Below are 57,391 nucleotides of genomic sequence, written 5' to 3' on the forward strand. Positions count from 1 at the left end.
GTGGCGCCGGAGACGGCGTCGATGCGCGCGCTCTGCGCGGTGACGGCCGCCTGGTTGAGCTTGGGTACGGCGTCGGAGGCGATCTTGCGGCTGTTGGCATCCGCCTCGGGTGCCCGCACCGCCGTGGCGGCGGTGATCCGGCCACCGCTCATGGTGAGTTGGACCTGCACCGGCCCGTACTGGGTCTCGGCGACGTCCCCGAGCACCGTCTGCCCGCCGGCGGTCTCGATCCCGCCGCCCGCGGAGGCCGAGACGCCGGGCGCGGTGGCGCCTCCCGGCTGCGAGGTACCGGCCACGGTGGTCCCGGGTTGCTTCAGCGCCAGGAGCAGCACCACGGCCGCGGTGGTGCCGGAGACCCCGAGCAGGATCCGGCGCAGCGGGTGTTTGCGGGTCATGGGGGTGCCTCACATCTCGAAGGACTCGTGGTGGATGTGGCGGGACGGCACTCCCGCCTCGCGCAGGGCGCGGTACGCCATCTCCGTCAGGCCCGGCGGCCCGCACAGGTACACGTCGTGCTGATCGATGTCCGGCAGCACCTCCTTGAGGCGCTGGGTGGTGATCTCGGGCCGGGACCCGTCGGGGCCGTTCACGGCGTACATCAGCCGCGCCTCCCGTACCTCCGCGATCTGCTGGAGCTCGCTCCACAGCGCCAGGTCCTCGTGGCTGCCGGCCCGGTAGAGCAGGGTGAGGTCCCCCGGGCCTCCGGGCAGGGTCTCGAAAAGGGCGCGCAGCGGGGTGATGCCGGCACCGCCGGCGATGAGCAGCACCTTGCTCCGACTGCGCCGGCCCGCGGTCATCGCCCCGTAGGGGCCCTCCGCCCAGACCCGCGTCCCGGGCTCCAGGTCGAAGAGGGCGGTGCTGTGCCCGCCGACCGCCTTGACGGTGATGCGCAGCAGATCCGGGCGGGGCGGCGCGGAGAGGGAGTACGGATTGGCGCTCCACCGCAGACCCTTGGCGAGGAACCGCCAGCGGAAGAAGTGGCCCGCCTCGGCGCCGATCCGGTGCAGCCGGCGGCCGCTGATCAGCACCGAGACCATGCCCGGCGCCTCCTCGACGACGGACTCGACCCGCATACGGTGCTTGACGTTCAGCCACACCGGCGCCAGGACCCGATAGCGCAGGAGAACCGCGCCGACCGCGCCGTACAGCACGTACCAGACGGTGCGGGCCGTGGGGTTCGCGACGAACTCCGCACCGGTCGCCAGCTGGTGCCAGAACGTCAGGTACACGGCCGCGTAGGTGGCCAGATGAAGGTAGTACCAGGTTTCGTAACGCACACGGCGGCGTACGGCGCCGGCGGATACGAAACCGATCACCAGCAACAGGCCGGTGCCTATGGCGGCCTCGGCCATCTCGGGGAGATCGACCACCACGGTGACCGTCTGCTCGACGACACCGGTGCGGGCCTGCACCGCGTACCCCCAGACGGTCAGGGCGACATGCGCGACGACGAGGCCGATCGCGTACCGGCCGCTCATCGCGTGCCAGCGGGTCGCCCGGTCGGACCCCACCCTCCGCTCCAGCGCCGGTACCCGTGCCATCTGCAGAACCACCAGGGCGATCATGTAGCCGCCGAGGAGGCCGGTGATCCGCCCCGCTCCTATCAGCCAGTCGGCCGTGGTCATCCGCACCACGGTCGTGCTGCTCCACCACAACCACAGCACCCCGGCCGCCCCCGCCCAGGCAGCGCCCACCAGGGCGGCTGCCGGAGAACGCCGGGGCCGGATCGCGCGCATGGTCTGGCGCCTGGCGGCCCGACCGCTCTGAATGATCGCCACGACTGCTCCTCGGTGGTCCGTATCTGCGGGTGGATACGGAGAGCGGCGGCCGGGAGTTCAATGGGCGGGTCCCCGGTACCAGGCGCCGGGGACGGGCGCGTCGGCGGCGCGGCCCGAGGAGCCCGCCCGGCAGCGACGTGCCGGTCCGCCGTCCCGCCCCGAGCCGGCGGTACGGAAGGCGAACAGCGTTGCCTCCACACCTGTTCGGCGTTAGTGTCCTCCGTGTGACTGCCGGGTCGGCCTTGCGCCATACACGAGTGAGCTCCCCGGCCTCGGCGTGAGCGCGAGGCGGGCCAGGGGCCCGCCGTTTCCGTGTCTTCCTCGGCGGCACCCGCGTACGGGTGCCCGCGCCCCACCGATTTCGGCTTCCGTCGAACCGAAATCGCGACGTCCCGACACTGCGAAGACCCGGAGCCACCTCACCGATGACCCATGACCAGCAGCACGCGCCCGCGCCCGGACTGCCGACGACCACCGTCCAGTTGAACCACACCGCCGTATTCGCCAAGGACCGGAGCCTGTCGGCCGAGTTCATCGCCACGATCCTCGGGCTGGAGGTCGGTCATCCCTTCGGGCCGTTCCTGCCCGTGGACCTCGGCAACGGTGTGACGCTCGACTACTACGAGATGCAGGACGAGCCGATCCAGTCGCAGCACTACGCGTTCCTGGTGCCCGACGCGCAGTTCGACACGATGATCGCCCGCCTGGACGCGCTCGGGGTCACCTACTACGCCGACCCCAGCCATGGCGAACCCGGCCGGATCAACCGCCTCTTCGGAGGCCGTGGCGCGTACTTCGACGACCCGGACGGACACAACATGGAGATCATGACCCGGCCCTACGTCCGTCCCTAGCTCCTCCCTCGGGGGCATCCGTACGCAAGGCCCCGGTCGTTCCCGCCGGCCGCGCTCGTCGAAGGCGAATGCCTTGGCGCGCGGCCGGTGGTCCGGCTCCACCGCCGCCCCGGTTCCGTACGTCCCGACCGGTGGACGTTCCGTCGTCCCCCTGCCGCGGCGTAAGCCCGGGGGCGTGACGGTGCCCGGGGTCAGAAGGGCATGCGGCCACGGGCCCGGCGCCCGGCGGAGCCGCTGCGGCCCACGGCGCGGGAACTGGAACGGAACGGCTTGCTGAGCAGGCGGCCCACGACGCCGGGGGCCTTGCCCCCGGCCCGCGCGCCCGCCCCGAGCGTGCGCTGCGTGCCACGCTCGGGGTGACGGGAGATACGGGGTACGAGGAAGGCCAGCACGGCCAGGACCACACACACGGCGATGACGACGGCGACTATCACGAGCGGACTCCCTTGTCTGACGAGGTGTGTCTGCGTGTGCCCCGCGGTGCCGTGCGCAAGCCCCCCTGCCGGCCGGGTTCCTCCCGCGCGGTTCCCCGGCCGCTCGGCGGTCTCGCCGAATCAGAGGAAACGCCGGATGGGGGCCACGGCCACCTCCCGCAGGCGCTGGGCGGTGGAGCGCCTCCTCCACCGTCCTGGCTCGATCCGCTCGCTCACGAGCAGGTCCTCGTCGAAGTGCCGGTCGAGTTCGGCGGTGAACCCTTCGTCGAGCACCGCGAGCATGACCTCCTCGTCGTGGTCGAGCGAGCGGCGGTTGAAGTTGGTGGAACCGGTCAGGGCCGCGACCTGGTCGACCGTGATGACCTTGGCGTGCATCATCGTCGGCTGGTACTGGAAGATGCGCACCCCGCACGCGAGCAGGTCCTCGTAGTGGTTCTGCCCGGCCAGCTGGCAGACCCGCTTGTCGGTGTGGGGGCCGGGCAGCAGGATCTCCACCTCCACCCCGCGCCGGGCGGCCGCGCACAGCAACCCGATGAAGTAGGGGTCGGGGGCGAAGTACGCGGTGGCCAGCCGGAACCGCTCCTGGGCGGACTCCAGCATGACCCGCAGGAGCGTCTGCATGTCCTGCCAGCCGATGCTGGCCGACCCTCGTACGACCTGTACGACGGCGTCACCCTGCGGGGTGTGGCCGGTGAACCGGTCGCGGTCGTCGAAGAGGGTGTCGTGGCACTCGGCCCAGTTCTGCGCGAAGGCGGCGGCCATGCCGTCCACCGCCGGACCCCGCACCCGCACATGGGTGTCGCGCCACTCGTTCTCGTTGCGCGCGTCGCCGCACCACTCCTCGGCGATGCCCACCCCGCCGGTGAAGGCGGTCCCCTCGTCCACCACCAGCACCTTGCGGTGACAACGGTGATTCTGCTTGAGCGGGGAGAGGTACAGCGGTTTACGGAACCACGCCACCTCCGCACCGGCGTCCTCCATCAGCTCCAGCAGGTCCTTCTCTATGAGCCGGCTGCCGAAGCCGTCCAGGAGCAGCCGCACCCGCACGCCGTTGCGGGCCCGGTCGGCCAGCGCCTCGGCGAAGCGGCGGGCTATCTCCCCGCGCCAGTACACGAAGGTCATCATGTCCACGGTGTGCTGGGCACCGCGGATGCTCTCCAGCATGGCCGCGAAGATCTCGTCGCCGTTGCGCAGCGGCAGCAGGGCGTTGCCCTCGGTGGCGGCGATGCCGATCAGCCGCTCCAGCCTGCGCCGCATCCGCTGTTTGCGCTCCACGAGGGTTCCGGGGGACCCGGGGGATCCCGGGAAGGTCTGCTCGGACAGGTCCGGCTCGTCGCTCGTACTGGTCATGACTCCACCTGGCCGGTCGGTAAAGGCCGCCCCGTGCGTCCGGCACCCGCCGGGGCGAGCCGACTGTACACACCCGGCCGGAGACGGCCGCGCCCGACGGACCGGACCCGGAACCCTGCCCGACGGGCGCTGGCCCCGGGAGCGGCCGAGCCGAACCGATACCGCACGGCGACGGGGCCGCGTCGTTCGTCCCGATGGCCGCGCCGCTCCGGGCCCGGCACCGTGGTGGTGGACGTACCCGGGGAAGTGCGTGTGCATGTGCATGAGGGGAAGGAGACGGGGACCTGCACGCGGAAGGGGACGTGGCCCGGGGGTCTGCTCCTGGCGAAGCGGCCGTGGTGGGCGGTGCCGGCGATGCTTGAGTGACGGGATGGAAATCCTCGTTCTGGGCGGTACAGCATGGTTGGGCCGGGAGGTGTCCCGGCAGGCGATCGAGCGCGGGCACCGGGTGACGTGTCTCGCCCGCGGTGAAAGCGGAGAGGTGGCGGACGGTGCGGTGCTGGTGCGCGCCGACCGGCGTGACCCTTCGGCGTACGAACCGCTGCTCGACCGCGACTGGGACGCGGTCGTCGAGGTCTCGTGGCAGCCGGGCTTCGTCCGTGACGCCCTGCGGGCGCTGGCCGCCAGGGCCAAGCACTGGGCCTGCATCTCCTCTGTCAGCGCCTACGCCTCCCATGCCGTGGCGGACGCCGACGAATCCGCGGCGCTCCTCGCCCCGACCGATCGCGCCGAGGTCGGCCGGGAGCTGTACGGCGAGGCGAAGGCCGCCTGCGAACAGGCGTCGGAGGAGGCCGTGGGCGAGCGGCTCCTCATCGCGCGGGCCGGCCTCATCGGGGGCCCCGGTGACCGCAGCGACCGCTCCGGTTACTGGGTGGCCCGGGCCGCCCGGGATCCGCTGGGGCCGATGCTGGTGCCGGACACGCCGTCCGTACCGACGCAGGTGGTCGATGTGCGGGACCTCGCTGCCTGGCTGCTCGACGCCGCGGAGGAGGGGGTCACCGGCACGTACAACGCGGTCGGCCCGACCGTTCCCTTCGGGGAGTGGATCGACCTGTCCCGCGCTCTGGGCGGCCACACCGGGCCGGTGGCCGGCGCCGGGGCCGCATGGCTGCTCGAGCGGGGCGTGGCCGAGTACATGGGTCCCGGATCGCTGCCGATGTGGGCGGTCCAGCCCGCGTTGGCGGGGTGGTCGGCCCGTGACGGCTCCGCGGCGGCGGCCGCGGGGCTGCGGCACCGAGACCGGGCGGAGCTGCTGGCCGACACGCTGGTCTGGGAACGCGAGCGGGGGCTGGACCGGTCGAGGCGCGCCGGGCTCGGGAAGGAGCGCGAGCGGGAGTTGCTCGCCGCTCTCGGGGAAGGCTGAGCGGCGAGGGGGCACCCCCCGAAGCACCGCGACGCGACTGAGGGGCCACCACGGGCGCGAGGCCCCTCAGTTGATGCCGTATGTTTATAGGAGTTTGCCTAAAGCTTTTAGGTAGCTGCATAATCGATTCTGTAGAACGGAGGAGCATGGCGCGCGCGGGACTCACCACGGGACGGCTGGTCCGGGCAGGTGCGGAACTGGCCGATGAGGTCGGCTTCGACCAGGTGACCGTCTCGGCGCTCGCCAGGCGGTTCGACGTCAAGGTCGCGAGTCTCTACTCGCATGTGAAGAGCTCCCACGACCTCAGGACCGGCATCGCCCTGCTCGCCCTGGAGGAGCTCGCCGACCGTGGCGCCACCGCCCTGGCCGGACGGGCCGGCAAGGACGCCCTCGCCGCCCTGGCCAACGTCTACCGGGACTACGCCCAGGAGCATCCCGGCCGCTACGCCGCGACCCGGCTGCGGCTCGACCCCGCCGCGGCCGCTGCCAGTGCCGGCGGCAGACACGCGCAGATGATGCGCGCGATCCTGCTCGGCTACGACCTGACGGAGCCGGACGGGACGCACGCGGTCCGGCTGCTGGGCAGCGTCTTCCACGGCTACGTCAGCCTGGAGCTCGCAGGAGGGTTCAGCCACAGTGCCCCCGACTCGCAGGAGAGCTGGACCAAAATCCTCGACGCCCTCGACACCCTGCTAAGGACCTGGCCCGCGCCTTGAGCAGGGCTCACAAGCCGCAGGTCGCACCGGTGCGAGCTGTCGGCGAAGCCGGGAACCCATCACTTCGTCCCACAGGTTGAGGCAATGCACAACAAGCACAGCAAGGACGGCAAGGACGGCAACGGCGTCATGGACAGCAAGGACCGCAAGGACAAGGGCGGCTGGATCACCACGCCCGTCACAGCGGACCTGCTGCGGGGCGCCCTCGACGTGGAGCGGACCGAGTACGGCGTGCTGCCGCACCGCCTGCCCGCCAGGGCCCGGGCGCAGTGCGCCGACGGACAGCTGGCCCTGGCCGAGGCCCAGCCCTCGGGAGTACGGCTGGTCTTCCGTACCCGCGCCACCGCCGTCGAACTGGACGCGCTGCCCACCAAGCGGATGTACGTGGGCGCCCCGCCCCGTCCGGACGGCGTGTACGAGCTGTTCGTCGACGGCCGGCCGGCCGCCCAGGGCGGTGTGAAGGGCGGCAACACCCTGACCATCGACATGACCACCGGCACGGCGGAGCACCAGCCCGGCCGGGGCGGAACGCTCCGCTTCACCGGCCTGTCCGACGGTGTCAAGGACATCGAGATCTGGCTGCCGCACAACGAGACCACCGAGCTCGCCGTCCTGCGTACCGACGCCCCCGTGGAGCCCGCGTCCGACCCGGGGCGCAGGGTGTGGCTGCATCACGGAAGCTCCATCAGCCACGGCTCCGACGCCGCTGGCCCCAGCACCACCTGGCCCGCGCTCGCGGCCTCCCTCGGCGGTGTGGAACTGATCAACCTGGGCCTGGGTGGCAGTGCCCTGCTCGACCCGTTCACCGCCCGCGTCCTTCGGGACACTCCCGCCGACCTGATCAGCATCAAGATCGGCATCAACCTGGTCAACACCGATCTGATGCGCCTGCGCGCCTTCGGGCCCGCGGTCCACGGCTTCCTCGACACCATCCGTGAAGGGCGCCCCACCACGCCGCTGCTGGTCGTCTCACCCATCCTGTGCCCCATCCACGAGGACACGCCCGGCCCCAGCGTCCCGGACTTCAGCACCCTCGGCAACGGGCCCCTCCGGTTCCAGGCCGCGGGCGACCCGGCGGAACGCGCGAGCGGGAAACTGACCCTGGGCGTCATCCGCGACGAGCTGGCGCGCATCGTGGAGCAGCGGACGGCCGACGACCCGAACCTCCACTACCTCGACGGCCGCGACCTCTACGGCGAGGAGGACGCCCTCGAACTGCCGCTGCCCGACCAGCTCCACCCCGACGCCGCCACGCACCGCCGCATGGGTGAACGCTTCGCCGAGCTCGTCTTCGCCTCGAAGGGCGTCTTCGCGCACCAGGAACCCTGACGGCCGCGCCGCCTTCCGGGCCCGTCGGCAGGGGCGAGTCACCGGGACCCCGTCGTGAGCGGGGCGAGGCGTCACCCGGCCCGGGGAAGGCGGGACCTCCCGACAGCACGGGCGGACCCCCGCGAACCGCGTTCCGCGGGCTTCGGCGACAAGGCCGTGAACGGAGGCATGGCGGCATTTCGCATCCAGTGGTGCTTTCCCGCCCCTACGATGGTGCCTCGGCCGTCGGCCACCTCGCACACCCCCGGGGGACAGCCATGCCGTCACCGCAGGACCCGGAGGCGGGACACCGGCCCGACTACCCGCCGAAGACACCTCCGCCCCCGAAGAAGCCCGTGGAGCCGCCTCGCCCGGAGACGAGGAACCCCGAGGGCGACGAGGCCGCCGAGGTGATGGCGCGGCCGCGGCCGCGCGTGAGGATCGCGAACCGCCGTGCCGCGAACTGGACATACGAGTCGGCCCTCTGGTCCGCGGCCAGGGCGGGCCGCAACGCCGCGGCGCAGCTGCGTGCATGGGGCTACCCGGTGGATGACGGCCACACGGCCGCCGAGCTGACCGTCCGGCTGGTGGTCGCGGCCGTCGGGGACGGAGGCAGCCGGATCAGCGTCCACCTCGCCGACCAGGACCACCGGGCCCTGGTCCTCGTCCTGTCCCACCGGCCCGGTCTCGCGCCCCTCGACCAGGGGCTCCTCCCGGAGATCGCGGCGCTGGGCGTGGTCTCGTGCGGCGCCGACACCGACCAGCAGGACGGCGGCCGCCGACGCTGGGCCCTCCTCGCCCTCTGACTCCGGCTGCCCCGGACAGCCCCGCCAGGTCGCCGGCGGTCTCCGGAGGATCTCGACGAGGGCGGCCCCGTACCCGTCGGCGCGGCTCGGCCGAGCGGGACTTCCCGGAAGCGGGCTCCCGGCGCGCGGAGGGGCGAGACCTGAGTGCGGACGCTCCAACGGCCCTCCGGTGGTGCCGTGTTGTACGAGACGGCTGTGCCGAGGATGCTGGCCTGAGGCGGGGCGCAAGACACATGGGTACGGGGGAGCGCATGGCCGCAGTGCGGGGGAGCAACGTGCTGGAAGCGTCGCAGGTACGGATCCGCACGGCCGCGGGCGAGGTGGTCGGCGCGGGGTTCCTGGTCGCCGCGGACGTGGTCTGCACCTGTGCCCATGTGGTGACAGGGGCGCTCGGGACGGCGGAGAGTGCGCAGGAGGCGCCGGAAGAGCCCCTGCACCTTGACTTCCCCCTCATGGAGGGGAGACCGAGCGCGCGAGCGGTCGTGGTGTCGTGGCAGCCGGGCGGGCACGATGTCGCGCTGCTGCGGCTGGAGGCCGCGGTGGAGGGCGCGCGGGCCGTGCCGCTGGTCGACGGGACCGGGGTCTGGGGCCACACGTTCCGTGCCCTGGGTTATCCGGTCGGTGCCGACCGCGGCGTATGGGCCTCGGGGACGCTTCGGGCGGGTCAGGGCGCGGGCTGGGTGCAGATGGAGGCCCATGAGCCGGGGCCGCCGATCTCGGGCGGGTTCAGCGGCTCCGCGGTCTGGGACGATGCCCAGGACGGCGTCGTCGGGATGACGGTCGCCGCGCACCTGGGTGAGCGCACCGCCTATCTGCTGCCGTCGGCCGAACTGGTCGACGAGGCGACGCTGCGACCGCGCTGCCCGTTCCAGGGGCTCGCGGCCTTCACGGAGGAGGAAGCGGAGTTCTTCCACGGCCGGGAGGCCGATACCGCGCGCGTGCATACGGCCGTACGCGCCCGGCCGGTGACGCTGGTCGCGGGACCGTCCGGTTGCGGGAAGTCCTCCCTGGTGCGCGCCGGGGTACTGCCTCGGCTGCGGGCCGGGGCGATGGACGTGTCCGAACTGCGGCCCGTACCGGGAGCACGGGCGTCCACGATCCTGGCGCGCGCCCTGACAGGGGTCCTGGAGCCGGGACTCGGCGAGATCGAACGGCTGTCCAGGGCGGAGGAGCTGGCAGCGCTGCTGGAGACCGGGGACGATGTTCCGGCCGAGCTCCGCGGCAGGATCCTCGCTCGATCGGCGAGCGGCGGACACGTGCTTTTCGTCGACCAGTTCGAGGAGTACGCGGGCGCCGACCCGGCCGGCGCCCGCGCCCTGTTCGGGATGCTGGCCGACCTGGCGGGCCGGCACGGCACTGCGGTGCTGCGGGTCGTCGCGACCGTACGGCCCGATTCCCTCGACACCCTGCTCACGCCCGCCACCTCCGACCTGGTCGGCGACGCCGTGGAGTTCCTCGCCCCCTTGGCCGCACCAGACCTGGAGCGGGCGGTGACCGCGCCCGTCGACGCCGTACCCGGGCTGTGGTTCGAGCCGGGGCTGCCGGAACGGATCGTCGCTGACGCGGGCAGTGAGCCGGGCCGCATGACCCTGGTCCAGTTCGCCCTGACCGAGCTGTGGGAGCGTCGCAGCCGGTCGATGCTCACGCACGCCGCGTACGACGAGCTGGGCGGGGTGGCCGGAGCCCTCGTCGGCTACGCGGACGAAACACTCGACGCCCTGACAAAGGCGGAGGCGGAGCGCGCCCGCCGGCTGTTCGTGCAGCTGGCCCGGCCCGACGGGGACGCCTTCCTCCGTCGCCCCACCCGTGTCGCCGATCTGGCTCCCGAACTGGTCGATCTGGTGCGGAAGCTGGCGCCGAGCAAGCTCATCGTCCTCTCCAGGGCGCCCGGCGACGCCGAGGAGATCGTCGACCTGGCCCACGAGGCGCTGACCCGGCTGTGGCCCGGCCTTCGACAGTGGCTGACCGACTCCCGGGACTTCCGTGCCTGGCAGGAGCAGTTGCGAGGCGACCTGCGCAGGTGGCGGACACAGCAGCGCGAGCCCGCCAGGCTGCTGAGTGGGACCGATCTCGCGGAGGCCGACCGCCGGCTGGTCGCGCACCCCGACGACATCTCCGCCGAAGAGCGCGCGTACATCCGGCTCAGCCTTGGGTACTCCCGGCGCAGGGCCCGTCTCAAGCAGGCCGCCGTGGGAGCTCTGGCCGTGCTCACGGTGGTGGCTCTCGTCCTGGCCGTATCCACCTGGCAGAGCCTGCGGCAGACCGAGCGACAACTGCGGGCCCAGGCGGCGGGGGTGCTGGCCCAGGCGGCTGAGGACACCCCAGGCAGCGAGCCCGCCACCGCCCTGCAACTGGCCCTGGCCGCCTGGAACACCCAGCGGACTCCGAAGACCCGCGACGCCCTGCTGCATCAGTACGCGCGGGGACAGTACCTGGTGGGCGCTCATCCGGCGGTGTGGAAGGGACAGATCAGAGGCATGGACGTCACACCCGACGGTCGTACGCTCCTGGTGGGGTCGAAGCCGGGGGGCGGCGACCGATGGACGTTCACCGTGGTCACGGGCGCTCTTGAAGGCAGGATCCGGACGGCGGAGCTCGGCGGGGTGCCCGCGGGTGAGTTCGTGAGCACCATCAGCCCCGACGGTCGTTTCGCCGCCCTGGCCACCCGGGACACGGTGAAGTTGTGGCGGCTGAGCGATCCGGGGGATCCCGTCGTCCTGCAGCGCGAGAAGCACCGGGTCCCCGACCGGTTCGGTGCCACCCTGGATTTCAGCGGCGACGGGAAGAGGCTGCTGCTGACCATGGACGACCACTCCGTGGAGTGCGCCAACGACGACCGGCGGTGCGTCCCGTCGTTCGCCGAAGCCTGGGAGGTGCCCTCCGGAGACCGGCTGCCCGTGCCGGACGGTCTGGTCGCCGGGGCCCGGGTGAACGAGGCGGCCTTCACCGCGGACCCGGACGCCGTGGTCCTGACCCGGTGGGACGAGGACGGACGGCACATCGAGATCAAGGACCTCACGACCGGACGACCGCTCTACAGCCTGGGCCGGCTCACCGGCATGTCCTCGGCGGGGGCGATCCTGCGAGCAGGAGGCGAGGCAGCCGTCACCGAGGACGGTGGCCGGTTGTACGTCCAGGCCCTCGGCCGCACACCGGGCGCCCGTATCCCCTTCCCCGCCGTGGGCGCGAGCGGGGACGCCACCGGCAACTACGACGTCGAGGGCACTGCGGCAGCCGGCGGGAACGACGAGGGCGGGTACGCCGAGTCGACCCTGACGGATGTGCGTACCGGCCAGGCTTACCGCACTCGCCTGCCCACCTCGGGCGCCGACCCCGCCGGCTACACGGATGTGGCGGCGGTACCGCGGAAGGACGGCGGACTCACCGTTATCGTCCCCGTCGGAACGACACTGATGGTGGTGAAGGCCGAGCGGTCGGGCAACGCGCGGTTCCTGGCCGATGACTCCCAGGGCCAGCGGTACGCCCTGGCGCCCGACGGGCGCTCCATCGCCAGGGTCACCGACAGAGCCCTCGAAGTCCTGGACGCCTCCCGCACGCTCCTGCGGTCCGTGCGGATCGCGAAACAGCACGACTACCACGACCGGATGATCACCTGGACCGCCGACTCCCGCAGGATCGTGGTGTGGGGGAGGAACGGCGGCCTCGACCGCTCGTACGCGGCGGGGGACCTCACCGACAGTGTGCCGATCCCGGACGCGGTACGGAAGGGCAGGAGGATCGACAGCGTCGCCGGACTGCACGGAAGCGAGGTCGTCGTGTTGACCGAGGACGGAAGGCTGACGCGTCTCGACGCGGCCGACGGCACCGTGCCGGCTCCGTCCTTCCTCGCCCACCCGGGCCCCAACTCCAACGGACCCATCGGCGACCTCTTCACCTTCGGCCGGCTGATGCCGCGTCCCGGTCACCCCGGTCAGGTGGCCGTCGTGACCAGGGCGGGAGTCGGGCGCGGCGAGATCCTGCTGTGGGACGTCCTCGCTCCGCGCCGCGGCCCGACCCTGAGGGGACCGGGCATCAGCACTCCCCTCGCGGACGATTCGCTCGGCAGCGCCATGGTCTTCGCGCCCGACGGCTCACGCCTGGCCGTGCACAACACCGACGGGAAAGTGCGGGTGTGGGACGTCGACCGCGGCAAGCCGTCGGCGGGGAATGTCTCCGGCTCGTCCCTGAACCAGCTGATCGGGTTCGGACCCGACGGCAGCCTCGTCCTTCACCGTGCGGACAAGGGGCAGCTCCAGATCCACCACCCGACGGACGGATCCTCCGTCACCCTGGTGGTGTCCGAGGGGATCACCGGGGAGATCACCGACGCGACGGCGAGGGTCACACGGGGACACCGGCTGCTCATCGACGACGGCACCCGGCGCCGCACCTTCGACCTCCTGCCCGAACCCCAGTTCCGCGCGCTGTGCGCCGCTGCCGGACGCGACTACACCAAGGAGGAGCGCCGGCTCCTCCCCGAGGGCACCCCGCCCGGACCGCCGTGCCCCTGACCGCGGTGCCCGAGCCGCGCGCCCTTCGGGCCGCGGCCGTGCGACGGCGTACGGCCGAGGCCCGCTGCTTCCGCATCCCGTCCCCACGACGGATGATCAATCCATGGTGCTCTCCTCCTCTCTTCGTCCCTGGTTGGTCCCGAACGTCCTCCTGCTCGTCGGACTGGCCGTCTGGGGCGTACTCCGCTACCCGCACCTGCCGGACCGCATACCGCAGCACATCGGCTTCGACGGCGTGGACGCCTGGACCGACCGGTCCGTCGGCAGCGCCTTCGTGCTGGTGTTCCTCCATGCGGGGGTGACGGTGCTGTTGACCGCCTGTGCGGAGGCCGTGCTGCGGACGACCCCGCGCGACGAACCGGCGTCCGGGGACGCGGCACCGTTCGCCGGCCGCGCGCTGTCCCCTTTCACGCCCGACCGCCCCAGGAACCGCGCCTCTGCCCGCCGTGCGGCCCGAGCCCTGCTGGTGCTCGACGCGTGCATCGGTCTGTCCCTTCTCGTCGGCTGCGCGGTCCTGTGGCGCTCCGCCCCTGAGCCCCACGTGCCCGGATGGCTGTTCGCCGCGATGGCGCTGCCGCCTCTCGTGGGCACCGCGCTGACCGTGGCGGCCGCGGTGAGGGATCGGAAAGGGTGAGTCCCCGCCCCCGGAGGCCGACCGGTAGGCCGGCGGACACCGGCCTGGGCGTGGTCCGCCCCGCGACCGTCCAGGAGCGTGCTGCCCTCCGCTGTCCCGCGGAGGCGGCCTCCTACCGGTCGGGGCTGGAAGAAGCCTTGGGAAAACCTTGGATCGACCTGCGGACGGCAGGTGTCCCGTGGCTACGATGACCGCGGAGGAGGGGGCGGCATGGTGGCGGAATTCGGATTGCTCGGCACGATCGAGGCACACGTGGACGGCCGTCCGGCGGACGTGGGGCACCTCCGTCAGCGGGCCGTGCTGGCCGCCCTGCTCGTCGACACCAACCGGCCGGTACCGGTCGACGAGCTCGTCGACCGGGTGTGGGGGGACCGGGCACCACAACGGGCCAGAGGGACGCTGTACGGCTATCTGTCCCGGCTGCGCCAGGCGCTGGCGTCCGCCGCCGAGGTGCGGATCGTACGGCAGCCGGGGGGCTATCTCCTGGAGGCGGACCCGCTCTCCGTCGACCTCCACCGCTTCCGTGATCTGGCCGCGCGGGCCCGGACGGCGGACGACGGGCAGGCCGCCGAGCTGACGCGGCGGGCCCTGCGGCTCTGGCGGGGCACCCCGTTCGCCACCGTGGACACACCCTGGTTCTCGGATCTGCGCCACACCCTGGAACGGGAACGCTTATCCGTCGAACTGGACGACACGGACCTTCGCCTGCGCCGCGGGCTGCACGGCGAACTGCTGCCCGCGCTCACCGCCCGCACCGGCGAACACCCGCTGGACGAGCGTCTCGCCGGCCAGCTCATCCTCGCCCTGTACCGCAGCGGCCGCCCCGCCGACGCGTTGACCCACTACCAGGCCGTGCGACGGCGGTTGGCGGAGGAACTGGGAGTCGACCCCGGAGCACCGCTGCAGCGACTGCACCAACGCGTACTCACCGGCGATCCCGCACTGGCCCTCACGCCCCCGCGCACCGGGGACGGCTCCCCGATCCCGCGCCAGCTCCCCTCCTCGCCGTACTGGTTCACCGGCCGGGACCAGCAGCTCGCGGAGCTCGACAAGGCCCTGGCCCCGGCGGACCGGCCGGGCGGCCCGGTGGTGATCTCCGCGATCGGCGGCAGCGGGGGAGTCGGCAAGACGCGGCTGGCCCTGCAGTGGGCCTACCAGAACCTCGACCGTTTCCCCGACGGCCAGTTGTACGTGGACCTGCGAGGCTTCGACCCCTCGGGGCAGCCCGTCGCGCCCGCCGTGGCACTGCGCGGGTTCCTCGACGCCCTGGGAGTGGAATCCGGATCGGTACCGCTGGACGTACAGGCGCAGACGGGGCTGTACCGGAGCCTGGTGCAGGGGCGCCGGATGCTGATCGTGCTGGACAACGCCGCCGACGCCGGGCAGGCGGCCGCGCTGCTCCCGGGGAGCGCCGGCTGCACGGTGCTGGTCACCAGCCGTCGGCGGCTCGCCGGGCTGGCCAGCGCTCACGGGGCCCGGCTCCTGACACTGGACGTGCTGACCGCCCCCGAGGCGGCGGAACTGCTGACCCGCCACCTGGGCCAGGAGCGGGCGGCGGCCGAGCCCGAAGCCGTGGCCGCGCTGCTGGAGCACTGTGCGGGACTGCCGCTGGCGATCAGCGTGGTGGGTGCCCGCGCGGCCGCCCACCCCGACTTCCCGCTGGCCGTGCTGGCCGAGGAACTCAGGGACGAGTCGACACGGCTGGACGCCCTCGACGCGGGCGATCTGACGGCCAGCGTGCGCGCGGCCTTCACGGTCTCGTACCGCGCGCTGACCGCCGGTGCGGCGGAAGTGCTCCGGCTCGTGGGAATCGCACCCGGCCCGGAGATCGGTCAGGCCGCCGTCGCCTGCCTCGTCGCCCGGCCGATCGCCGCCGTACGGGCGGCGCTGCGGGAACTGGAGAACGCGCACCTCGTCCAGCAGCCCGCGCCCGGCCGTTACCGACTGCACGACCTGGCCCGCCTCCACGCGGTCGAACAGGCACGGCGGGAACCGGCCGACGGCAACGACCAGGCGCTCACCAGGCTGGTGGACTTCTACCTGCACACCGCCCTCGCGGGCGCGCGACAGCTGGACCCCCACCAGGACCCCGTCGGCGTGACGACCGTCCCGCCCGGTGTGACACCCCAGGACCTCGCGGACCACGGCGAGGCCCTGGCCTGGTTCACCACCGAACACCCCGCCCTGCTCGGCGCCCTCGACCTGGCCGCCAGGACACGCCGGGACGCCCAGGTCTGCCGGCTGGCCCGGGCCCTTGAGACGTTCTTCGACTACCGGGGCCACTGGCACGACTGGGCCACGAGCCAGCACCTCGCGCTCGACGCGGCACAACGGCTGGGCGAAGGTGCCTGGGAGGCGGCCGCACACCGCGGCCTCGGCAACGTCCATACCCAGACCGGTCGGCTCGACGACGGCCGACGCCACTTCCACCGTGCCCTGGAGCTCTATGAGCGCCTCGGCGACCGGGTCAGCCAGGCCCACACCCACCGGGGGCTGGGCTGGGTGTGCCACCAGCAGGAGCGCCAGCGGGAGGCCCTCGGCCACGCCGAGCAGGCTCTGGAGCTGTACCGGCAGGCCGGCCACCGCGCCGGACAGGCCAAGGCCCTCAACAACGTCGGCTGGCTGCACAGCACGCTCGGCGATCACCGAGCGGCGCTCCACCACTGCACCGAGGCGGTGGCCCTGAACCGGGAGGCCGGTGACCCGCACGGTGAGGCCGGGGCATGGGACAGCCTCGGCTACGCGCACCACCACCTGGGCGAGTTCACCCAAGCCCTCGACTGCTACCGGCGTGCGCTGGAACTGGATCGCAGTGTCGGTGACCGCTACGGCGAGACGGAGATCCTCGGCCACCTCGGCGACACCCATCTCGCCGTCGGGGACGACGAGGCGGCCCGGCTCGCCTGGCGCCACGCCCTGGAGATCGCGGACGAGACCGGCCACCCCGCGAGCACCGAACTGCGCGACAGGCTCAGCCGTCTCCCCGAGAGCGGCCCGCGGACCGTGTCCGGTACGAAGACCCCGCCCGCCGCCCTCGAACCCTGAGCCGCCACCGGTGAACCGCCCGTCCGGCCTCCGCCGGCGCGTCCCACACTTCGGCGGAGGCCGAAGGGTCCGGCTCCTACGCTCCCCACCATGAACACCGCACCTCTCAGTGCCCTGCCCGTCGAGGCAGAGGACGCCCACATCGCGATCGAGCCGAGCATCCTGTACTTCGGGACTCCCGTGGTCCTCCTCACGACGGAGAACGAGAACGGCTCGTTCAACCTCGCTCCCATGTCCTCCGCCTGGGCGCTCGGCAGCACTGTCGTGCTCGGCCTGGGCCGGGAGGGGCAGTCCGCCCAGAACCTCTGTGACCGTCCCGACCTGGTCGTCAATCTGCCCGCTCCCGCGCTGTGGCCCGCGGTGGAGCGACTCGCGCCGCTGACCGGCCGGAACCCGGTGCCTCCGGGCAAGCCGGAGGACTGCCGCTTCGAGTCCGACAAATTCACCGCGGCCGGCCTGCGCGCCGCGCCCTCCCGCACGGTCCGGCCGCCCCGGGTCGCCGAGTGCCCTCTCCAGTTCGAGGCCCGCGCCGAGCGGGTGCGACCTGACGTCTCGGGGGAGTGCGTCATCGTCGAGGCCGTCGTGCTGAAGGTCCACGCCGACCCCGCGATCGTCGTCCCCGGCACCGACCATGTCGACCCCGCCGCCTGGAGCCCCCTCGTGTACAACTTCCGCCACTACTTCGGTCTCGGTCCGGAGCTCGGACACTCCTACCGCACCCGGACCCCGCGCACCCCTGCGACCGCGATCTGACGCCGACTCGCCGGCCGGCCGGGCGGGTGATGCCCGGCCCTGCTTTTGGCCCCGGACGGGCCGGGTGGCCCCCGGCCCGTCCCGCCGACGACCCGACGCGGACGACGTCCTCACCATCGGGGACGTCCCGCACGCCCTGCTGTTCCCCCGGCTGGCCGCAGTGGTCCACCACGCGGGGGCGGGCACCTCGGCGGCCGCGCTGCGCGCCGGAGTGCCGGCGGTCACCGTGCCGGTGACCGCCGACCAGCCGTTCTGGTCCGGGCGACTGGCGTCGATCGGCGCCGCCACCGATCCGATTCCCTTCCGCCGCCTCAGCGCCGAACGGCTCGCCGACGCACTCGACCGTGTCGTGAAGCAGCAGACGTACGCCCGCGCCGCCACCACGGCCGGACAGCACATGGCGGCCGAGGACGGAGCGGGCGCGGCCGTCGAAGCCGTCCGGCGGATGGCCGGGGGACGGCACCGTTCCGACGCGCGGAGCCGGGCCCGCGCGACGGGCGTTCCCGCCGGCCCTCCCGGAGCGGGCCGCCCCGTGGGCGGCGTGTGAGCCCGGCGGGCCGCCGCCGGCTCGGGCCGCCGTCGGGACAGTGGTGCGCGGCGACCCGGCGGGCGGAACACCGGAAGTCGGCCGACGGGCACCCGTCCCTCGGAGCTGCGGGGGCCCGAAAGCCCATCGCGCGCCGGGCGCGTCGCTGCCGTACCCGCCGTCGGCCGGGGCCGGGGCCGGCTCCGGGCGGATGGGTGATCGTGACCGGCTGTCGCACGCTTCCACGCGGAACGCCTCCCCCAGGCCTTTCGGACCGGGGGAGGCGTTCCGCGTGGACGAGTGGAGCACCGCGGGGGACGGCGGCTCAGAACTCGTCGGCTCCGTTGCGCAGTTCGTACGTCCAGTAGCCGGTCTTCGCGACCGCGTCGTCGACCGCGATGCCGCCCTTGGGCGCGGCGACGGACTCGCCGCCCTCGGCGGGGCCGTCGGCGGCGAAGAGGTTCACGTAGAAGGAGGTGACGACGTGGGTCTCCTCGTCGACGCCGCCCTCGTTGATCCGCACGGCGGCGTAGGCCGGGGTGCCGGCGTTCAGGACGATCGGACCGGCCGGCTTGCTCTTGGCGACGGGCGGAACGTCCTTGGCCGTCTGCGGGACGTCGCCGAACGCGATCAGGGGGTACTGGAGCAGCGTGCAGGCCGAGCCCGACACGTTCGTCGCGGTCAGCGTGAGGTGCGTGGTGGGGACGCCCTCCTGCTTGGCCGCGGAGATGTTCACGTCGTCGACGGTGCAGGTACGTGCGGCGCTGCCGCCGGCCTTCTTCTTGGCTCCGGTCTGCGTGGCGGGGGCGACGGGGTCGGCGCCCGCGTCGCCGGAACCGGTGCTGTCCGCCTGGCCCGGCGCGGTGGCGGGCTTCTTCGCGACGGTGGCCTTGGGGGACGGGGCGGTCCGGGCAGCCCCTTCGGCCTTCGCATCGCCACCGCCGCAGGCCGTGAGCGTCAGGCTGAGGGTGGCGACAGCGGTCGCGACGAGCGCGGCAGGGCGACGGATGGTGGTACGCATGTGGTGCTCCCCGTTTGAAGTGTCGATGCCATGTGCGGCATCTGGTTCGCTTCACAGCTTCGTCCGCCGCCCTGACGTTCCGCTGACGTGCCGCTGACGTCTCGCTGTCACCGCCGAGCGGTGCGTGGTACGGGGACGTCAGGGGGGTGCGAACGGACGGCCCCTTCCGCGCGGCGTCCGTGGCAAAGGGGAGCGAGAGATGCGATCTCATGCTGAATCCCGGTGAAACGGCCAGAGCGGTCGAGTTCGGACGGGCGACACCCTCCCGAAGGGCGCACGGACAGGATTGCGGCACACTTTCTGTTATCTCGCCCCCGGCCGAACGGTCTCCCCTGTGTCAGATGGGACAGACGGGGCCGACAAGGAGCGTGGACAGGCGTGGGCGCGAGCAGGGAACACAACAGCGCGGTGGTCGAGGCGGCACGACGCGGCGACCAGCGGGCGCAGGACGAGCTGGTCGCCGCGTATCTGCCGCTCGTCTACAACATCGTGGGGCGGGCACTGAACAGGCACGCCGATGTCGACGACGTGGTGCAGGAGACCATGATCCGCGCGCTCGGCGGTCTCGCATCACTGGACGACCCGGAACGCTTCCGGTCCTGGCTGGTGGCCATCACGATGAACCAGATACGCGGCCACTGGCAGACCCACCGGGCCGGACCGGCCGGTTCCGGCCTGGAGGACGCGTACGACGTGGCCGACCCGGGCGCGGACTTCGTGGATCTGACGATCGTGCGGCTCGGGCTGGAGGGCCAGCGCCGGGAAGTGGCCGAGGCCACCCGCTGGCTGGACGCCGACGACCGCGCGCTGCTGTCCCTGTGGTGGCTTGAGGCGGCGGGCGAGCTCGGCCGGGCCGAGGTGGCCGCGGCGCTGGAACTGTCCCCGCAGCACGCGGCGGTCCGCGTGCAACGGATGAAGGCGCAGTTGGAGACGGCCCGGGTGGTGGTGCGGGCGCTGTCCGCGGTGCCCCGCTGCGTGCTGCTGGACGAGGTGATCGCGGCCTGGGACGGGGCCCCGTCGGCGCTGTGGCGCAAGCGGGTCGCGCGCCACGCGCGTGACTGCACGGTCTGCTCCGGTTTCGGGGCGGGACTCGTACCCGCCGAGGGGCTGTTGGTGGGCTTCGGCCTGGTGCCGATGGCCGGGGTGCTGGCGGGGCTGGCCGCGCTCGGGACCGCGGGTGCGCCCGGCAGCGGGACGGCGGCCCTGGACGCGGTCGGCCACGCCGTGCCGGGCGGCGGCCGCGACCCGGCGGACCCGGCGGACCCGGCGGACCCGGCGGTCCCGGCCGGAGCGTCCGGTGACGGCACCGCGGTCATCGGCCAGGTCGCCGAGGGCCGGCTGCTCGGTCGCCGGCGGCGCCGAATACGGCAGCGGCGCCGTGCGATCACCGTGGCCGCGGCGGCCGCGCTGCTGATCGGGGGAGGAACGGTCGTCGGGATCTCCTTGCTGTCGCCGGACGAGAAGGCGGAATCCGTGACGTCGGCGTCCGCCACCGAATCGGCCCCCGCCGTGCCGTCGACCGGCTCCGTCCAGCCCTCGCCCACCGCTTCGGCATCGCCGTCCCCCTCGCCCACCAAGTCCGCCTCTCCCAGCCCCAGCGCGTCGCCCACGAAGTCCTCCGCGGCGCCGACCACCGCCGCGCCGCGTCCGACGCCGTCGAAGCAGAAGCCGAGCAGACCCCGCACCACGCCGGCGGCCCCGGTGAACCCCGCGGGCAGCACGGCCGAGAAGGTCCTGGCGATCACCAACGCCGAGCGGGCCGAGGCGGGGTGTCCCGCCGTGACCCTCGACTCCCGTCTCACCCGGGCCGCACAGCTCCACAGCGAGGACATGTCCGGCAATGGCTACTTCTCCCACACCAGCCAGGACGGGCGCAGCTTCGCCGACCGGGCCCGCGCACAGGGCTTCGAAAGTCCCGGTGCCGAGAACATCGCCCGTGGGCAGAGCTCCTCCGCCCAGGTGATGGACTCCTGGATGAACTCGCAGGGCCACCGCGAGAACATCCTCAACTGCTCCCTGACCAAGATGGGCCTCGGTGTGGTGACGAAGGACTGGACCTGGACCCAGGTGTTCGGCTTCTGAGGCTCTGGGCCTTCCCGGCGACGCTTGGGTGCCGGGCGGTCGGCGGGCGGACGCCGGACCCACCGCGCCGCCGCACGCGCGGTCATGCCGGCGGGCCCCACCCAAGCGGCGGGCCCCGCCGGTGTCGAAATCCCCGGCCCCGCCCCGGACGCCGGGATCCGCGTCGCGGCCGCCCGCACAGGGCGGCCCCGGCGGCAGCGCGGACCTCCTGGTCGGCGCCGCCGCACCTCCCCGGCGGCACTCGGCGGTCCCGCCGGGTGGTGATCGCCGCTCCCGGCCGGGTGACAGGAGCGGGGCACGGGCACGGAGTGTTCCTGAGCCGGACGGAAAAGTCCTGGTCAGGGCTGATGCAGGGTGTGATCATGACCCTATGCTCTTCCGTGCTGCCACCGCAGACCCCACCGACCTCGACCGCGCCATCGCCTATCCGGCCGACGGCCCCGTCCCCGCCCTGACCGCCGAAAGGATCCGGGAGGAGCTCGCGGACAATCAGTTCCGTCCCGAGTGGATCTGGTTCGCCGAGGACGAGGACGGGGAGATCCTGGCCCGCGCCCTGTGGTGGGGCCGCGCCGACAGCACCCGGCCCATCGCGCTGGACTGCCTCCAGGTCCGCTCCGCCGTGGCCGACCCGGCCGCCGTGGCCGCCGGGTTGCTCGCCGCCGGCCATGAGGCATTCGGGGCCCTTCCCGGCTACAACATCTCGCTGCCCCGCGACTGGCGGAGCACGCCGGAGTTGGCCGAGGCGGTGTCCTGGCGCCGGGAGGCGGCTCGGATGGCTGGTCTGAGCAGCGAGATCGAGCGCCTGCGCTACGAGTGGACACCGGCTGCGGGGATCCCCGGGGCCGAGGGGAGACTGGTCTTCCGGGAGGCGACGGACGAGGAGTTCCTCGACGCCTTCGTCCGGCTGTCCTCCGGGAGCCTGGATCTGCATACGCGCAACGAGCTCCGCTCGATGGACGCCGAGCAACTGGCCCATGAGGACATCGAGTTCTACCTCGACTGCCCCGGCGAACGCTCCTGGTGGCGCCTCGCCCACCTGCCGGACGGCACGCTGGCAGGCATGGCCATCCCCTCCGCGACCCCCTACCACCGGAACGTCGGCTACCTCGGCATCGTCCCGGAGCAGCGCGGACAGGGCCTGATCGACGAAGTCCTCGCGGAGATCACCCGGTTCCACGCGGCTGAGGGGGCCGACCGCGTGACGGCCACGACGGACACCGTCAACATCCCCATGGCGGCCGCCTTCGACCGCGCGGGTTACGAGGTGACGGAGATCCGTCTCGTCCTGGAGAGCCCTCCGCGCTGAGCCGGCGAGCCGTCGCCCGTACGGTCGGGGGAGGGGCGCCGCGAGGAGATCCGCGTCCCCTCCCGGCCCCGCCTTCGACAGCGGCGCCGAGCCGAGGCCCCCGTCGGCGCGCGGAGCGGTGTCCGCTCCGGGGGCGTCGGCCGGGGCCGGGATGGGGAGACCCGTGCCGCGTAGGCCATCCGGGTAGCCGCTTCCCGTGTGAGCGTTCCGTGGCGTTCGGCGCGGTTGTTCCCGGGTAGGCCGTCATGTGTGAGCTATGTGAACCCCGGCGGGGGTTACTCCCGTGACAGCCGCTACATCGACACCCGGATCACCGCCGACGGGCAGGACGGCTTCGAGGTGGAGCCGGGTCGCTACCGGCTGGTGGTGAGCCGCGCCTGCCCATGGGCCAGCCGGGCGGTCGTCGTACGGCGGCTGCTCGGGCTGGAACCGGCGCTGTCGATGGCGATCGCCGGTCCCACGCACGACGAACGCAGCTGGACGTTCGACCTGGACCCCGGTGGCCGCGACCCCGTCCTGGGCATCGAGCGGCTCCAGGACGCCTATTTCGCCCGCGACCCCGAGTACGACCGGGGCATCACCGTGCCGGCGATCGTCGACGTGCGGACCGGCGAGGTCGCGACCAACGACGTCCCGCAGATCACGATCGACCTGTCGACCCAGTGGGAGCCGTACCACCGCGACGGCGCCCCGCAGCTCTACCCCCCGGCGCTGCGGGCGGAGATCGACGCGGTGAACGAGGTGGTCTACAAGGACGTGAACAACGGTGTCTACCGCGCCGGGTTCGCCGGGACGCAGGAGGCGTACGACTCCGCGTACGAGCGGCTGTTCACCCGTCTCGACTGGCTCTCGCACCGGCTCCGGGAGTCCCGCTACCTCGTCGGTGACACCATCACCGAGGCGGACGTGCGGCTGTTCACCACGCTCGTGCGCTTCGACGCCGTCTACCACGGTCACTTCAAGTGCAACCGGCAGAAGCTGTCCGAGATGCCGGTCCTGTGGGCCTACGCACGAGACCTGTTCCAGACGCCCGGCTTCGGCGACACGGTCGACTTCGAGCACATCAAGCGGCACTACTACCTGGTCCACCGGGACATCAACCCGACCGGGATCGTGCCGACCGGCCCGGACCTGTCGGGCTGGCTCGAACCGCACGACCGTGCGTCACTGGGCGGCCGGCCCTTCGGCGACGGCACGCCTCCCGGGCCGGTCGCACCCGAGGAGGCGGTACCGGTCGGCCACACCCCCCTCACCACCTGAGCCGTCGACCGGGCCCAGGGGCACGCGGCAGCGCGCAGAGGCCTGCCGGCGGACCCCAGCGGCCCGTCGGCAGGCCGGCGGTCCGGCGCGGGGTGTCCGCCAGAAGGGGGAACGGGGGAATCCCGGGGGCCGTCAGCCCCCGCGGTGCGCGCCCGGTGTGTGGCCGAAGGCACGACGGAAGACGTCGATGAAGGCGCTGACGGACGACCACCCGCACCGGTGCGCGACCGCGGTGACCGGCATGTCCCGCGCCAGCAGGACGAGCGCGTGATGGAGCCGCAGCTGGGTGCGCCACTGCGGGAACGTCATGCCGACGTCGGCGCGGAACTGCCGGGACAGGGTGCGGTCGCTGGCCCCGACCTGCCGTCCCAGCTCGGCGAGGGTACGGCCGTCGGACGGATCGGCGCGCAGGATGTCGCACAGCGCGCGCAGCAGGGGCGTGGTCGGTGCGGGCAGGTGCAGCGGCTGCTGGGGCGAGGCCCGCAGCTGGTCGAGCAGGACGGCCCGCAGCCGGACCCGTTCGGGCCTGTGGTCGCCCGGGGCCCGGGTGTAGGCGACGATCAGTTCGCGCAGCAGCGGGCCCACGGCGAGCACCGTCGGGGTGTCCAGGGCGAGCGGGTTCTCGCTCACGGGCAGCCCCACCAGGTGCAGTTCCAGTTCGCCGTGGGCCTGATGGGCGTGGACGGTGCCGGCCGGTACCCAGATGGCGCGAGTGCCCGGGGCGACCCAGGAACCGGCGCTGGTGGTGACGGCCAGCACTCCGAGGCCGGCGTACACGATCTGGTGGTCGTCGTGCCGGTGGGCGTCGATCGCGGCGCCGGGAGCCAGCCACTGGGAACGGGTCGGGGCGACCGGCTCGTGGCGGATAGGCGTCATCGTCTGGCAGTTTATCGGGAGCGCGACACAGGGAACACCGCCGACGATGACGGGGTGCGAAAGAATGCGTCGATCACCCTGCTCTCCGTCGGACACGCCTGCGTCGACGTGTACCAGGGCGCCGTGGCCTCCCTGGTGCCGTTCTTCGTCGCCGAGCGGGCGTACGACTACGCCGCCGTCTCGGGCGTCGTGCTCGCCGCCTCGCTGCTGTCGTCGGTGGTGCAGCCGCTGTTCGGCGCGCTCACCGACCGGTGGCCGATGCCCTGGCTGCTGCCGGCCGGCATGCTGCTGGGCGGTCTGGGCGTCGCGCTGAGCGGGGTGAGCGGCTCCTATGCGCTGACTCTCGCGTTCGTGGCGTTGTCCGGTGTCGGCGTGGCCGCCTACCATCCCGAGTCCGCCCGGGTCGCCCGGCTCGTGGCCGGGGGCAGCGGCCACAGGGCGATGGGCTGGTTCTCGCTCGGCGGCAATCTCGGTTTTGCGACGGCCCCGCTCCTGGTCACCACCGTGGTCGCCGGCGGTGGCCTGGCCCTGACGCCGCTGCTGGTGCTGCCGGCGCTGGTGGGGAGCGTGCTGTGTGTGCCCGTGCTGCGCGCGCTGGAGCGGCGGCAGCCGCCCGGGCCGGGTGCGGCGGTGACGACCGGTGGGGACGACAAGGCGTCGTTCGTGAAGCTCTCGCTGGCCGTCGTGTGCCGGTCGATCGTCTTCATCGGCCTGGGCACCTTCATCTCCCTGTACGCCAAGGAGCGCATGGCCGGCAGTACGGCGGCCGGCACCGCGGCGCTGCTCGTGCTCTACCTCGGCGGCGCGGTGGGCTCCGTGCTGGGCGGCGCGCTGGCCGACCGCTGGGACCGGGTCACCGTCTGCCGCTGGTCCTGTCTGGTGACGGTCGGGTCGGTCGCGGGCGTGGTGTTCGTGCCGGGCCCCGCCCTGTACCTGTTCGTGGCGGCGACCTCGATCGGCCTGTACGTCCCGTTCTCGCTCCAGGTCACGCTCGGCCAGGACTATCTGCCCTCGCGAGTCGGCACAGCCGGCGGCATCACGCTCGGTCTCGCCGTCAGCATCGGCGGTCTGGTGAGTCCCCTCATCGGCTGCGTCGCCGACGCGACATCCCTGCGGACCGCCCTGGCGCCACTCGTACTGATGCCCGCCCTGGGCTGGCTGCTGTTCCGTACGCTCCCCGAACCGGTCCCACCGTCACGGTCCGGGACCGTGACGCCTGTGCCGGGAGGCGACAGCGCTGTCGCCGCCTCTCCCACCCGGCCCGACCACCGCTGACCCGAGCGGATCGACCGACGCCGCCCACCCGCGCGGCCGCGCCCGGAACCTCCCGCTGGTCGCCGGGCCGCCGTCACTGGTGGGGGACGGCACGCACGGGATGCTTGCTCATGATGGAGACCCGGTTGAACGCGTTGATGGTGATCGCCACCCAGATCACCGCCGAGATCTCGTCCTCGTCAAGGTCCCGGCGCGCCGCGTCGTAGGCGCTCTCCTGCGCGAGGGCGTCCGCGGGCCGGGTGGTCGCCTCGGCGAGGGCGAGCGCCGCGCGTTCCCGTGCGGTGAACAGCTGAGTGTCGCGCCAGGCGGCCAGCACCCCCAGGCGCCGGGTGGTCTCGCCGGCCCTCAGCGCGGCGCGGGTGTGGACGTCGAGACAGTAGGCGCAGCCGTTGATCTGCGACACCCGGAGGTTGACCAGTTCCACCAGGGCGCGGTCCAGCCCCGCTTCGGCGGCCACCTCACGGACCGCCTCGGCCGTCCCGGCCAACGCCCGGTAGGCCTTGGGGCTCTGCTTGTCGACATGGACCCGCCTGTCCACCGAACCCGCCTGCGTGTCACTCAAGCCGCACTCCTCCACGGGCCGTCCCGGACCCTCGTACGTTCCGCCGTGCGCCTGACGGGCGCCCGAGGCTTATCATCGGGCACAGTTGTTGAATATGCAATCAATTCGAGGGAGAGGGACGTTCGATGAGCGACGTCGAGAGGGAACCCACCGAGCCGCGCGGCGGATCCACGGAATCCGGCGGGCGTGGGCCGGCGGTCGATGTGCTCCCTCCGCGGGACGTCCCCCTGGGCGGTCCGAGGGCGATGACGGTACGGCGTACGCTCCCGCAGCGGTCCCGCACTCTGATCGGAGCCTGGTGCTTCATCGACCACTACGGCCCCGACGACGTCGCCGACACGGGCGGCATGGACGTCGCACCCCATCCGCACACCGGACTGCAGACGGTGAGCTGGCTGTTCAGCGGGGAGATCGAGCACCGGGACAGCCTCGGCAGCCACGCGTACGTGCGTCCGGGCGAGCTCAACCTCATGACGGGCGGCCACGGCATCAGCCACTCGGAGGTCTCGACCCGGCGGACCACCGTCCTGCACGGGATGCAGTTGTGGGTGGCGCTGCCCGAGGAACACCGCAACGCGGCGCGGGACTTCCAGCACCACGTGCCCGAGGTCGTACGGGTGGGCGGTGCGGACGTCAGGGTCTTCCTGGGCACGCTCGCCGGAATCACCTCCCCGGTCCGTACCTTCACGCCCCTGCTCGGCGCCGAGGTCGTCCTCGGCCCGGGCGCCACGGCGACCCTGTCCCTCGACTCCGCCTTCGAACACGGCCTCCTCGTCGACCGGGGGGACGTCCGGGTGGCGGCGACCCTGCTGCGCCCGGCCGAACTGGGCTTTCTCGCCGCCGGGAGGCACGAACTGACGCTGACGAACGAATCGGACGAACCCGCCCGCGCGATCCTGATCGGAGGAACGCCGTTCGAGGAGGAGATCGTCATGTGGTGGAACTTCATCGGACGGTCCCACGAGGACATCGAGGAGGCGCGGAGGGACTGGATGGAGGGCATCCGTTTCGGCGAGGTGCAGGGCTACGACGGCGACCGGCTCCCCGCTCCCGAACTCCCGTCCGTGGCTCTCAAGCCGCGCGGAAGGCTGCGATGACACCGCCGTGGCGGCTCCGGCTCCCTTGCGGGGGCCCGAGCGTCGCGGCCTCTCCCTGCCGCGGCCGAGGGGGCGGCAGCAGCTCGCGGACTCGACATCGGTGGCGATGACGCGTGTGCCCTCCCGGACGAGGGCACCGGCCCCCGCGGGCGCCCTGGCCGCGGGCGGCGCCGGTGACCACGACGACCTCGTCACGGAGTCGCCGGGCCGGACGCGCTCACGGCCTCTCCCCGGCCGCGCCGACGTCGTGCGCGCCATCAGGCCGGACACGTCGGCGTCGCGCGCCCCGCCGAGCCGCCACCCACCCGATCCACACGCCGCCCGATCCACACGGACGCCTCCACGACCGGGCGCACGTCCTGACGCGCAGCGTGGCGTCGGACGGGTCGGCCGAGGGGTCCGGCGTGACGGGCGCGGCCGCGCCGTGGACGAACGGCATCGGGGAACGTTGATCGTGCGGGGGTGGGCAGGGCGTGCCGAGGACCGCGAGGCGGGCACGGACCCCGTCGCGACGGGGGAGACACGACGGGGTCCTGACCCACCCCTTCCCGCAGCCCGCGAGGTCACACCTGCCCGCCGACCGGCGAACCGGTGGGCCGCCCTCCCGCGCCCGCCCTGCCCCGTGCCACCATCACACCGCGTAGGTACCGGAAGCCCCACTGAGAAAGGCAAGGCACACGATGACGCACCCCGCGGCGGCTCCGACGGTCCGGCAGGTGGACCCCAGGCATCGCTACGAGATCCTGGTCGACGGCACGAGCGCCGGCTTCACCGCCTACCGCGACCGTGACGAGCAGCGCGTATTCCATCACACCGAGATCGACGACGCCTTTGCCGGACAGGGTCTGGCCTCGACCCTCGTCCGGAATGCGCTGAACGACGTACGGAACAGCGGGAAGCGCGTCGTGCCGGTCTGCCCCTATGTGGCGAAGTTCCTCAGGAAGCACGACGAGTTCGCCGACATCACCGACCCCGTCACTCCCGAGGTCCTGCAGTGGCTGGACACCGTGCTGACGCGCTGACCGCGTGTTCCGCGGATTTCCGCCCCCTCTTCCGAATGGCGCGGGAGAGGGGTGGGGCGGGCGAGCAGTGGTCGCCGCCGGTGCCAGGGTGCCGTGTCCCCTGGCCTCCCGGCCGTCACCGCGCCCGTCTGATCCGCGCGGACGGGGGAGCGATTCCACCACCGCTCCCGCGGTCAAGAGACCGACAGGGAGTGATACATCGCGCCGTAGTGGGTACCAGCGGTTCGACGTGACGGTGGGTGAGGACTTCGACGCCCGCCCGCCTATGCCCTGCCGCGAGGAGATGCCCCTCCATGAGCACCCCCACCGCTGTCCGTATCACTGGTCCGATACCGGCGTCCGTGCCGTCCCGGAAGCCCGAGGGCACGGGGGGAGCCATCCTCGACGCGACTCTCGACGGCATCTACGAGACCCTGCGGCTCTACCGGCACGGCGCGTTCTCCGTGCCGTGCCCCTCCTGTCACGTGCCCGCCGGTGAACTGTGCCGGGCACGCAGGAGCGTCCACAACGAGCGGCGGCGGGCGCACCGGGCACATCTGGAGGGCACGACGCTGGTCCCGCTCCTCGCGGCGCCGGTCCGGTGATCGCGAGCGCCATCGGGGTGGTGACCTCGGGCCGGGCGCGCGACCTCGGGGGCGCCCGGCCGGGCGCCCCCGGACCGCGGTGACCCGTCTCCGCTCGCGCGGGGCGTCGCGGGCCGGACACGTCCTCACGGACCGGACCAAGGACTAGGCCAGTCTCGTCCAGCGCTGTGAGGCCTCCCCGGCGCACGACTTCGTCACCAGACCGCTGCTCATGCCCAGGTCGAGGCAGCCGCCGCCGTAGTCGCTCCGGAGGCTGCCGTCCGAGCCCGTCCGCCACAGCCGGCCGGTGTCCTGGGCGCAGTCGCCGACGAAGACCGCCTGCCCGAGCCCGTTCGAGTACAGGCATCGGCCGGTCTGCTGGTTGACCAGTCTGAAACCGCCGCCCGACGTGCCCCGCACCGTCCACCGGGCGGTCGCGTCCGAGCACTCCTGGAAGTCCGCAGCACCGTAGACCTGGGTGACGCACCGGCCGTTGTCCCCGTTGCGGTACCGGTATGTGCCGGAGTCGGGTGTCGTGGTGGTCGGGCCGTCGGACGTGCCCGTGGTCCCGCCGAGGGACGTCCCGGAGCCGGAGGAGCCCGACGCGGAGGCACCGGAGCCGCCCGACGTGCCGGAGCCGCCCGGTCCGGCGCTCCCGCCCGTCCCGCCCTGGCCGCCGGCCCCGGCCCCGCCGGTCACCGCGACCGGGGCCCCACCCGCCCCGCCCTGCCCCTGGCCCCCGGCACCCTCATCGGCCTTGTCCCCGGCCGGTGACTTCGTCACAGGTGACGGCGTGCCCGACGACCCGCCCGACGACGGAGTCGAGCCGGCCGTCGGCGGCGTCGGGTGGGCGGGTGCCGACACCGGGGCGGAGGGAGCGGCCCCCGCCCCGGCCCGCGGAGCGGACGTGTACGGGAGGAGCTGGAGCGCCAGCGTCGTACCGCCCGCGACCACGACCACGGGAACGACGGCGAGGAGAACACGGGGACGGCGCCGCCCGGGCCGCCCGGGCCGTTCCGGGCGGGAATCGGCTCCGGGGGCCGGCTCCGCCTGCGGACCCGCCTCCCGCTCTGCTTCCGGACCCGCCTGAGGAACCGTTTCCGGTTCTGCCGCAGCGTCCGCGCCCGGTCCCGGTTCGCCGCCCTTCAAGGGGACGGTCGGTACGTCGATGTTCTGCACGTCCGTGGCGAACGCGGCACGCTCGGACAGGCGCTCGGTGATGGCGGCCGGCCACAGGGGAGCGGTGAACGGGCCGCGCGACGACGCCTGTTCGACGAGTTCGGCGGCGGTGGGGCGGTCGTCGGGGTCCTTTTCCAGACAGGCCGCGACGATGTCGGCGAGCGCCGGCTCCAGCTCGCGCAGCGGTTCCAGGCCGGGCTGTTCGTGGACGATGCGGTACAGCACACCGTGCCCCGATTCGTCGCCGAAGGGCGGACTGCCGCACGCCGCGTAGGCGAGTACCGAACCCAGGGCGAAGACATCGGTGGCACCGCTCAACCGCCGTGTGCCCGAAGCTTGCTCGGGCGCCATGTAGGCCGGCGTGCCCACGACCATGCCGGTCCTGGTGAGCTGGCTCTGTTCGGCCGCCCGGGCGATCCCGAAGTCGATGAGGGTGAGACCGTCGAGGGTCAGCATGACATTGGACGGCTTGAGGTCCCGGTGCACCATGTCCAGGGCGTGCACCGACGCCAGACCCGCCGCCGCTTCCCGCAGCAGCAGCCACAGCGCCCGCGCGGGCAGGGGGCCGCCGTTCAGATCGACGGCTTCCCTCAGGGTGAGCCCCGGTACGTACGCGGTGGCGAACCACGGCGGCCGCGCGGTGCGGTCGCTGGCGAGCAGCGGTGCCGTGGCCTCGGCGGGCAGCCGGGACAGGTTGTCCAGCTCGTGTCCGAAACGGCGTAAGAAGTCCTTGTCCTCGCCGACGACGGAGGCCAGCAGTTGCTTGACGGCGACGTACCGGCCCTCCCGGACCCCGAGGTACACCCTCCCCATCCCGCCGGCCCCGAGCCGGCCAGCCAGCGGAATCGACCCGATCCGGCGCGGGTCCTCCGGTTCCAGCGGCTCGGCGCCGCTCCCCCTCAGCTCCAACACGTCAGCCCCGATAGAATTGGAATCAGTTTCTAGAAATCTACTCTAGAAACAGAAGGGGAGCACCATGAGCCCGAAGCAGCAACGCGGAGAGGTCACAGCCGACTTGCTCCTGGACGCCGCACTGAGCCTCTACGCCGCCGAGGGCGAGCGGGGCGTCACGGTCGGCGCGGTCACCCGGGCCAGTGGGGTCAGCATGGGCAGCCTCTACCACCACTTCGGGAGCGTCGACGGCCTCGTCGCTGCGCTGGCGCACCGCTGGCTGAGCCGGCTGCTGGGGGAGCTGGTCATGTCCCTGCAGAGCGCCCGCACCGCCCGTACGGGGATCCGCGCGCTCGTCAGGGCCTACCTGACGTTCGTCCAGGAACATCGGGCCGCCGCCCTGCTCCTGCACTCCTCCACGGCGGACCGTTACGGCATGGCCCAGGCCAAGGAGGTCCGCGACACCCAGGAGGCCAGGCTCTCGGCCTTCGCCCAGTGGATCCAGCCGCGCGTCGACTCCGGTGAAATCGCCCCGCTTCCGATGCCGTTGATCGAATCCCTGGCCCTCGGCCCGGTTGTAGCGGTGGCCCGTCGCTGGCTCTCGGGCATCGACGACGTCGACCTCGACGAGGCCGCCCGGATCCTGCCGGACCGGATCTGGCGGTCCCTGGCCCCATGAGGTGGCGGGATCCCGCCGGCTCCCGCCCCGCCCCCTCGGTCCGGCGCACCGGGAACGCCCCGCGCGTCGCCGGCACCCCGGGTACGGCGGGAGGCGGAACGGGCCGCCGGGCCGCCCTGGATCCGGTGGCCGGTCGTCTTGTCCGTCATCACCTGATCCGGGCCGGGGGCCACGGTCGCGCGTGCCACCGGGCGACCGCTGCCGTTGTGGCGGAGGCTCCGGCGTTCGGCCCCGGCGAGGCGGGTCAGTTCAGCGGCGCGGGCGGTGGAGTGCCGTAGAAGGTGATCGGCGGCGGCGGTCATGGGGTGCGGGGCGACCGGTCGGGCCGGCCGTGGTGGCGGCGCGTGTACCCGGCGCCCGCGGCAGCGGCCGTGTGGAAGCCCCCCCCGCACCGTCCGATCGCCCGATCTCCGGCAGGCGTACGGCGATCTCGCTCGGTCCAGGGACCGACCCGTGGGCCTCCTCAGAGCGCGGGCCCTCTGCGGGAGTTGTCGAGCCGAGTCCCGCAGGGCGGCTGGGAGCGGGTGAGCATCGACCTGGCGATGGTCGTCCACCCTCAGCCGCGATCAGCGCCCTCGATCCCGCGGCCGGTGCGGGGCAAGCCGATCCGCCTGGTCAGGAGTAGAGCTGGACCGTCGCGTCCGGACCGGAGGCGCTGACGCATTCGATGTACGGATCGGGGGAGCCTTCGCGCTCCACGCACTTCCACGCGCTTCCGTCCACCCGCAGCATGACCGGCGGCTGGTGTGACGTCTCGTGGTACGCCTTCGCCACCCGCAAGGCCATGGGGCAGTCCGACTTGTCCTCCGTCCCGACGGCCAGCCCGCCGTCCCACCCGTTCCCGCAGTACGCCCACTGCGGGGCCGCGGCAGTGCCCGTGCTGCCGATGTCGGGAGTGTCGGCGGTGGAGGGATCCAGACCGGCCGCCCCGGCCTGGGCGCTCAGACCTGCGATTGCGGCGCCGCTCACCATGACCATGGCGGTTGTCCTGATGAAGTCCATGTCGGCCTCCTTCGAGCACGATCCGCACATCCGCCGGACGACGGCCGACGCACGTTCCCTCACCGTACGGCCACTCGGACGGAGCAACGTGAGGATGTACTCCGTATGGGTGAGGCGGATTGCATTCACCCTGGTGGCAGCCGCTGCGTGAGAGGCAGCCGGACGCCGCGGGCGCGGCACGGCGGTTCGGAGCCGGTACCGGCAACCGCTACCGGCCACCGTCCGCGTCGGGCGGAGGTGTCCCGCGTCGCGTCATCAGGGCCCGGCGGGCCATGGGAGAAAGTGGTGTCCGTCGCCCGCCGGCGGCCGGGGAAAAGGAGAACCGGTCGGTTTGCCTGCCCGGCAAGAGACGTGGATCACTGCTCGGACAGGCGCCAGGGGGAGAGAATCTGCGTGGTGGGAGGGACGACGCACCTGGGGAGGTCTGTCGTCTCTCCTGCCCCGGGGTCGCCGTCCGGGGCGGAGGCGCGGGTGACGCGCCGCGACGCGGCCCGGTTCTCCCGGCTCCCGGGTGCAACTCAAAACCACCGCGGGCTCCTTCGCCGGCATCGCTCGGGTCGTCCCGAGGTCCGCACCTCGGCGTGAGTGTGATCTGCTCCGGCACCCCGGGGGAGCGGGATGCCCTCCACCGTAGCGGGGGCGTCGGCGTGGCCGGAGAGGGCCGCAGACGGTTCGCGCGGGTCGGGCCGCGCGCCCGCAGCGCCGGCGAACGGGCCCGGGGAACGCCCGCTGGAGGTGCCGGTTCCCTTGCGACGGCACGGGCATCGCCCCGGACCCTGCCCCGTCGCATACCCCCATCTCGGACAATCACGGATTCCGCGCCTGGCGAGGCACAAGAAAGCGGGGCCGCACCCGTGCCCGGGTCCGGCCCCACTCACCGACATGCGTCGACCGCGTCGTCTACCAGCGATACCACCGGCCGCGGCGGCCGCCGGCCCCGGTGGAACGCATCACGAAGCCCAGCAGCCAGACCACCAGCACGATGACGGCGATCCACCACAGTGCCTTGAGCGCGAAGCCCGCGCCGAACAGGATGAGAGCGAGCAGAAGAACGAGAAGCAGGGGAACCATAGTCATCAACCTCCGTCACGCCGTCTGCCCCCCTCCTACGCCATCACACGTTCGAATTTATGCGTTTCTTACGCGAGGACGGGGGAACAGCCGGTGAGCCCGCGGGCTGCTCTCGCCACCCCGTCCGGGCCCCACATCGGCCGGCGTGGGGCGGACCGTACGCTGGGGCCCGACGCCGCTCGGAACCCGCACGCCCGCCCTCCCGGCGGCCGGACCCGTGCGGAATATTCGTTTCTCCGCCGGGCGTATCCCCCTCACCGTATGGCCCGGCCTGTAGGGCAAATGGCCTGCTTCACGGATGAGTGATGTAGCCGGGATTCCCGGGCGGGCGGATGCCTCCTTGGGGATTCATGAGTGCGCTCTGCACGACCATGAATCTCCGTGGAAAGCCGAAGGGCTACCGGTACGCGGCCCTTCGCCGTGTCCAGGCCGGCCCGCCGCTCCGTCCTGCAGTCGAGGGGCGGGCGGCACCGTGTGGCGGGGTTCCACAGGGTTCGACGTCGACGGCCAGAGCTGCGGATCACGCCGCGAGCGACGCGGCCGACCGCAACCCACGGACAGAGGAGTCGGAAGCATGTCCACGCCTGTCGTCAGCATCTGGGGCACCCCTATGCCGGGAGCTCAGTCCACGTACCCGAAGGCGCCCTCCTGGGACACCAGCTGGCCGCTCGAGGGGGGAACCGCCTGGGTGTAATACAGCACCCCCGGCCAGACGCACGTCCGCAAGCCGGTGATTCTCGCCGACGGCTTCTCCATGGGCGCGAGCGACCCCGACGTACTGTGGAACGGCCTGGAGAACGGGGCGTTCCCCTTCGTGACCAGACTGCGGGAAGCCGGCTTCGACCTGATCCTCCTCGGCTTCGAGGAGCGGTCCGCGTCCATCTACGACAACGCCGAGGTCGCGATCGAATGCATCAAGAAGACGATCGACGAACGTGAGGGCCAAGCCAAACTCGCGGTGGGCGGCTTCAGCATGGGCGGACTGGTCACCCGTTACGCCCTCGCCAAACTGCACCACGAGGGGTTCCGCCACGAGACGGCCACGTACCTGTCGTACGACACTCCGCACCGAGGCGCCTGGCTGCCCCTTTCGGTCCAGGCGTTCGCACATTTCGTGAAGGACCACTGGGGTGCGACGCCCGTCATCGGCGAACTGCTCAGTCGCTTCTCCACCATGGTCAACAGCCCGGCCGCACGGCAACTGCTGCGCTGGCACACCGAGGGCGTCGGTGCCGACGACGGCCAGGACCAGGAACGCACGGACTTCCTCGCCGAACTGAAGCGGGTCGGCAGCTGGCCCGATGGCGTCCGCCGGCTCGGCGTCGCCAACGGCACGGGCACCGGCGCCGGGAACAACATCCCGGCCGGCGTGACCGCGCTGAGCAGCACCGGTCCCGTGCTGGGCGGCACCCGCCTGGACACCCAGGCCACGGGGGAGCAGGTCGTCGCCGTGCTGCAGAAGGCGGGCGACGCCCCCGTCACGATCCGTACCAGCGGCCTGCCCGACATCGACGGCGCTCCCGGAGGCCTGTTCCCCGAAGCCCCCGGCCTCCCCGGCAGGCCCGCCAACTTCGGGACCGCCGCCATGCTGGCCGGTCTGATCGACGGCGAGCAGGCGGAGCTCACCTACAACGCGACCACGTTCGTCCCCACCGTCAGCGCCGTGGCGGCCGGCGAGATCGACGACCACGACACGCTCTACAGCAAGATCGAAGCCGCTGACAGCGAGCTCCACGCCTTCAAGTGTGCGAGCGACAACGAAGGACACACGGTCATGACCGTGGAACTCGGTGAGTGGATCGTGGAGCAGCTCCAGGCCGGATAGCCGGACGGCATGACGGTGACCGTGGTGCGGGCCCGCCGGCCGAAGAACCCGGCGGGATGCGCGGTCACCGTCCTGCCGGGGTTCCGGCAGACGGCGAGCGAGGAGTGCCGACGCCGCTGATCCCCCGCACTCCTCGCGCTACTGGATGCTCCAGCGGTGCGGATGTGCGGGATCGTCGGGGCAGGCGAAGACGTTGAGCTCGCCCCAGCGGCCCACGGTGACCTCCGTGGGCCGGGGGGAGTGGTACGCGGCGAGGTCCCGGTCCTCCAGCGGCCTCCAGCTGCCGCTGCCGCCGTCCCACTCGGAGCTGTCGATGGTCAGCAGCAGCTCCATCGGCGTCGAGCAGGTCAGGCAGTCCATCGCGCAGGGGTCGGTCAGGTGCCAGGACGCGAATCCGCCGGCGCGCCAGCCGGGGGGTATGGACAGGTCGTACTGGTAGGCCGGCGGATCCTCCGCCCCACCGTCCGGTGACTCTTCGCGGGCCTCCTCGGCCTCCTCCTCACGGGCCTCGTCCCAGGCATCGATCCGCGCGCACAGGTCGTCGGGCAGGAGACCGGCGAAGGGGTACGTGACCACCTGCTCGGGGTGCAGGACACACGGCTCCGGAACATATCCGGAGAAGCCGACGACCTGCGGTCGCGGAGGAGCGGCCAGCACCTCGCCGACCTCCCAGGACCGGCGCCAGCGCAGGTCCAGCAGCATGCCGTGCCCGCTCTCGCCGTGCGCGTCGAAGGGGCACCAGAACACCTGGAGCAGGTCGCAGTCGTCCGGACCCGGCAGGAGGTCGGGGATGTCCCGGCGGTACAGCTGGGCAAGGCCGATCAACGGAAGCGGATCGGTTTCACGGGCCTCCGGTACATGGTGCGAGCGCCCCAGTTCCTCCAGGAGCAGTCGGTCCTCATCGGTGAGCGTCGACGCCGGACCGTGGGCCATGGCGGCGGCCAGGACCTGCCGCTCGCGGTGGATGTCGGCCGGGCGACGGCCACGTCCGCGACCGTGCGCCTCGGTGCACAACGGCCACGGCTCGTCCGCCGGCCACAGCAGTGGTCCGCCCACGGAACTGGCCGAAGCGTCCGTTCTCCCCGGTCGTGGGTGCAGCCGGGTGGTCGTCCCGCGGAAGGCGGCCAACTCCGGGAAGAGCGCCTCGATGTCGAGCGGGCGCGGCGGCGTCGTCCTCGTCATGGACGTGATCCTAGACAATGGCCGGTCCCCGGCGCCCGCCCGCCCCTCTGGCCGCCCTTCCTCACCGCATGCCCCGCCGCGTTCGGCGATCCGCGTCGGGCGGGAAGCGGGAGCGGTGGCGGCGTTCGCGTGACGCGGCGGCGGGGACCGCTCCGCCGGCCGGGGGAGGCGCACCCCCGGACACGGGAAGCCGATCGGCGGTGTCCCCCGACTGGTCCGCTCGACAGGTGCGCGTCGCGTCCCTGGCACAGGCTGTGAGCATGACCAGCGATGCCCAAGAGGCGTTCCATCCCGCCCCCATCCTCGTCCTCGGTGTCGTGCCGGACGACCCGCCGTACCGTCTGGTGGAGTTCAACGGGGAGATCGCCGGGCGCGCCTACGACGTGCTGGACGTGATCAAACTGGCCCGGCGGAAAGGGATTCCCCATGTCGACCTCGACGATCCCGCGGTCGTGAGGTGGGTCGGCGGCGGCAAGTACAAGTGGGTGGTCTGAGTGCCGCCTCCCCGACCGGGGGGACTGGAACGAGCGTCGTGGGCGCGGGGCCCTGACCGCAGCCGCAGAGCAGCGGTCAGGGCTTCGTGCGCTTTCCTGGCATCGGTGTGCGCAGGGGGTAGAGGGGCGACGGGCCCGGGCCCCGCTTCTGGTCCGTCGACGCCGATGGCGGCCCTTGCCGGCACACGGCCGGACGAGCGGACGGCCGCCGCTTCCGCCGGACGAACCCTCAGGGCGCGATGGGCAGGCGACGCTTGTGATCGGTCAGCCGGTAGCGGCTGATGATCTTCTCGAAGACCCGCTCGTCCACCGGCTTGCCCTCCAGGAAGTCGTCGATGTCGTCGTAGGTGACACCGAGCGCGTCCTCGTCGGCCTTGCCCGGGTCGAGGGTCTCCAGGTCGGCCGTCGGGATCTTCCACACCAGCTCGGCGGGCGCGCCCAGCGAGTCCGCGACGGCGCGCACCCGGCGCTTGGTCAGGCCCGTCAGCGGGACCAGGTCGGCGGCGCCGTCGCCGTACTTGGTGAAGAAGCCGGAGACCGCCTCGGCGGCATGGTCGGTGCCGACGACCAGGCCGCTGTGCGCACCGGCCACCACGTACTGGGCGATCATCCGCTGCCGGGCCTTGATGTTGCCGTGCACGAAGTCCTGGTTGTGCGCGTCGCGGAAGGCCACTCCGGCGGCGACCGAGGCTTCGAGGGCGGCGTCGCTCGCGGGCTTGATGTCCACGGTCAGCACCTCGTCGGCCCGGATGAAGGACAGCGCGAGCTGCGCGTCGTGCTCGTCGGCCTGGACACCGTAGGGCAGTCGCATCGCGTAGAACCGCGCCTCGTGCCCGGCGGCCCGGGCCCGCTCGACGGCGAGCTGGCACAGCCGGCCGGCGGTGGTGGAGTCGACACCGCCACTGATGCCGAGGACCAGCGAGCGCAGACCGGTGGAGGTCAGCCGCTCGGTGAGGAAGGCCACCCGCCGTTCGATCTCCCGCTCGGCGTCGAAGGTCTCGGCGACCTGGAGTTCCCGGGCGATCTCCTGCTGCAGGGCGATGGACGCCGGCACGCTCACGTCTGCTCCTTGTTCCGAATGGTCGATGCGCTGTCGTGTCCACCCTACCCAGGGGTGTTCGGTGGATGTCTCCGGCGGATCAGGGGCGACGACCGGGGGCGGCGTGGCTTCGTTGATGTGCGGCGACTCTGGTCCACTTTCTGTGGGCGCGTACGCAGTGTGACTGTTGATCTTCGATGGATGCCGTGCAATGTCGCCCGGAAATCGCCTGCGGTGGGTGGGGACTGGCCAAGAGTGCTTTGGCGTGAACGAAGTACGGACAACGCTCGAAGAGGTGCTGATCGCATCGGTTGAGGGCGTCCACGTGGTGGCGGTCGAGGTGGTGGATGCCGGTGTCCGCGTGGAGGCCCGGTCGACGATGGGCGGGGCGTCCTGTCCGAGCTGTGGACGGTGGTCGGCGCGAGTGCATGGGTCATATCTGCGGTTTCCTCGTGATCTTCCGACTGCTGGCCAGCATGTGGTGTTGTCCTTGAGGGTCCGTCGGTTCTCCTGCAGAAAGAACGGCTGCGCTCGGCGGACTTTTGCCGAGCAGATACCTGGCCTCACCCGTCGGTACGGACGGCGGACCGAGCGGCTGCGCTCGGCCCTCGCGTCCGTCGGTCTTGCCTTGGCCGGCCGTGCCGGCGCCCGGATGGCCCATGTCTTCGGTGCACCGGTCAGCCGCAACACCCTCCTGCGGCTGATCACCTCGCTGCCGGACCCTGAGGCAGCGGCGCCCCGCGTGGTCGGCGTCGATGAGTATGCCCAGCGCAGGGGACGGATCTACGGCACCGTGCTCGTCGATGTCGAGACTCGACGGCCGGTGGACCTGCTGCCGGATCGCGAGGCCGACACGCTGGCAGCGTGGCTGGTGAAGCGGCCTGGCATCGAGATCATCTGCCGGGACCGTGCCGTCTTCTACGCCGAGGGTGCTACCCGCGGCGCCCCGCAGGCTCTCCAGGTCGCTGACCGGTGGCATCTGTGGCACAACCTCGGCCATGCCGCCGAGAAATGTGTCTACCGGCACCGCGGTTGCCTGCGGCCCGCACCGGTCCAGCCGGCGGAGCCGGACGAGCCAGAAGCGACGTCCGATTTACCTTCGCAGCCATGGCCTACGGGCCACCGGTTCGCCGAGCGCACCCGCGCCAGGCACGCGAGCGTCCACGCGCTCCTGGCTGCTGGGCACAGCAAGCGGTCCGTTGCTCGGCAACTCGGCATGGGCCACAGCACCGTCCTGCGTTTCGCCGGCGCGGCCACACCTGAGGCGCTGTTCACCGGACAGTGGCAAAACCGCCGCACCGCGCTCGGCCCTTACAAGCCTTACCTCCATCAGCGCTGGCAAGACGGCTGCACCAAGGCCTGGCAACTGTGGGAGGAGCTCAAGCAGCAGGGCTACTCGCGTGGTTACGCCAGCGTCCGCGACTACATCCGCTCAAGTGCTGCGGGGCAGGCCGCAGCCCATCGGTCCTCGGCCGCCGACGGCCCGTACCGTCACCCGATGGGTCCTCACCCACCCCGACGCTCTGCGGGAACCAGATCGAATCCAGCCGAAGGCTGTCCTGGCCGTGTGCCCCGAACTCGATGCCCTGGCCGCACACGTGCGGTCGTTCGCCCACATACTCACCCAGCTGGAAGGTCACCGGCTGCCTGAATGGATCGAAGCCGCCAGCACCGCCAACCTGCCCGCCCTCCAGTCATTCGCCCGGCACCTCGAACGCGACCTGGACGCCGTCATCGCCGGCCTTTCACTGCCCTGGAACTCTGGAGTCGTCGAAGGTCATGTCAACCGGATCAAGATGCTGAAACGTCAGATGTTCGGTCGTGCAGGATTCGAACTGCTACGAAAGCGCGTCCTGCTCTACTCCTGAGAACCCACTCAAGACGCGTCCTCGACCAGCCCGAATCCTTCCGGGAACCCTTCCAAGAACTTCCGTCGGGCCGGGTCGGGCTCAGCCTCGGCCATCCCCCTGAGCAAATCGATCAGCTCCTGCCGCTGATCAGCTGATAGTTGGCTGAACAGGTGGGCGACGCCCTCCAGCACCTTCACGGCATCGTCCGGGTCCATCTGCTCGTCTTCGCTGCCCTCGATGAACCACAGGGCACCGACCAAAGCCTCGGCCAAGGCGTGGGTCAGAGACGGATACACGGGCATCACAGTGGCCTCCCAGCAGGTCAACGGCAGAGTCCGGCCATACCACCACACCCCACTGACATCACTTTCCGTGAGCCTTCACAGAATGTGGACCAGAGCCGACACTCACCTACAAGGCCAGGCGGCGCCACGACGAGCGGGTCCTGGGGGAGGTTCGACGTACGAAGCCGGCCGCGGGGACGGCACCCGCGCTCACGGTGCGATGAGTCCGGCGAGCTGCCGGGCAGGGCCGACGGGGTTGGCGGGGTGGACGAGCTCGGTGCGATGCACCAGACGTGGCTCCGTCACCGGAACGGCGGTTCCGTCGAGCAAGGCGGCCAACGACATCGGCAGGGCGGCGAGGCCGTGGCCGGCGGCGGCGAGCGCGGCGAGGCCGTGCAGGTCGGTCCCGCGGTGGCGGACCCGGGGACGGAACCCGTCGGTGCGGCAGACGTCCCGCAGTCTGTCGAGGGGGACGGCGGTGTCGGGGGCGTCGATCCACCGGGCTTGCGTCAGGTCGCTCAGACGCACCGACCGGCGCCCGGCCAGCGGGTGGTCGTGGGGGAAGAGCACGGCCAGGACCTCCTCGGCCGCCGTGACGGTGATGGTGGGTCCGAGGTCGGGCAGCGGGAGCGGGTCGCTGGGGGCGGCGACGCCGTCCACGAGGCCGACGTCGCAGTCCCCGGTGAGGACGTCCTGGAGCACGGCTTCCCGTGCCAGCACACGTACCTCCAGGTCCAACGGATCTGCGAGGGAACCCAGCCGGGCCAGGGCCTGAGCGACGACGGGGCCGAGCGCGGCGGGTGAACAGGCAAGGGTCAACCGAGTGGAGCGGGTGCGACGCAGGCGCGCGATGTCCGCGCGGGCGGCATCCAGGCGCAGCAGCAGGGCGGGGGCGTGCTCCATGAGCCGTGCTCCGGCCGGGGTGGGAGCCACGGGGCGGCGCTCGACCAGTCTGGTCTTCAGATCGGCTTCGAGGGCGGCGATGTGCTGGGAGACGGCCGACTGCGTGTAGCCGAGGGCCGAGGCGGCGGTGGAGAACGAGCGGTGGTCGAGGACCGTGACGAAGGTGCGCAGCAGATGCGGATCCATGAACATCAGTATCGCTTATGCGGGCAGTGAAGATCATCGTTGGACCTGATGCGGGATGGGGCCGCAGGATCGTCGTCATGAACCACATCGCACGTATCGCCCTGGTGGGGGACCGCTCCGACGCCATCCGCTCCCACGCCCGCGTTCCCCGACTGCTCGAAGCACTGCGCGTCCGCGAGGGGCTCGACCTGGACGCCTACTGGATCCCCACCCAGGACGCCGACCAGGCCATGGACGGCTTCGACGCGATCTGGGTACTGCCGGGCAGCCCCTACCGCAGCGAGACGGGTGTGCTGACCGCGATCCGGACGGCACGCGAGGGCGGCATCCCCTTCCTGGGTACCTGCGGCGGCTTCCAGCACGCGCTGCTGGAGTTCGCCCGCAACGTGTGCGGGTCGACCCGCGCCGGCCATGCCGAGAACGACCCGGAAACCGCCGAGGCGGACGCCGTGGTCGTCCCGCTCGCCTGCTCCCTGGTCGGTCACGAGGGCTTCGTCACGGTCACCCGGGGCTCCCGAGCCGGTCATCTGCTCGGCACCGGCCGCACACAGGCGCGCTACCACTGCAACTACGGCCCCAACCCCCGCTACCTCGACGTTCTGCGCGAACACGGTCTGGCATTCACCGGCACCGACGAATCCGGCGACATCCGCATCGCCGAACTGCCGGCCCACCCCTATTTCCTGGCCACCCTCTTCCAGCCGGAACTGGACGGTGACGGCACCCGGGCGCACCCGCTGATCGCCGGACTGGCCGCGGCCGCCGTCGACCACGCCCGGACCCGATGAGCGCGCACCGCCCCGGGCCGAACCGGGCAAGCGCCCTCTTCCTTGCCTGGCTGCGCGCGTGCACGGTCCCCGAGGCCCATGCCCGTAGTCCGCTGGCCATCTTCCCCGAGGCCGCGCTCAGTGCCGCACGCGTCGACCGGGAGGGCCCGGGAGCCCGGGCGGCCGGGGGGCGGTGAGCGCCCCACCGGTCCCTCCGCAAACGGTTTCAGGGGTGGCGCGACCGTGCCGGTCATGGCTCTTGTGGGTGGCCGCTTCGTGAGCGGCCGTCATCAGGGCACTCAAGGGGAACGCCCGCCGGGCAGCGGGAGGCCCTGACCCATCACCCCTCAGGCCTTTCGCGGACGGGGGCGTCCCGGTGACCGGCCCGGCACGTCACTCGGACACGAGCCGGACCGGTCCCCGGGACGTGCCACCACACCAGGCCGGGCGCCGGAGAAGGCGGCACCTTCCCCGCTCCCTCGTGCGTCAGGCGGCTTGCGTCAGTTCGGCGCGTCCGAACAGCAGGGCGTAACCCGAGGGCAGTTGGTCGAGGATGCGGGCGAGCAGCTCGGGGCCCGCGAGGGCCGCGACAGTGGAGAGGACCGCGCCGGTGTCCCAGCGGGTGGTGGCGGGAGTGCCGCCGGTGCGGGTGGCGAGTTCCTTGACGAAGCCCCAACCGCTGAGGCGCTCGACCGCGGGGATCTCGCCGGTGAGAACCAGAGCGGCCTCGATGGGCAGGCGGGCGGACAGCTCGACCCGTTCATCGCCGGTCAGCTGGCGGCCCAACGCCGCCAGCACGTGGCGGACGGCTTCCTCGGCCCGTTCCCGGGTGGAGTAGGCGCCTTCGTACCGGACCCTCTCCAGCATCTCGTCGTACGTCATGCCGGGGATGCCGCGGGTCAGTCCGAGCTGGGGGTACATGGCTGCAGTGATCACCTTTCTCGTCGACCGGGGCCGCGCCCGTCCGCCGGCGATGAACGGGAGGACGCCGGCCGGTGGGGGCAGGCCCCGGACGATGGTTCTGGAGGGGACAGTCGCTCAGGTGTGTCCGAGGAGTGGGGTGCGACAGCGGGGGTGACGGGAAGCGGGAGCGGGCCCGGGAGCGGGCCTGTCACCAGGGCCCACGCCCATCGCCGCGGCCGGCCACCGGGCTCGCCGCCCCGGCGGGCGGCTGAGACGGCACGCGTCCGCGGAGGGGAGTGCCACGTGGTCCGCGTGGGCCGCTCGCACGGCGGTCCGACGTGTCAGCCTGAGGCGTCGGATCCGCCGGAGATCTGCGTGTGCGAGGACCGCCCGCCGACTGCGATCTTGCGGGGCTTGGCCCGTTCGGCGATCGGGATGCGCAACGTCAGCACCCCCGATTCGTAGTCGGCCTCGATGCGTTCCGTGTCGAGGGTGTCGGCCAGCACGACCTGCCGGGAGAAGGCGCCCATGGGACGCTCGGAGAGCTCCATCACGGTCTCTTCGGCCTTCGCCACCGGCCGGCGCTCGGCCTTGACCGTCAGCATGTTCCGTTCGACATCGACGTCGATCGCCTCGGGGGCCACGCCGGGGAGGTCGAACGCCATGACGTACACATCGCCCTCGCGGTAGGCGTCCATCGGCATCGCCGACGGACGCGACCACGTGCCGGGCCCCAGGAGCTGCTGGGTGAGCCGGTCGAGCTCGCGGAACGGGTCGGTGCGCATCAACATCGCGAAAACACCTCCAGGACTCAGGCAGAAACTGCCAATGCGCTTTCACCTGAACACTGTTTTACCGCGTCATCCAATGGATGACAAGTCGTGTGTCATCGAAAGGACGACGTATAGGGATCGCGCCCCGGAAGGCGCCGTACGACGATCAACTGCGGATGAGCCGCTGGACCAGTTCCGGCACCCACTCGACGTACTCGATCTCCGCCCCGTCGGCATGGCGGGCGTAGAGGAACCGCCCTGTCGGTCCGCTTGTCGCGGGCGTGGTGATGGTGGCGTCGGCGGCCCGCAGGGTCGCGGCGAGGACGTCGAGATCGTCGACGACCACGGTGGCGGAGGCGTGCGCGTACTTCGCACGCTCCCCGGCGGGGCCGGCGATGACGAGGAAGTCGCCGATCGCGGCCAGGCCGACGGAGTGGAACGTCAGGCGCAGGTCGGGCTGTGCGCCGGTGAGTTCCGTCAGGAGCGGCAGCGCGCGGTCGAGATCGTCGGTCCACAGACGGGCGTACGTCTTCAGGATGGTCACGGGTTGCTTCCCTTCGGGGTGGGGGCCCGCCGGCGAGTCGGCGCACCGCACGGCGCGGCGGACTCTTCCGGCGCCGCCGAAACCGTAGGCGAGCCCGCGCTGACGTGGAAGAACGCACCTTTCGGTGAGAAGGGAACGCAAGGGTTACCCAGCAGGTCAGGCTCCCGAGGGGGGCGGGAAGTGCCGCGCGCCGCACCCGCCCGCGAGGCTTCGGCGGTGCGGCCGGCATGTCCCGTGGCGCGTGACCCCGGGCCGTACGGCTGCGCCTGCCGGAGCCGGTCAGAAGGCGTAGCGGATCGTCAGCCAGGGCGCGTGCGTCCCGACCAGGTGCCGGACCGTGTCCACCGCCCCGGCCTTCACGCCGGTGCGGTAGCGCACGTTCCAGCTGCCGTTCTCGGAGCGCTTCGGCTGCTGGATGTCGGGGCGCCACACGGCGTCCTCCGCACGGGGATGCCAGGCCATGTTGACCTCGTGCAGATCCCGGTTGTGCGTCAGCATGATCACCTCTGCCGCCGCCTGTTCCTTGACCCTGGCCGGCAGGACATCGTCCATGTGCCGCAACAGCTCCGCCCAGGCCCGCTCCCAGCCGGGCCGGATGACCACGGGCGACAGGTTGAAGTGCACCTCGTAGCCCGCGTCGAGGAAGTCCGCGGCGGCGGCGATCCGCTGCTCGACGGGACTGGTGCGGATGTCGAGCAGACGTGAATCGTCCGGGGGCATCACGGAGAACCTGATCCGGGTCCGGCCCCGGGGGTCGAGCAGCAGCAGGTCAGGGTTGACGAACTTGGTCGCGAACGACGCCTTCGCCGTGGGCCACCGGGTGAAGGCGTGCACCAGATCGGCGGTGTTCTCGCTGATCAGCGCGTCGACCGAGCAGTCGTTGTTCTCCCCGATGTCATAGACCCAGGCGCTCGGGTCGCACTGATTGGGCTCCCTCTTCGGCCCCTGTCCGGCGACGTGTCGTCCGATGCGGGCGATGATGCGGTCGATGTTCGTGAAGACCGTGATCGGATTGGCGTAGCCCTTGCGCCGCGGAACGTAGCAGTAGGCGCACGCCATGGCGCATCCGTTGGCCGCCGCGGGAGCGATCCAGTCCGCCGAACGGCCGTTGGGCCGCACGGTCAGGGTCTTCTTCTCGCCCAGCACCAGGACGGTGCTCTTGATCCGCACCCAGCGTTCGGCGTTCCCCTTGTTGCCGTGCAGATCCGGGATGCGCCAGTGGGAATCGGTGGCGATCACCTCGGCGTCGGGGAAACCCGCCAGGATCCTCCTGCCCCTCGGGGACGCCGCTGCGGCCGGTTCCGCGCGGATCTCCCGTACCGACAGCATCCGGCGGGCCTGCGGGGAGTCGCGGAACAGTGGTCCTGCGGGTCCGGGTCGGACCGGGCCTGTACGGATCTCATCGAGATCGAACAGCCCTTCGGGTGCGTCGTCCGGCATCCCGGACGGCTGGGAGGTGTGCATGCCTGCTCCGGAGACCGTCGCGTCGTGAACCAGTGTAGGAGGACGCCTGCCCAGGAGGGGGCACCGACATCGGCCCAGGGGGCCGGACGGTTCCCTGCCCGCCCCGGGTGCGAGCGCCGACGCACCACGGCGGGAGGACGCCGCCGTACCGCTCCGTCGCCCCCGCGAGCGCCCCCAGGCATGTCCGTACCGCTGTCCACCAGGCGGGACGATCATTGACAGGTGCGTGATCACTCGGCCAGGATCCTGGCCCATGCAGCCCCTCGGTGACATCTCGGTCACGCTTGTGGAGCGCCGCCACGTCGACCTGGTCCGTGTCGCGAGCGCCATCTGTCGCTGCGTGTAGGCGCGCCCGCCCGTAAACACGCGCGACCCACGCCTGCCTCCTTTCCCGCAGCCTTTCCCCGCTGTTCCCACCGCCTTGCTCCGGCCCCGGCCGGGCGCTGCGCCGCGCCGCCACGGGCCGCCGGCGGGCCTTTCCCCTTCGGAGAACCCCGGTGGGCCTTTCCTCTTGGAGAACCTGTGACCTCGCACGACAAGAAGCTGTCCCGGCGTGCCTTCGGCGGTGCCGTCGGAGCGGGCGCCGCGACGATCGGCCTCGGGGCCGTACCGGCAGCAGCCTCCGCCGAACCCCCGGGGGAGCGGCCCTTCCGGGCGGCCCCCGGACGTCGCTCGAAGCGGCCCAACATCCTGTTCATCCTGGGTGACGACCTCGGCTGGGCCGACCTCTCCTCGTACGGATCGCCGCACATCCGTACGCCGAACCTCGACCGGCTCGCCCGGCAGGGCGTCCGCTTCACCGACGCCTACTCCGGCTCCGCGACCTGCTCCCCGACCCGCTTCAGTCTCTACACGGGGCGCTTCCCCGGGCGCACGAAGGGCGGGCTCGCCGAACCGATCGCCGACCGGACGGTGGGCCTGGAGCCGACGCACCCGACGCTCGCCTCCCTGCTGCGGAACGCCGGCTACGCGACCGCGCTGATCGGCAAGTGGCACTGCGGTTATCTCCCCGACTACAGCCCCACACGGTCGGGCTGGGACGAGTTCTTCGGCAACTTCGGGGGCGCGCTGGAGTACTACTCGAAGCTGGGGCTCGGCGGGGAGTACGACCTCTATGAGGGCGACGCGCAGTACAAGGACCTTCGGTACTACACGCGGATCCTCACCGAGCGGGCCGTCGACTACGTGCAGCGCGAGCACGAGGGCCCCTGGCTGCTGAACCTCAACTTCACCACTCCGCACTGGCCGTGGATCGCCGACGGGGACGAGGAGGCGAGCGCGGAGATCGTACGGCGGATCAAGGCGGGCGACAGAGGCGCGCTGTGGCATCAGGACGGCGGCTCGATCGACAAGTACCGGGAGATGGTCGAGGACCTGGACCGCTCGGTCGGTGAGGTACTGGCCGCGCTGAGGCGGTCGGGCCAGGAGAAGGACACACTGGTCGTCTTCGCCAGCGACAACGGTGGCGAGCGTTTCTCGTACAACTGGCCGCTCTCGGGCAACAAGTCCTCGCTGAAGGAGGGCGGCATACGCGTACCGACCCTCGTGCGCTGGCCCGCCAGGATCGACGGCGGACAGGTCAGCGAGGAGCCGGTCTTCACGCCGGACTGGACGGCGACGCTCCTGGAGGTGGCGGGCGCCCGTCCCGATCCGGCCCACCCCCTGGACGGCGCGAGCCTGGCCGGGTACCTGCTGCGCGGCGAACGGGCGCCGCGCCGCGACCTGTTCTGGCGCGTGCGGGGTGAACGGGCACTGCGGCGCGGCGAGTGGAAGTACTACCGGGGCGCGGGCGGCAAGGACCAGTTGTTCCGGCTCACCGAGGACGCCCGCGAGCAGGCGGACAAGGCGTCGGCGGAGCCGGAGCGCCTGGCGGCCCTGCGGGCGGCCTGGGAGCGGACCGACGCGGGGCTGCTGCCGTACCCGTCCTGAACCCGTGCCGGGCTCACCCGCCTCTGCCGGAGGGAGCGGCGGGCACCTCGCTCCCCGCGCCGGGGGCGGGCGGGCGCGGCACCCGACGTCCGGGTGGGCGGGGGTGCCGGGCGTGCCCGGGAGCCCGGGCCTCGGGTGAAGTCGCGAGCGGGACGGCCCTGAAAGGGGCCGCCGGGGCCTTCACGTCCGCCACCAGTCCTCCATGACCCGTCCCCGCCACCACGCCTCCGCCGCCCACGGGCTCAGCCGGTCGGGCGGCAGGGGAACGGTGCGGCGCCGGAAGCGTTCGTCCAGCCGGAGGACGAGGCGTTCCAGATCCTCACGGCCGCGTCCTGGCAGGCCCTCCAGAGCACCCTGAAGCGTTTCTCGCGCGCAGACCGGGCAGACGCAGTGCTCGGAGTGGTCGTCGGGGTAGCCCCAGTCCTCGTCGTACCTCGGTGGGCGCCACGGGCCGGGGGGATCGAGGTAGCGGTGGTACCGGGCCAGGGCGATCGCGACGGCGTCAGGGCCGAGTCCCTCGGCCTCCACACGCCGGATCGCCGCACGGGTCCGCGCGGAGATGCCGCTGATGTGCCGGACGGGGGCGCCTCCGCGGTACCGCCATCGTGCGGAGCGAAGGGGCGTCGGCCGTCTACGCGGCATGTGCCTTTCGAGCGGGAACCATGCGGCCATTGTGGCATGGGCCGATCGCGACGCCTCGGGCCGTCGGTGTTCCGCCGTACCGTTCGGTTCGGCCGGGCCCATCGGTCCGTCCGGTGGGGCCGGACGGGGCCGCCGGTCCGCGGGTGGCGAGCCGATCTCTCGCGGAGGCCGTCCGGGTGACGGGGCTGTGTCAGGGGCGGGGAGGAGTCCGGGCAGCTCCTCGCGACCGTGCCGGCGATGGCCGGACCCGGTTCGACCCGGCCGGTGCCCCGGGCGTCCGCCGCCGTCCCCGCGGACCCGGGCCCTCGCCAGGCCCTCGTCCTCGCCCCCGCCCGGAAAGAAAATCACTCAGGCGGCGTGCAGATCAGCCCAGTGGGTGATGCCGCCGGGGTGGATCCGTATGCCGCAGCGCGCCGACAGGGCCGTGACGATGCCGATTCCCCGGCCGTGCTCGTCCGGGTCCGGGGCGGTGTCCGCGTCGGCCGTGAGGGAGGGTCCCGCGTCGGACACCTCGACGCGCAGTGCTCGGCATCCCTCGACGCGCACCCAGGACAACCGCAGCGTCGCCGGTGGCAGGGCGTGCACGAGCGCGTTCGTCAGCAGCTCCGACACCACCACGAGCACGTCCATGGTGACATCCGCCGACAGACCCCATTCGGAGAGCACGGCGCGGACCTGCCCGCGCACCGTGGGCACAGCACCCGCCGCGTGGGGCACTGGACAGACGTGGACGACCGGCGTGGGGCCGACGCTGGTGAGCTGAACGGTCATCTGCCCTCCTTGACGAGCGGTGCCGACGGTTGTCGCCGACCACGCACGTTACGAAGGGGGAGGAGGCAGGTCAATGAATTCCGGTCGGCATTACCGAACAGCAGGTGAAATCAGGAAAAAACATCACGTCATGACCCATGCGGGCCCGTGCTGCCGGACCTAGAATCGCGGTATGGCCGGTCCCGTCCAGTCGATCGAACGGGCGGCGGCGATTCTCCGCCTGCTCGCCGGCGGCCCTCGCCGGCTCGGGCTGGGCGAGGTGGCCGCGTCGCTGGGGCTCGCCAAGGGTACGGCGCACGGCATCCTGCGCACCCTCCAGCACGTCGATTTCGTGGAGCAGGACGCGGCGACGGGCAAGTACCAGCTCGGGGCGGCACTGCTGCACCTCGGCACCAGCTACCTGGACGTCAACGAGCTGCGCTCGCGCTCCATCAACTGGGCCGACGCCCTGGCCGCCCGCAGCGGCGAGGCGGTACGCCTGGGCACCCCGCTGGAGGGCAAGGTCCTGATCATCCACCATGTCTTCCGGCCGGACGACACGCTCCAGACCCTGGACGTGGGAGACCTGCTGCCCCTGCACGCGTCCGCGCTCGGCAAGGTCCTGCTGGCGTTCGGAACCGTAACCGTGGAGTCGGTGCTCGACGCCGGTCTGGAGTCGTACACCCGGCACACCCTGGTCGACCCCGAGGTGCTCAACCGGGCACTCGCCGAGATCCGGGAGAACGGGTGGGCCGGTGAGATCCAGGAGATGAGCATGGGCGACGCCGGTGTCGCCGCGCCGATCAGGGGACACGGCGGTCTGTCGGTGGGCGCGATCGGGCTGTCGGGCCCGGTCGAGAGGATCTGCGACGCCGCGGGCCGGCCCGAACCGAGGCTGATCACACTGCTCCGTGAGGCGGCCCGGGCGGTCTCACGAGATTTGGGGGCTTTCCGCTGGTAGGCCATGGGCCTCTCGGTCCCGACGCATCGGAAGGCGGTCCGGATCATGGTCGGACGGTACGTGATGTCCATCGACCAGGGCACCACCTCCACCCGCTGCATCCTGTTCGACCACGGGGGACGGTTGGTGTCCGTCGCCCAGCGTGAGCACCAGCAGTTCTTCCCCAGACCCGGCTGGGTGGAGCACGACGCCGTGGAGATCTGGCGCAATCTGCGGCGCGTCGTGCCCGAAGCCCTCTCCGGCGCCGACATCGCCGTCGACGCGGTCTCCGCCCTGGGGATCGCGAACCAGCGCGAGACGACGGTGCTCTGGGACCCGCGCACCGGATCCCCCCTGGGCAGAGCGATCGTCTGGCAGGACACCCGCACCGCTCCGCTCGTAGAGGAGCTGAGGAACGACCCCGGTGACGACTTCTTCACGGAGCGCTGCGGCCTGGCTCCCTCGACCTACTTCTCCGCGCCTCGGATCCGCTGGCTGTTCGACCACGTGGCCGGGCTGGAACAGCGGGCCAGGGACGGCGAGGTGCTGTTCGGCACGATGGAGACCTGGCTGATCTGGAATCTGACCGGCGGCACGGACGGCGGCCGTCACATCACCGACGTGACCAACGCCAGCCGCACCATGCTCATGAACATGCGCACGCTCCGGTGGGACGAGCAGCTGCTGGAGTTCTTCGGGATCCCGCGCGCGATGCTGCCCGGGATACGGTCCTCCGCGGAAACGTACGGCGAGGACCGCTCGGTGCTGCCGGGTATGCCCATCACGGCCGCGCTCGGTGACCAGCAGGCCGCACTCTTCGGCCAGACCTGCTTCTCCCCGGGCGAGGCGAAGTGCACGTACGGGACCGGGAGCTTCCTGCTGCTCAATACCGGGACCGACGTCGTGCGGTCCCGCAACGGGCTGCTCACCACCGTCGCGTACAAGATCGGGGATCGCCCCGCGTGCTACGCGCTGGAGGGGCCGATCGCCGTCACGGGGGCCCTGGTGCAGTGGTTCCGTGACCGTCTGGAGCTGATCAGCAGCGCGCCGGGCATCGAAACCCTGGCGCGCACGGTGGAGGACAACGGGGGCTGCTACATCGTCCCGGCGTTCTCGGGTCTGTTCGCGCCCCACTGGCGCAGCGACGCGCGGGGCGTCATCGTCGGCCTCACCTCGTACATCACCAAGGGACACCTGGCCAGGGCCGCGCTGGAGGCCACCGGCTGGCAGACGCGCGAGGTCGTCGACGCCATGAACGCGGACTCCTCGCTCACCCTCAAGGAGCTCAAGGTCGACGGCGGCATGACGTCCGACCATCTCCTCATGCAGATCCTGGCGGACGTCCTGGACGTGCCGGTGGTGCGACCGATGGCGGCCGAGACCGTCTCCCTGGGGGCCGCGTACGCCGCCGGCCTGGCCTCCGGATACTGGGCCGACCTGGAAGTCCTGCGCCGCAACTGGCACCGGGCGGCCCGATGGATGCCGGACATGGACCCCGCACGGCGGGCGGCGGAGTACGGCAACTGGAAACGGGCCGTGGAGCGGTCCCTGGGGTGGACGAGAGGTCCGGAAGGTACGTGAGGCGGCGGATCCGGCCCGGTCGATCGCCTATCGGCCCGGTCGATCGCCTACCGGTCCGCCGGGTCGCCTACCGGTCCGCCTCCTCGTCGAGCCGGTCGACGACAAGGACCGCGACATCGTCCGTGAAGTGGCCCTCGGTGTGGCGGAGCAGCGCCTGGTGCAGCAGTTCCAGGAGCTCCGACGGGCTGGAGGCGGGTGCCGCCTCCACGGGTCCGGGCAGGGAGAAGAAGACGTCGTCGTCGTCACGGGCCTCGACCACACCGTCGGTGTACAGCACCAGACGGTCACCGGGCGCGAACGGAAAGCTCTCCGGAGCGGCGGCGGGGCCTGTGAGGAACTCCTCCAGGCCCAAGGGGGGCAGGGGCGAGGCGGGCGTCAGGAGATGGACCCGTCCCTGGTGCAGCAGCAGCGGAGGCGGATGGCCACGGTTGACCACACGGACCATGGAGCCGTCGCAGACCTCCGCCACCAGCGCGGTGACGAAACCCTCGGCCGGATCCTCCTCGTCCTGGCCGACACCGCGCGGCATGGCGCGCTCCCGGCGCAGGGCGGCCGCACAGTGGGCCATGACCTCCACCAGGTCCTGCTCGTAATGCACGGCCTCCCGGAAGGCGCCCAGGACGGCAGCGGCCGAGCGCACGGCGGGCAGCCCCTTGCCCCGGACGTCTCCCATGATCATCCGGACTCCGAAACGTGTCCGTACCGCTTCGTACAGATCACCTCCGATCTGCGCGCCCGCTTCCGCGGCCAGGTACAGGCTGGCCGCTCGCACCGGGCCCAGCCGGCCGGCCACGGGGCGCAGGAGGACCCGCTGGGCCGCCTCGGCGATGCGCCGGACCTGGTTGAGTTCGCTCCGCCTGCGCGCGTGCGTGGCGCTGCTGGTCATGACGCTCGCGGCGGAGACCAGGACGATCGCCAGAACGTTGGTGTAGACCTGTTGGGTGCCCCACGCCTGGTTGTGCGTGGCGGTGATCACGCTCACGAGCAGAGCGGTGAGCGCCGCCGAGATCGTGCCCTTCGGGCCCATCGTCACCGCGGCCAGAGCCGGCGTCGCGGTGAGGAGGGGCCCGGTGTACACCACGTGCGCGGGCGTGAGCTCCATCCCCACCACGAGCAGCGCGAGGGCGAAAGGCACGCACTGCGCGACCCTGAGGAAGACCCGGCTTGAGCCGCCGTCTCCTGGCGGAGCGGCGGAACGGAACGGTGACCGCATGGGTCCAGCCTGCGCGCCCCCGGTGGCGTGTTCCACTCAGCGCGCTGGTGGCCCTGTAGTGGCCGGTGCCCGCGGTGCGCGGTTTTGGGGCCGGTGCCGGCCGCCGCGGCGTGCCGACGGGCACCCCGGGTGACAACAGCCGCGACCGCCCCGGCACGGCGGCCACGTGCGCCCGGTCGCCTCGGCGGAACGGCCGGGCGGCCGATCGAAAGCCGGCCCGCGCCGGTTCGGCGGAACGGCCGGGCGAGGTGGGCGGCACCCGACCGGGCGGGCCTTCGCGGCTCCCGACCGGGCGGGCCTTCACACGGCGACGACGACCGGCGGCGACGCGGTGGGCAGGGCCCCGGAGGGTGGCGGGGGCCTCGGCCCCGTACCGGCTCACCGGCGGCCGGGCCTTTCGGGGCGCCGCCCGACGACCGGACCCGCACCCGTCGGCGCCAACCGGTCTGCTTCTCCCCGGGGTTGGCGTCGGACGACCGGCAACACCGCACGGGTCGGCGGTACTTCGCCGCCCGCGCCGGACATGGCCGCCACGATCGTCGTGGGCCGCCCGCTGCCGGCGCCCCGAGCGGGTAGGCGGACGGCATGCGACAGCCGAACGAGATCATGATCGGTACGTGTTCCTGGACGGACAAGGCGCTTGTCGGCAGCGGGTGGTACCCACCGGAGCGGCGCGATCCGGAGGGGCGTCTGCGGCACTACGCCGAACGGTTCCCCGTCGTCGAGGTCGACGCCACCTACTACGGACTTCCCAGCACACGGAACAGCCTGCTGTGGGCGGAACGCACCCCACCGGGCTTCCGTTTCGACGTCAAGGCGTTCTCCCTGCTCACCGGCCACCCGACCCGGACGGCTGCCCTGCCGGCGGACCTCAGGGGCCACGACAGCAGCGATCCGGAGCTCCTCGGCGAGGTCTGGAAGCGCTTCAGCGGCGGCCTCGAACCGCTGCGGCAGGCCGGCCGGCTGGGCACCGTGCTGTTCCAGTTCCCGCCGTGGTTCGCCCCCGGGGCCCACGCGGAGGCCATCCTGCACCGCACCAGGCAACGCGCCGCCCACTGGCCCATGGCGGTGGAGTTCCGGCACCCGGACTGGTGGCGCTGCGACCAGGCGGCCCGTACCACGGCCCTGTTGACGGACCTGCACGCCACCGCCGTGGCCGTGGACACGGCGCAGAGCCTGCCCACCTCCGTACCCCCGGTCGCACCGGTCACCTCGGCGGAGCTCGCGGTGGTCCGCTTCCACGGCCGCAACCCCGCCTGGGGGACGGGAAGCAAGGAGGAGCGCTTCCGCCACACGTATGCGGAGGGGGAGCTCAAGGAGTGGCTGCCCCGGCTGGACTCCCTGGCCGACCGGGCGGCGCGGGTGCACGTCCTGTTCAACAACTGCTGCGCCGACGCCGCCGTACGCGCCGCCGAAACCATGCGGCACCTCATCCCGGACGGGCGGGACACCCCTTAGAGGGGTGTCCCGCGACGGTCAGGGCAGCAGGGTGTCCAGCAGTGGCGTGGTGAGGACCCGGTGCGGATCGAGGCGGTTGAGCGTGTCACGCGCGCTGTCCCAGCCGGGGCCGCCGCCGGCCCGGTGGCTGGCCGGGACGGCCTCGGTGAGGATGTCGGACGCGGCCCACGCGGCGGTGTCGGTGTAGGCCCAGCCCTTGGACCACTCCACGCGGACGGTCGCGCGGTCGCCGTCGAGGGTGTCGAAGAGGAAGCGTTCCATGTCCCGGCAGAAGCTGTGCAGGCCGGGGGTCGCCGGGTCGCTCAGGACGTCGAACCACACCGCCGTGTCGAAGTCGGGGCGGTCGGCGCGGGCGCGCACCGCCGACAGCAGCGGCGGCTGTGCGCCGGGGACCATGGAGACCGCGGGGTCGTCGGTCCCGGTGACCCGGATCTCCACCTGCCCGTTGACGGGGTACAGCCCCCGGGCGGCGTACTCCTCCAGCAGACCGCTGTAGTGACCGGTGACCTGGTGCACCACCCACTGCACATCCTCGCGCCGGGTGAGGAGGGCGTAACCGTTGGCCGTCTCCCGCAGCGTGGTGGGCCGGATGTAGAGGAGCAGGTCGCGAGAGGGACCCCACAGGTCCGACCGGAGTCCCCCGGCGAGCAGATGGGTGATGACATCGGCGGTGAGCAGATCGCGGATCAGGGTGGGGGAGGTGAGGACGTCGGTGATGTCGCCGGTCAGCCCGATCTTGGCGATGAGGTACTGCAGTTGGCCCAACAGCGGCGCGCCGGCCCAGGACCCGGCGAAGACCTGGCCCGCCAGGCGGGCGACGGGTTCGGGGATGTTGTCGGAGAAGGGGTAGTTGTAGGGCTCTGTCACGCTCCGGGAGGCCAGAGGGCGGTTCGGGGTGACGCTCCACGTCTTGAGCCAGGGCCGGTCGGTGAACGCGAACCAGATCGCCTCCACCCGTCCGGTGGCGTCGAGGAACCCGGAGAGCGTTCGCGACGCCGGAACCCCCGAACCCGGCGCGGCGAACAGGTCCCGGGACGGAATGTCCAGGTAGGAACGGCAGCGCAGGTTGTCGTCCCGCCCGACGCGCAGGACGGCCTCCACGACGAAGGCCCGCCCCAGGTGGGTCAGCAGGGCCGCGCAGTCGGGGTCGGCGCGGTCGTAGGAGCGGACCGCGTACGCTCCTGCCGCGTCGTCCCACACCACGGCCGTGAGCTCCGTGACCAGGTTGCTGAGCGTTCCGAAGCCCTTCCCCGCGGCAGCCGGCTCGCCCGCGGCCGGTACGGCGGTGCCGTGCGCGCCGATCGCGAGGGCCCCGCCGACCGAGAGGTCTCCCGGCGCCGGACAGGCCGTGACGCCCAGACGCCGCTCGCCGAGGAACTCCAGCAGGTCCTCCATGAGCGCGCCGGCCTGCACGCGCACCGCGGCGGAACCGTCCGCCGCCACCGGCCCCAGCGACATCCCCGTCAGATGGCGGGTGGTGTCGACGAGCACCACCCGGGCGTCGTCCCGGGTTCCGTCCGCGACGACCAGCGGGGACCATCCATGCCGTCGGCCCACCGGGCGTACCTTCCACCCCAGCTCCCGGGCCCAGTCGCAGACCTCGGCCACCTCCTGCCCGGTGCGGGGGGAGCAGGTCCACAGCGGCTCGGTGCGGATCTCCCCGGCCCAGTTCTCGAATACGCGCCGGTACACATCGAGGTGCGGGGGAAAGCCCGCGGGCGCCACGACGCCGGCGGCCCGCGCCTGTCCCGGTCGCACCGCTCCCACCACGGTCCAGCCGCCGATCGCGGTGGCCGCCAGACCGGACAGCGCCTGCCGCCTCGACCAGGCCCGTTCGGGATTCTGCGCCTTGCCCGTCATGACGTCCCCTCCATCGTGTGTTCGACCGACCTCGCAGTATGGGCAGGCTGATCCGTTCGTGGCAGCACAAGTGAGCCATGCTCACTCTTTCGAATGGCATGCGCGTGAGAAGTCTGGTATCCCGGGCCGAAAAGCGCGTGGGGTTGCCGGGTGGCGTTGGCGCGCACCCCGTCCGGCAGGGCCGGAGGCCCCGCCCGCTCGTGCCGCCCGCGTCGTCGGCCGGGCACCGGGGGCGCCAAGCGGAGACCTCGGAGCGTACGTTCGTGCGCTCCGAGGGTCCGCGCCGCGACATGGTCCTCGGCCAGGAGCTGTACACCCTCGCCGCCCGCCGCCCCGAACACCGGCAACTGACCCAGGTGTGGATGCTGCGGGCCGCCGCGTCCTCGAACGGCACTTCGACGCCGGCACCGCCCGCCGACTGGACGCGCTCATCGAAGGCCCGACCCCGCACCGCGCCCTGGATGACGCTCCCCACGACCGCGAGCTGACGCTCCGGGCCGTCACCCGCATCACCTCCGTGCCGTAGCCCCTCAGCAGCCCGTGGGGCGCCCACCTGACACCGTGCCCCACGGGCCACCGTCGGACCGGCGTCCGTCCCGTACCCGTCGTCCGGTCTCCGCACCGCGCACCCGGGCGCCACGGAGGACGGCCGCGCCCTGGTCCGTACGGCGCCGCCGCGACGCGCCGGACCTGGGCGACGCCCCGTGTGGGGTCCGGGACGGGCGGGAGCTCGGGTACGCCGCCGGGGCCGATGCGGACGCGGGGCCGGTCTCCGGCCGGGGCGCGCCGAACGGCTCAGGGGCGCCGAACGGCTCAGGCGCGCAGGGCGTCGACGGTCGG

At 72.3% G+C, this 57,391-nt stretch carries 47 protein-coding genes and 3 pseudogenes; 28 read left to right on the forward strand and 22 right to left on the reverse strand.

The genetic code is table 11. From position 1 onward, the window contains the following. Positions 1-395: FMN-binding protein (locus PUR26_RS02565; protein ID WP_443076944.1), on the reverse strand; the 395-nt coding region annotated here is incomplete at its 3' end. A 9-nt stretch (positions 396-404) separates the two neighbouring features. Continuing rightward, the gene (locus PUR26_RS02570) at positions 405-1,736 is read right to left on the reverse strand and encodes a ferredoxin reductase family protein (RefSeq protein ID WP_329868782.1); all 1,332 of its coding nucleotides are present in this window, start codon (positions 1,734-1,736) and stop codon (positions 405-407) included. A gap of 467 nt (positions 1,737-2,203) precedes the next feature. Here PUR26_RS02570 and PUR26_RS02575 point away from each other — a divergent pair, with 467 nt between their 5' ends. Next, positions 2,204-2,632, forward strand: coding sequence for a VOC family protein (locus PUR26_RS02575; RefSeq protein WP_329868695.1), 429 nt, complete (start codon positions 2,204-2,206; stop codon positions 2,630-2,632). A 191-nt stretch (positions 2,633-2,823) separates the two neighbouring features. On the opposite strand, the gene PUR26_RS02580 is transcribed toward PUR26_RS02575, so the two are convergent. Beyond that, complete coding sequence (locus PUR26_RS02580) at positions 2,824-3,066, reverse strand: DUF6411 family protein (protein ID WP_329868697.1); 243 nt, start codon at positions 3,064-3,066, stop codon at positions 2,824-2,826. A 120-nt stretch (positions 3,067-3,186) separates the two neighbouring features. Next, positions 3,187-4,416 carry a phospholipase D-like domain-containing protein gene (locus PUR26_RS02585; RefSeq protein WP_329868699.1) on the reverse strand — a complete coding sequence of 410 codons (1,230 nt, stop codon included), beginning with the start codon at positions 4,414-4,416 and terminating at the stop codon, positions 3,187-3,189. 370 nt (positions 4,417-4,786) lie between these two features. Between PUR26_RS02585 and PUR26_RS02590 the strand changes: the two genes are divergently transcribed. From PUR26_RS02590 to PUR26_RS02630, 9 genes and pseudogenes are all read left to right on the forward strand, one after another. After that, complete coding sequence (locus tag PUR26_RS02590; RefSeq protein WP_329868701.1) at positions 4,787-5,779, forward strand: NAD-dependent epimerase/dehydratase family protein; 993 nt, start codon at positions 4,787-4,789, stop codon at positions 5,777-5,779. Between the two features lie 146 nt (positions 5,780-5,925). Beyond that, positions 5,926-6,495, forward strand: a complete 570-nt coding sequence (locus PUR26_RS02595; protein WP_329868702.1) for a TetR/AcrR family transcriptional regulator — start codon at positions 5,926-5,928, stop codon at positions 6,493-6,495. A gap of 129 nt (positions 6,496-6,624) precedes the next feature. Beyond that, complete coding sequence (locus tag PUR26_RS02600) at positions 6,625-7,824, forward strand: GDSL-type esterase/lipase family protein (protein ID WP_329868784.1); 1,200 nt, start codon at positions 6,625-6,627, stop codon at positions 7,822-7,824. 257 nt (positions 7,825-8,081) lie between these two features. Continuing rightward, positions 8,082-8,609, forward strand: a complete 528-nt coding sequence (locus PUR26_RS02605; RefSeq protein ID WP_329868704.1) for a hypothetical protein — start codon at positions 8,082-8,084, stop codon at positions 8,607-8,609. Between the two features lie 251 nt (positions 8,610-8,860). Then, on the forward strand, positions 8,861-13,120 hold the full coding sequence (locus PUR26_RS02610; protein WP_329868706.1) for an nSTAND1 domain-containing NTPase: 4,260 nt from the start codon (positions 8,861-8,863) through the stop codon (positions 13,118-13,120). A 103-nt stretch (positions 13,121-13,223) separates the two neighbouring features. Then, positions 13,224-13,754 (forward strand): DUF1648 domain-containing protein, encoded by a 531-nt coding sequence (locus tag PUR26_RS02615; protein WP_329868708.1) that lies wholly within the window; start codon positions 13,224-13,226, stop codon positions 13,752-13,754. 210 nt (positions 13,755-13,964) lie between these two features. After that, the gene (locus PUR26_RS02620) at positions 13,965-16,799 is read left to right on the forward strand and encodes an AfsR/SARP family transcriptional regulator (RefSeq protein WP_329868709.1); all 2,835 of its coding nucleotides are present in this window, start codon (positions 13,965-13,967) and stop codon (positions 16,797-16,799) included. A 90-nt stretch (positions 16,800-16,889) separates the two neighbouring features. Beyond that, complete coding sequence (locus tag PUR26_RS02625) at positions 16,890-17,552, forward strand: flavin reductase family protein (RefSeq protein WP_329868711.1); 663 nt, start codon at positions 16,890-16,892, stop codon at positions 17,550-17,552. A gap of 97 nt (positions 17,553-17,649) precedes the next feature. Beyond that, positions 17,650-18,099: pseudogene (locus PUR26_RS02630) on the forward strand (glycosyltransferase); the annotation flags it as partial. Positions 18,100-18,403: 304 nt separating this feature from the next. On the opposite strand, the gene PUR26_RS02635 reads toward PUR26_RS02630, so the two are convergent. Beyond that, entirely contained in the window at positions 18,404-19,099 is a 696-nt protein-coding gene (locus PUR26_RS02635) for a DUF4232 domain-containing protein (RefSeq protein ID WP_329868713.1), read from the reverse strand. Positions 19,100-19,477: 378 nt separating this feature from the next. On the opposite strand from PUR26_RS02635, the gene PUR26_RS02640 reads away from it, so the two are divergent. The 3 genes from PUR26_RS02640 to PUR26_RS02650 all read left to right on the forward strand — a co-directional run bounded on the left by PUR26_RS02640 (position 19,478) and on the right by PUR26_RS02650 (position 23,747). Next, on the forward strand, positions 19,478-21,181 hold the full coding sequence (locus PUR26_RS02640; protein WP_329868715.1) for a sigma-70 family RNA polymerase sigma factor: 1,704 nt from the start codon (positions 19,478-19,480) through the stop codon (positions 21,179-21,181). A gap of 370 nt (positions 21,182-21,551) precedes the next feature. Continuing rightward, positions 21,552-22,487 (forward strand): GNAT family N-acetyltransferase, encoded by a 936-nt coding sequence (locus PUR26_RS02645; protein ID WP_329868717.1) that lies wholly within the window; start codon positions 21,552-21,554, stop codon positions 22,485-22,487. A gap of 249 nt (positions 22,488-22,736) precedes the next feature. Continuing rightward, positions 22,737-23,747: a glutathione S-transferase family protein gene (locus PUR26_RS02650; protein ID WP_443076945.1), complete on the forward strand. Its 1,011-nt coding sequence runs from the start codon at positions 22,737-22,739 to the stop codon at positions 23,745-23,747. A gap of 132 nt (positions 23,748-23,879) precedes the next feature. On the opposite strand, the gene PUR26_RS02655 is transcribed toward PUR26_RS02650, so the two are convergent. After that, positions 23,880-24,623 (reverse strand): helix-turn-helix transcriptional regulator, encoded by a 744-nt coding sequence (locus tag PUR26_RS02655; RefSeq protein WP_329868719.1) that lies wholly within the window; start codon positions 24,621-24,623, stop codon positions 23,880-23,882. 54 nt (positions 24,624-24,677) lie between these two features. On the opposite strand from PUR26_RS02655, the gene PUR26_RS02660 reads away from it, so the two are divergent. Continuing rightward, a complete protein-coding gene (locus PUR26_RS02660) occupies positions 24,678-25,898 on the forward strand; it encodes an MFS transporter (RefSeq protein ID WP_329868721.1) in 1,221 nt (406 codons plus the stop codon). A 73-nt stretch (positions 25,899-25,971) separates the two neighbouring features. On the opposite strand, the gene PUR26_RS02665 is transcribed toward PUR26_RS02660, so the two are convergent. After that, a complete protein-coding gene (locus PUR26_RS02665) occupies positions 25,972-26,460 on the reverse strand; it encodes a carboxymuconolactone decarboxylase family protein (RefSeq protein WP_329868723.1) in 489 nt (162 codons plus the stop codon). A 125-nt stretch (positions 26,461-26,585) separates the two neighbouring features. Between PUR26_RS02665 and PUR26_RS02670 the strand changes: the two genes are divergently transcribed. The 3 genes from PUR26_RS02670 (at position 26,586) to PUR26_RS02680 (ending at position 29,163) form a co-directional block, all read left to right on the forward strand. After that, entirely contained in the window at positions 26,586-27,557 is a 972-nt protein-coding gene (locus PUR26_RS02670; protein ID WP_329868724.1) for a pirin family protein, read from the forward strand. 680 nt (positions 27,558-28,237) lie between these two features. Next, complete coding sequence (locus PUR26_RS02675; RefSeq protein WP_329868726.1) at positions 28,238-28,579, forward strand: GNAT family N-acetyltransferase; 342 nt, start codon at positions 28,238-28,240, stop codon at positions 28,577-28,579. A 293-nt stretch (positions 28,580-28,872) separates the two neighbouring features. Further along, the gene (locus PUR26_RS02680; RefSeq protein ID WP_329868728.1) at positions 28,873-29,163 is read left to right on the forward strand and encodes a zinc finger domain-containing protein; all 291 of its coding nucleotides are present in this window, start codon (positions 28,873-28,875) and stop codon (positions 29,161-29,163) included. A 144-nt stretch (positions 29,164-29,307) separates the two neighbouring features. On the opposite strand, the gene PUR26_RS02685 is transcribed toward PUR26_RS02680, so the two are convergent. After that, positions 29,308-31,233 (reverse strand): serine/threonine-protein kinase, encoded by a 1,926-nt coding sequence (locus PUR26_RS02685; RefSeq protein WP_329868730.1) that lies wholly within the window; start codon positions 31,231-31,233, stop codon positions 29,308-29,310. Positions 31,234-31,297: 64 nt separating this feature from the next. On the opposite strand from PUR26_RS02685, the gene PUR26_RS02690 reads away from it, so the two are divergent. Further along, positions 31,298-31,891, forward strand: coding sequence for a TetR/AcrR family transcriptional regulator (locus PUR26_RS02690; RefSeq protein WP_329868732.1), 594 nt, complete (start codon positions 31,298-31,300; stop codon positions 31,889-31,891). 615 nt (positions 31,892-32,506) lie between these two features. Here PUR26_RS02690 and PUR26_RS02695 read toward each other — a convergent pair. Both PUR26_RS02695 and PUR26_RS02700 read right to left on the reverse strand, forming a co-directional pair. Continuing rightward, entirely contained in the window at positions 32,507-32,893 is a 387-nt protein-coding gene (locus PUR26_RS02695) for a hypothetical protein (RefSeq protein WP_329868734.1), read from the reverse strand. A gap of 900 nt (positions 32,894-33,793) precedes the next feature. Further along, positions 33,794-33,970 (reverse strand): hydrophobic protein, encoded by a 177-nt coding sequence (locus tag PUR26_RS02700; protein WP_329868736.1) that lies wholly within the window; start codon positions 33,968-33,970, stop codon positions 33,794-33,796. Positions 33,971-34,694: 724 nt separating this feature from the next. Here PUR26_RS02700 and PUR26_RS02705 point away from each other — a divergent pair. Next, positions 34,695-35,789 (forward strand): esterase/lipase family protein, encoded by a 1,095-nt coding sequence (locus PUR26_RS02705; protein WP_329868738.1) that lies wholly within the window; start codon positions 34,695-34,697, stop codon positions 35,787-35,789. 138 nt (positions 35,790-35,927) lie between these two features. Here PUR26_RS02705 and PUR26_RS02710 read toward each other — a convergent pair whose 3' ends face one another. Further along, entirely contained in the window at positions 35,928-36,971 is a 1,044-nt protein-coding gene (locus tag PUR26_RS02710; RefSeq protein ID WP_329868740.1) for a hypothetical protein, read from the reverse strand. Positions 36,972-37,231: 260 nt separating this feature from the next. Between PUR26_RS02710 and PUR26_RS02715 the strand changes: the two genes are divergently transcribed. Continuing rightward, positions 37,232-37,465, forward strand: coding sequence for a hypothetical protein (locus tag PUR26_RS02715; protein ID WP_329868742.1), 234 nt, complete (start codon positions 37,232-37,234; stop codon positions 37,463-37,465). Between the two features lie 229 nt (positions 37,466-37,694). On the opposite strand, the gene nadE is transcribed toward PUR26_RS02715, so the two are convergent. After that, entirely contained in the window at positions 37,695-38,525 is an 831-nt protein-coding gene (gene nadE / locus PUR26_RS02720; RefSeq protein WP_329868744.1) for an ammonia-dependent NAD(+) synthetase, read from the reverse strand. A gap of 244 nt (positions 38,526-38,769) precedes the next feature. Between nadE and PUR26_RS34575 the strand changes: the two are divergent. After that, positions 38,770-40,372, forward strand: a pseudogene (locus PUR26_RS34575) (ISL3 family transposase). Between the two features lie 8 nt (positions 40,373-40,380). Here the strand turns inward: PUR26_RS34575 and PUR26_RS02735 are convergent. Further along, positions 40,381-40,656 (reverse strand): hypothetical protein, encoded by a 276-nt coding sequence (locus PUR26_RS02735; protein ID WP_329868748.1) that lies wholly within the window; start codon positions 40,654-40,656, stop codon positions 40,381-40,383. A gap of 192 nt (positions 40,657-40,848) precedes the next feature. Then, positions 40,849-41,727, reverse strand: coding sequence for a LysR family transcriptional regulator (locus PUR26_RS02740; protein ID WP_329868750.1), 879 nt, complete (start codon positions 41,725-41,727; stop codon positions 40,849-40,851). Between the two features lie 77 nt (positions 41,728-41,804). Here PUR26_RS02740 and PUR26_RS02745 point away from each other — a divergent pair, with 77 nt between their 5' ends. Further along, positions 41,805-42,515, forward strand: coding sequence for a CTP synthase C-terminal region-related (seleno)protein (locus PUR26_RS02745; protein ID WP_329868752.1), 711 nt, complete (start codon positions 41,805-41,807; stop codon positions 42,513-42,515). Between the two features lie 465 nt (positions 42,516-42,980). On the opposite strand, the gene PUR26_RS02750 is transcribed toward PUR26_RS02745, so the two are convergent. From PUR26_RS02750 to PUR26_RS02765, 4 genes are all read right to left on the reverse strand, one after another. Further along, positions 42,981-43,415 carry a DUF2267 domain-containing protein gene (locus tag PUR26_RS02750; protein WP_329868754.1) on the reverse strand — a complete coding sequence of 145 codons (435 nt, stop codon included), beginning with the start codon at positions 43,413-43,415 and terminating at the stop codon, positions 42,981-42,983. A 323-nt stretch (positions 43,416-43,738) separates the two neighbouring features. Further along, complete coding sequence (locus PUR26_RS02755; RefSeq protein ID WP_329868756.1) at positions 43,739-44,188, reverse strand: Hsp20/alpha crystallin family protein; 450 nt, start codon at positions 44,186-44,188, stop codon at positions 43,739-43,741. 148 nt (positions 44,189-44,336) lie between these two features. After that, complete coding sequence (locus PUR26_RS02760; protein ID WP_329868758.1) at positions 44,337-44,714, reverse strand: VOC family protein; 378 nt, start codon at positions 44,712-44,714, stop codon at positions 44,337-44,339. A gap of 279 nt (positions 44,715-44,993) precedes the next feature. Beyond that, positions 44,994-46,178: a spore photoproduct lyase family protein gene (locus PUR26_RS02765; RefSeq protein ID WP_329868760.1), complete on the reverse strand. Its 1,185-nt coding sequence runs from the start codon at positions 46,176-46,178 to the stop codon at positions 44,994-44,996. Between the two features lie 253 nt (positions 46,179-46,431). Between PUR26_RS02765 and PUR26_RS02770 the strand changes: the two genes are divergently transcribed. Both PUR26_RS02770 and PUR26_RS02775 read left to right on the forward strand, forming a co-directional pair. After that, on the forward strand, positions 46,432-46,524 hold the full coding sequence (locus tag PUR26_RS02770) for a putative leader peptide (protein ID WP_329868762.1): 93 nt from the start codon (positions 46,432-46,434) through the stop codon (positions 46,522-46,524). Between the two features lie 176 nt (positions 46,525-46,700). Beyond that, positions 46,701-48,107 (forward strand): sulfatase family protein, encoded by a 1,407-nt coding sequence (locus PUR26_RS02775; protein WP_329868764.1) that lies wholly within the window; start codon positions 46,701-46,703, stop codon positions 48,105-48,107. 180 nt (positions 48,108-48,287) lie between these two features. On the opposite strand, the gene PUR26_RS02780 is transcribed toward PUR26_RS02775, so the two are convergent. Next, positions 48,288-48,635: a hypothetical protein gene (locus PUR26_RS02780; RefSeq protein WP_329868766.1), complete on the reverse strand. Its 348-nt coding sequence runs from the start codon at positions 48,633-48,635 to the stop codon at positions 48,288-48,290. A gap of 462 nt (positions 48,636-49,097) precedes the next feature. Then, positions 49,098-49,520 carry an ATP-binding protein gene (locus PUR26_RS02785; protein WP_329868769.1) on the reverse strand — a complete coding sequence of 141 codons (423 nt, stop codon included), beginning with the start codon at positions 49,518-49,520 and terminating at the stop codon, positions 49,098-49,100. Positions 49,521-49,692: 172 nt separating this feature from the next. On the opposite strand from PUR26_RS02785, the gene PUR26_RS02790 reads away from it, so the two are divergent. Both PUR26_RS02790 and glpK read left to right on the forward strand, forming a co-directional pair. Next, complete coding sequence (locus tag PUR26_RS02790) at positions 49,693-50,460, forward strand: IclR family transcriptional regulator (protein ID WP_329868771.1); 768 nt, start codon at positions 49,693-49,695, stop codon at positions 50,458-50,460. Positions 50,461-50,505: 45 nt separating this feature from the next. Then, a complete protein-coding gene (glpK, locus tag PUR26_RS02795; RefSeq protein ID WP_329868773.1) occupies positions 50,506-52,020 on the forward strand; it encodes a glycerol kinase GlpK in 1,515 nt (504 codons plus the stop codon). 67 nt (positions 52,021-52,087) lie between these two features. Here the strand turns inward: glpK and PUR26_RS02800 are convergent, their stop codons facing one another. Then, positions 52,088-53,155, reverse strand: coding sequence for a PP2C family protein-serine/threonine phosphatase (locus PUR26_RS02800; protein WP_329868775.1), 1,068 nt, complete (start codon positions 53,153-53,155; stop codon positions 52,088-52,090). Between the two features lie 663 nt (positions 53,156-53,818). On the opposite strand from PUR26_RS02800, the gene PUR26_RS02805 reads away from it, so the two are divergent. After that, a complete protein-coding gene (locus PUR26_RS02805) occupies positions 53,819-54,691 on the forward strand; it encodes a DUF72 domain-containing protein (protein ID WP_329868777.1) in 873 nt (290 codons plus the stop codon). Between the two features lie 18 nt (positions 54,692-54,709). Here the strand turns inward: PUR26_RS02805 and PUR26_RS02810 are convergent, their stop codons facing one another. After that, positions 54,710-56,551: a cholesterol oxidase substrate-binding domain-containing protein gene (locus PUR26_RS02810; RefSeq protein WP_329868778.1), complete on the reverse strand. Its 1,842-nt coding sequence runs from the start codon at positions 56,549-56,551 to the stop codon at positions 54,710-54,712. Between the two features lie 269 nt (positions 56,552-56,820). On the opposite strand from PUR26_RS02810, the pseudogene PUR26_RS02815 reads away from it, so the two are divergent. Beyond that, positions 56,821-57,077, forward strand: a pseudogene (locus tag PUR26_RS02815) (TetR family transcriptional regulator); the annotation flags it as partial. Positions 57,078-57,391: the final 314 nt, after the last annotated feature.

This window comes from Streptomyces sp. SP18CS02 (assembly GCF_036322365.1).
Taxonomy (GTDB): Bacteria; Actinomycetota; Actinomycetes; order Streptomycetales; family Streptomycetaceae; genus Streptomyces.

Excerpts from the sequence above, each read along its gene's own strand:
- PUR26_RS02635 (WP_329868713.1), bottom strand. The coding sequence starts at position 19,099 with ATGCGTACCACCATCCGTCGCCCTGCCGCGCTCGTCGCGACCGCTGTC.
- PUR26_RS02710 (WP_329868740.1), bottom strand. The coding sequence starts at position 36,971 with ATGACGAGGACGACGCCGCCGCGCCCGCTCGACATCGAGGCGCTCTTC.
- PUR26_RS02655 (WP_329868719.1), bottom strand. The coding sequence starts at position 24,623 with ATGACGCCTATCCGCCACGAGCCGGTCGCCCCGACCCGTTCCCAGTGG.
- PUR26_RS02590 (WP_329868701.1), top strand. The coding sequence starts at position 4,787 with ATGGAAATCCTCGTTCTGGGCGGTACAGCATGGTTGGGCCGGGAGGTG.
- PUR26_RS02790 (WP_329868771.1), top strand. The coding sequence starts at position 49,693 with ATGGCCGGTCCCGTCCAGTCGATCGAACGGGCGGCGGCGATTCTCCGC.
- PUR26_RS02575 (WP_329868695.1), top strand. The coding sequence starts at position 2,204 with ATGACCCATGACCAGCAGCACGCGCCCGCGCCCGGACTGCCGACGACC.
- PUR26_RS02770 (WP_329868762.1), top strand. The coding sequence starts at position 46,432 with ATGCAGCCCCTCGGTGACATCTCGGTCACGCTTGTGGAGCGCCGCCAC.
- PUR26_RS02695 (WP_329868734.1), bottom strand. The coding sequence starts at position 32,893 with ATGGACTTCATCAGGACAACCGCCATGGTCATGGTGAGCGGCGCCGCA.
- PUR26_RS02765 (WP_329868760.1), bottom strand. The coding sequence starts at position 46,178 with ATGCACACCTCCCAGCCGTCCGGGATGCCGGACGACGCACCCGAAGGG.
- PUR26_RS02585 (WP_329868699.1), bottom strand. The coding sequence starts at position 4,416 with ATGACCAGTACGAGCGACGAGCCGGACCTGTCCGAGCAGACCTTCCCG.
- PUR26_RS02615 (WP_329868708.1), top strand. The coding sequence starts at position 13,224 with ATGGTGCTCTCCTCCTCTCTTCGTCCCTGGTTGGTCCCGAACGTCCTC.
- PUR26_RS02605 (WP_329868704.1), top strand. The coding sequence starts at position 8,082 with ATGCCGTCACCGCAGGACCCGGAGGCGGGACACCGGCCCGACTACCCG.
- PUR26_RS02645 (WP_329868717.1), top strand. The coding sequence starts at position 21,552 with ATGCTCTTCCGTGCTGCCACCGCAGACCCCACCGACCTCGACCGCGCC.
- PUR26_RS02690 (WP_329868732.1), top strand. The coding sequence starts at position 31,298 with ATGAGCCCGAAGCAGCAACGCGGAGAGGTCACAGCCGACTTGCTCCTG.
- PUR26_RS02785 (WP_329868769.1), bottom strand. The coding sequence starts at position 49,520 with ATGACCGTTCAGCTCACCAGCGTCGGCCCCACGCCGGTCGTCCACGTC.
- PUR26_RS02620 (WP_329868709.1), top strand. The coding sequence starts at position 13,965 with ATGGTGGCGGAATTCGGATTGCTCGGCACGATCGAGGCACACGTGGAC.
- PUR26_RS02755 (WP_329868756.1), bottom strand. The coding sequence starts at position 44,188 with ATGTTGATGCGCACCGACCCGTTCCGCGAGCTCGACCGGCTCACCCAG.
- PUR26_RS02595 (WP_329868702.1), top strand. The coding sequence starts at position 5,926 with ATGGCGCGCGCGGGACTCACCACGGGACGGCTGGTCCGGGCAGGTGCG.
- PUR26_RS02810 (WP_329868778.1), bottom strand. The coding sequence starts at position 56,551 with ATGACGGGCAAGGCGCAGAATCCCGAACGGGCCTGGTCGAGGCGGCAG.
- PUR26_RS02735 (WP_329868748.1), bottom strand. The coding sequence starts at position 40,656 with ATGCCCGTGTATCCGTCTCTGACCCACGCCTTGGCCGAGGCTTTGGTC.
- PUR26_RS02700 (WP_329868736.1), bottom strand. The coding sequence starts at position 33,970 with ATGACTATGGTTCCCCTGCTTCTCGTTCTTCTGCTCGCTCTCATCCTG.
- PUR26_RS02670 (WP_329868724.1), top strand. The coding sequence starts at position 26,586 with ATGAGCGACGTCGAGAGGGAACCCACCGAGCCGCGCGGCGGATCCACG.
- PUR26_RS02740 (WP_329868750.1), bottom strand. The coding sequence starts at position 41,727 with ATGGATCCGCATCTGCTGCGCACCTTCGTCACGGTCCTCGACCACCGC.
- PUR26_RS02805 (WP_329868777.1), top strand. The coding sequence starts at position 53,819 with ATGCGACAGCCGAACGAGATCATGATCGGTACGTGTTCCTGGACGGAC.
- PUR26_RS02610 (WP_329868706.1), top strand. The coding sequence starts at position 8,861 with ATGGCCGCAGTGCGGGGGAGCAACGTGCTGGAAGCGTCGCAGGTACGG.
- PUR26_RS02625 (WP_329868711.1), top strand. The coding sequence starts at position 16,890 with ATGAACACCGCACCTCTCAGTGCCCTGCCCGTCGAGGCAGAGGACGCC.
- PUR26_RS02715 (WP_329868742.1), top strand. The coding sequence starts at position 37,232 with ATGACCAGCGATGCCCAAGAGGCGTTCCATCCCGCCCCCATCCTCGTC.
- PUR26_RS02745 (WP_329868752.1), top strand. The coding sequence starts at position 41,805 with ATGAACCACATCGCACGTATCGCCCTGGTGGGGGACCGCTCCGACGCC.
- glpK (WP_329868773.1), top strand. The coding sequence starts at position 50,506 with ATGGTCGGACGGTACGTGATGTCCATCGACCAGGGCACCACCTCCACC.
- PUR26_RS02675 (WP_329868726.1), top strand. The coding sequence starts at position 28,238 with ATGACGCACCCCGCGGCGGCTCCGACGGTCCGGCAGGTGGACCCCAGG.
- PUR26_RS02680 (WP_329868728.1), top strand. The coding sequence starts at position 28,873 with ATGAGCACCCCCACCGCTGTCCGTATCACTGGTCCGATACCGGCGTCC.
- PUR26_RS02600 (WP_329868784.1), top strand. The coding sequence starts at position 6,625 with ATGGACAGCAAGGACCGCAAGGACAAGGGCGGCTGGATCACCACGCCC.
- PUR26_RS02570 (WP_329868782.1), bottom strand. The coding sequence starts at position 1,736 with ATGCGCGCGATCCGGCCCCGGCGTTCTCCGGCAGCCGCCCTGGTGGGC.
- PUR26_RS02750 (WP_329868754.1), bottom strand. The coding sequence starts at position 43,415 with ATGTACCCCCAGCTCGGACTGACCCGCGGCATCCCCGGCATGACGTAC.